The 56,395-nt window shown below is 71.0% G+C and carries 50 protein-coding genes (2 of these 50 cut by a window edge); 28 read left to right on the forward strand and 22 right to left on the reverse strand.

Annotated features, from left to right (window positions below; genetic code table 11):
• Positions 1-237 carry the start of a LysR family transcriptional regulator gene (locus tag AB3X07_RS19910; protein WP_369940564.1) on the reverse strand. 678 nt of this gene lie to the left of the window's left edge, so the window shows 237 of its 915 coding nt (coding positions 1-237); its start codon is at positions 235-237; its stop codon lies beyond the left edge, outside the window.
• A gap of 109 nt (positions 238-346) precedes the next feature.
• Here AB3X07_RS19910 and AB3X07_RS19915 point away from each other — a divergent pair, with 109 nt between their 5' ends.
• The 11 genes from AB3X07_RS19915 (at position 347) to AB3X07_RS19965 (ending at position 12,104) form a co-directional block, all read left to right on the forward strand.
• Positions 347-1,429, forward strand: a complete 1,083-nt coding sequence (locus tag AB3X07_RS19915; RefSeq protein WP_369940566.1) for an aldo/keto reductase — start codon at positions 347-349, stop codon at positions 1,427-1,429.
• A gap of 240 nt (positions 1,430-1,669) precedes the next feature.
• Positions 1,670-2,665 (forward strand): aldo/keto reductase, encoded by a 996-nt coding sequence (locus AB3X07_RS19920; RefSeq protein WP_369940567.1) that lies wholly within the window; start codon positions 1,670-1,672, stop codon positions 2,663-2,665.
• Between the two features lie 97 nt (positions 2,666-2,762).
• Positions 2,763-3,464: a glycosyltransferase gene (locus tag AB3X07_RS19925; protein WP_369940568.1), complete on the forward strand. Its 702-nt coding sequence runs from the start codon at positions 2,763-2,765 to the stop codon at positions 3,462-3,464.
• Between the two features lie 49 nt (positions 3,465-3,513).
• A complete protein-coding gene (locus AB3X07_RS19930) occupies positions 3,514-3,960 on the forward strand; it encodes a GNAT family N-acetyltransferase (RefSeq protein WP_369940571.1) in 447 nt (148 codons plus the stop codon).
• A gap of 108 nt (positions 3,961-4,068) precedes the next feature.
• On the forward strand, positions 4,069-5,085 hold the full coding sequence (locus tag AB3X07_RS19935; protein ID WP_369940572.1) for a 3-oxoacyl-[acyl-carrier-protein] synthase III C-terminal domain-containing protein: 1,017 nt from the start codon (positions 4,069-4,071) through the stop codon (positions 5,083-5,085).
• A 1-nt stretch (position 5,086) separates the two neighbouring features.
• On the forward strand, positions 5,087-6,064 hold the full coding sequence (locus AB3X07_RS19940; RefSeq protein ID WP_369940573.1) for an NAD-dependent epimerase/dehydratase family protein: 978 nt from the start codon (positions 5,087-5,089) through the stop codon (positions 6,062-6,064).
• A gap of 163 nt (positions 6,065-6,227) precedes the next feature.
• Entirely contained in the window at positions 6,228-7,076 is an 849-nt protein-coding gene (locus tag AB3X07_RS19945) for an MBL fold metallo-hydrolase (RefSeq protein ID WP_369940575.1), read from the forward strand.
• A complete protein-coding gene (locus tag AB3X07_RS19950; protein WP_369940576.1) occupies positions 7,069-8,250 on the forward strand; it encodes an ATP-grasp domain-containing protein in 1,182 nt (393 codons plus the stop codon). Before AB3X07_RS19945 ends, AB3X07_RS19950 begins: the two co-directional genes overlap by 8 nt.
• The gene (locus AB3X07_RS19955) at positions 8,247-9,356 is read left to right on the forward strand and encodes a hypothetical protein (protein WP_369940577.1); all 1,110 of its coding nucleotides are present in this window, start codon (positions 8,247-8,249) and stop codon (positions 9,354-9,356) included. Before AB3X07_RS19950 ends, AB3X07_RS19955 begins: the two co-directional genes overlap by 4 nt.
• 305 nt (positions 9,357-9,661) lie before the next feature.
• The gene (locus tag AB3X07_RS19960; protein ID WP_369940578.1) at positions 9,662-10,807 is read left to right on the forward strand and encodes a sensor domain-containing diguanylate cyclase; all 1,146 of its coding nucleotides are present in this window, start codon (positions 9,662-9,664) and stop codon (positions 10,805-10,807) included.
• Between the two features lie 283 nt (positions 10,808-11,090).
• Complete coding sequence (locus AB3X07_RS19965; protein WP_369940579.1) at positions 11,091-12,104, forward strand: Rieske 2Fe-2S domain-containing protein; 1,014 nt, start codon at positions 11,091-11,093, stop codon at positions 12,102-12,104.
• Here the strand turns inward: AB3X07_RS19965 and AB3X07_RS19970 are convergent.
• Both AB3X07_RS19970 and AB3X07_RS19975 read right to left on the reverse strand, forming a co-directional pair.
• Entirely contained in the window at positions 12,094-15,078 is a 2,985-nt protein-coding gene (locus AB3X07_RS19970) for an EAL domain-containing protein (protein WP_369940581.1), read from the reverse strand. The genes AB3X07_RS19965 and AB3X07_RS19970 overlap by 11 nt on opposite strands.
• Positions 15,079-15,164: 86 nt before the next feature.
• Complete coding sequence (locus AB3X07_RS19975) at positions 15,165-16,109, reverse strand: oxygenase MpaB family protein (protein WP_369940582.1); 945 nt, start codon at positions 16,107-16,109, stop codon at positions 15,165-15,167.
• 236 nt (positions 16,110-16,345) lie between these two features.
• On the opposite strand from AB3X07_RS19975, the gene AB3X07_RS19980 reads away from it, so the two are divergent.
• The 3 genes from AB3X07_RS19980 to AB3X07_RS19990 all read left to right on the forward strand — a co-directional run bounded on the left by AB3X07_RS19980 (position 16,346) and on the right by AB3X07_RS19990 (position 20,401).
• Positions 16,346-16,960, forward strand: coding sequence for a hypothetical protein (locus AB3X07_RS19980; RefSeq protein WP_369940583.1), 615 nt, complete (start codon positions 16,346-16,348; stop codon positions 16,958-16,960).
• Between the two features lie 706 nt (positions 16,961-17,666).
• On the forward strand, positions 17,667-19,763 hold the full coding sequence (locus AB3X07_RS19985; RefSeq protein ID WP_369940584.1) for a TonB-dependent siderophore receptor: 2,097 nt from the start codon (positions 17,667-17,669) through the stop codon (positions 19,761-19,763).
• 245 nt (positions 19,764-20,008) lie between these two features.
• A complete protein-coding gene (locus AB3X07_RS19990) occupies positions 20,009-20,401 on the forward strand; it encodes a hypothetical protein (protein WP_369940586.1) in 393 nt (130 codons plus the stop codon).
• A 206-nt stretch (positions 20,402-20,607) separates the two neighbouring features.
• On the opposite strand, the gene AB3X07_RS19995 is transcribed toward AB3X07_RS19990, so the two are convergent.
• Genes AB3X07_RS19995 through AB3X07_RS20005 form a run of 3 tightly spaced genes read right to left on the reverse strand, consistent with a single transcriptional unit; the run spans position 20,608 to position 23,093 of the window.
• Positions 20,608-21,009, reverse strand: coding sequence for a hypothetical protein (locus tag AB3X07_RS19995; protein WP_369940587.1), 402 nt, complete (start codon positions 21,007-21,009; stop codon positions 20,608-20,610).
• Positions 21,010-21,049: 40 nt separating this feature from the next.
• Positions 21,050-21,817 (reverse strand): LytR/AlgR family response regulator transcription factor, encoded by a 768-nt coding sequence (locus AB3X07_RS20000; protein ID WP_369940588.1) that lies wholly within the window; start codon positions 21,815-21,817, stop codon positions 21,050-21,052.
• A complete protein-coding gene (locus AB3X07_RS20005; RefSeq protein WP_369944821.1) occupies positions 21,810-23,093 on the reverse strand; it encodes a sensor histidine kinase in 1,284 nt (427 codons plus the stop codon). Before AB3X07_RS20005 ends, AB3X07_RS20000 begins: the two co-directional genes overlap by 8 nt.
• Before the next feature lie 281 nt (positions 23,094-23,374).
• On the opposite strand from AB3X07_RS20005, the gene AB3X07_RS20010 reads away from it, so the two are divergent.
• Entirely contained in the window at positions 23,375-24,592 is a 1,218-nt protein-coding gene (locus tag AB3X07_RS20010; protein WP_369940589.1) for an FAD-dependent oxidoreductase, read from the forward strand.
• Between the two features lie 233 nt (positions 24,593-24,825).
• Here the strand turns inward: AB3X07_RS20010 and AB3X07_RS20015 are convergent, their stop codons facing one another.
• The 3 genes from AB3X07_RS20015 to AB3X07_RS20025 are packed head-to-tail and all read right to left on the reverse strand — an operon-like array spanning position 24,826 to position 25,907.
• Positions 24,826-25,044: a hypothetical protein gene (locus tag AB3X07_RS20015; RefSeq protein ID WP_369940591.1), complete on the reverse strand. Its 219-nt coding sequence runs from the start codon at positions 25,042-25,044 to the stop codon at positions 24,826-24,828.
• Positions 25,025-25,474 carry a type II 3-dehydroquinate dehydratase gene (locus AB3X07_RS20020; RefSeq protein WP_369940592.1) on the reverse strand — a complete coding sequence of 150 codons (450 nt, stop codon included), beginning with the start codon at positions 25,472-25,474 and terminating at the stop codon, positions 25,025-25,027. Before AB3X07_RS20020 ends, AB3X07_RS20015 begins: the two co-directional genes overlap by 20 nt.
• A gap of 10 nt (positions 25,475-25,484) precedes the next feature.
• Positions 25,485-25,907 carry a hypothetical protein gene (locus tag AB3X07_RS20025; protein WP_369940593.1) on the reverse strand — a complete coding sequence of 141 codons (423 nt, stop codon included), beginning with the start codon at positions 25,905-25,907 and terminating at the stop codon, positions 25,485-25,487.
• Positions 25,908-26,165: 258 nt separating this feature from the next.
• Here AB3X07_RS20025 and AB3X07_RS20030 point away from each other — a divergent pair, with 258 nt between their 5' ends.
• Positions 26,166-27,758: an APC family permease gene (locus AB3X07_RS20030; protein WP_369940595.1), complete on the forward strand. Its 1,593-nt coding sequence runs from the start codon at positions 26,166-26,168 to the stop codon at positions 27,756-27,758.
• A gap of 10 nt (positions 27,759-27,768) precedes the next feature.
• Here AB3X07_RS20030 and AB3X07_RS20035 read toward each other — a convergent pair whose 3' ends face one another.
• From AB3X07_RS20035 to AB3X07_RS20045, 3 genes are all read right to left on the reverse strand, one after another.
• Positions 27,769-28,254, reverse strand: a complete 486-nt coding sequence (locus AB3X07_RS20035) for a hypothetical protein (RefSeq protein WP_369940596.1) — start codon at positions 28,252-28,254, stop codon at positions 27,769-27,771.
• A 72-nt stretch (positions 28,255-28,326) separates the two neighbouring features.
• Entirely contained in the window at positions 28,327-28,767 is a 441-nt protein-coding gene (locus tag AB3X07_RS20040) for a hypothetical protein (RefSeq protein ID WP_369940597.1), read from the reverse strand.
• A 56-nt stretch (positions 28,768-28,823) separates the two neighbouring features.
• Positions 28,824-30,482, reverse strand: coding sequence for a M28 family peptidase (locus AB3X07_RS20045; RefSeq protein WP_369940598.1), 1,659 nt, complete (start codon positions 30,480-30,482; stop codon positions 28,824-28,826).
• A gap of 264 nt (positions 30,483-30,746) precedes the next feature.
• Between AB3X07_RS20045 and AB3X07_RS20050 the strand changes: the two genes are divergently transcribed.
• From AB3X07_RS20050 to AB3X07_RS20065, 4 genes are all read left to right on the forward strand, one after another.
• Positions 30,747-32,198: a cellulase family glycosylhydrolase gene (locus tag AB3X07_RS20050; protein WP_369940600.1), complete on the forward strand. Its 1,452-nt coding sequence runs from the start codon at positions 30,747-30,749 to the stop codon at positions 32,196-32,198.
• 400 nt (positions 32,199-32,598) lie between these two features.
• Positions 32,599-35,493 carry a M16 family metallopeptidase gene (locus AB3X07_RS20055; protein WP_369940601.1) on the forward strand — a complete coding sequence of 965 codons (2,895 nt, stop codon included), beginning with the start codon at positions 32,599-32,601 and terminating at the stop codon, positions 35,491-35,493.
• A 302-nt stretch (positions 35,494-35,795) separates the two neighbouring features.
• Positions 35,796-36,260 (forward strand): SMI1/KNR4 family protein, encoded by a 465-nt coding sequence (locus AB3X07_RS20060; RefSeq protein WP_369940603.1) that lies wholly within the window; start codon positions 35,796-35,798, stop codon positions 36,258-36,260.
• A gap of 94 nt (positions 36,261-36,354) precedes the next feature.
• The gene (locus AB3X07_RS20065; protein ID WP_369940605.1) at positions 36,355-37,146 is read left to right on the forward strand and encodes a DUF72 domain-containing protein; all 792 of its coding nucleotides are present in this window, start codon (positions 36,355-36,357) and stop codon (positions 37,144-37,146) included.
• Positions 37,147-37,245: 99 nt separating this feature from the next.
• Here AB3X07_RS20065 and AB3X07_RS20070 read toward each other — a convergent pair whose 3' ends face one another.
• Positions 37,246-37,983 carry a hypothetical protein gene (locus AB3X07_RS20070; RefSeq protein ID WP_369940607.1) on the reverse strand — a complete coding sequence of 246 codons (738 nt, stop codon included), beginning with the start codon at positions 37,981-37,983 and terminating at the stop codon, positions 37,246-37,248.
• Between the two features lie 358 nt (positions 37,984-38,341).
• Here AB3X07_RS20070 and treA point away from each other — a divergent pair, with 358 nt between their 5' ends.
• Positions 38,342-40,060: an alpha,alpha-trehalase TreA gene (gene treA, locus AB3X07_RS20075; protein WP_369940608.1), complete on the forward strand. Its 1,719-nt coding sequence runs from the start codon at positions 38,342-38,344 to the stop codon at positions 40,058-40,060.
• 52 nt (positions 40,061-40,112) lie between these two features.
• The gene (locus tag AB3X07_RS20080; protein ID WP_369940610.1) at positions 40,113-40,808 is read left to right on the forward strand and encodes an AIM24 family protein; all 696 of its coding nucleotides are present in this window, start codon (positions 40,113-40,115) and stop codon (positions 40,806-40,808) included.
• Between the two features lie 165 nt (positions 40,809-40,973).
• On the opposite strand, the gene AB3X07_RS20085 is transcribed toward AB3X07_RS20080, so the two are convergent.
• Positions 40,974-41,747 carry a lytic transglycosylase domain-containing protein gene (locus AB3X07_RS20085; protein WP_369940612.1) on the reverse strand — a complete coding sequence of 258 codons (774 nt, stop codon included), beginning with the start codon at positions 41,745-41,747 and terminating at the stop codon, positions 40,974-40,976.
• Between the two features lie 159 nt (positions 41,748-41,906).
• Complete coding sequence (locus AB3X07_RS20090) at positions 41,907-42,788, reverse strand: hypothetical protein (RefSeq protein ID WP_369944822.1); 882 nt, start codon at positions 42,786-42,788, stop codon at positions 41,907-41,909.
• 358 nt (positions 42,789-43,146) lie between these two features.
• Here AB3X07_RS20090 and AB3X07_RS20095 point away from each other — a divergent pair, with 358 nt between their 5' ends.
• Both AB3X07_RS20095 and AB3X07_RS20100 read left to right on the forward strand, forming a co-directional pair.
• Positions 43,147-43,926 carry a transporter substrate-binding domain-containing protein gene (locus AB3X07_RS20095; protein WP_369940614.1) on the forward strand — a complete coding sequence of 260 codons (780 nt, stop codon included), beginning with the start codon at positions 43,147-43,149 and terminating at the stop codon, positions 43,924-43,926.
• A 142-nt stretch (positions 43,927-44,068) separates the two neighbouring features.
• A complete protein-coding gene (locus tag AB3X07_RS20100; protein ID WP_369940616.1) occupies positions 44,069-44,539 on the forward strand; it encodes a hypothetical protein in 471 nt (156 codons plus the stop codon).
• A gap of 342 nt (positions 44,540-44,881) precedes the next feature.
• Here AB3X07_RS20100 and AB3X07_RS20105 read toward each other — a convergent pair whose 3' ends face one another.
• The 3 genes from AB3X07_RS20105 to AB3X07_RS20115 form a co-directional block, all read right to left on the reverse strand.
• Entirely contained in the window at positions 44,882-46,978 is a 2,097-nt protein-coding gene (locus AB3X07_RS20105) for a gluconolaconase (protein WP_369940618.1), read from the reverse strand.
• Between the two features lie 311 nt (positions 46,979-47,289).
• Complete coding sequence (locus AB3X07_RS20110; protein WP_369944823.1) at positions 47,290-47,838, reverse strand: RNA 2'-phosphotransferase; 549 nt, start codon at positions 47,836-47,838, stop codon at positions 47,290-47,292.
• Between the two features lie 54 nt (positions 47,839-47,892).
• Positions 47,893-48,792 (reverse strand): AraC family transcriptional regulator, encoded by a 900-nt coding sequence (locus AB3X07_RS20115; RefSeq protein WP_369940620.1) that lies wholly within the window; start codon positions 48,790-48,792, stop codon positions 47,893-47,895.
• 299 nt (positions 48,793-49,091) lie between these two features.
• Between AB3X07_RS20115 and AB3X07_RS20120 the strand changes: the two genes are divergently transcribed.
• Positions 49,092-49,451 carry a hypothetical protein gene (locus AB3X07_RS20120; protein WP_369940622.1) on the forward strand — a complete coding sequence of 120 codons (360 nt, stop codon included), beginning with the start codon at positions 49,092-49,094 and terminating at the stop codon, positions 49,449-49,451.
• Between the two features lie 60 nt (positions 49,452-49,511).
• Here AB3X07_RS20120 and AB3X07_RS20125 read toward each other — a convergent pair whose 3' ends face one another.
• The 3 genes from AB3X07_RS20125 to AB3X07_RS20135 form a co-directional block, all read right to left on the reverse strand.
• Positions 49,512-50,423 (reverse strand): CorA family divalent cation transporter, encoded by a 912-nt coding sequence (locus tag AB3X07_RS20125; protein ID WP_369940623.1) that lies wholly within the window; start codon positions 50,421-50,423, stop codon positions 49,512-49,514.
• Positions 50,424-50,554: 131 nt separating this feature from the next.
• The gene (cycA, locus tag AB3X07_RS20130; RefSeq protein ID WP_369940625.1) at positions 50,555-51,934 is read right to left on the reverse strand and encodes a D-serine/D-alanine/glycine transporter; all 1,380 of its coding nucleotides are present in this window, start codon (positions 51,932-51,934) and stop codon (positions 50,555-50,557) included.
• Between the two features lie 138 nt (positions 51,935-52,072).
• On the reverse strand, positions 52,073-52,948 hold the full coding sequence (locus tag AB3X07_RS20135) for a DMT family transporter (RefSeq protein WP_369944824.1): 876 nt from the start codon (positions 52,946-52,948) through the stop codon (positions 52,073-52,075).
• Positions 52,949-53,252: 304 nt separating this feature from the next.
• On the opposite strand from AB3X07_RS20135, the gene AB3X07_RS20140 reads away from it, so the two are divergent.
• The 3 genes from AB3X07_RS20140 to AB3X07_RS20150 all read left to right on the forward strand — a co-directional run bounded on the left by AB3X07_RS20140 (position 53,253) and on the right by AB3X07_RS20150 (position 56,242).
• Positions 53,253-53,939: a hypothetical protein gene (locus AB3X07_RS20140; protein ID WP_369940627.1), complete on the forward strand. Its 687-nt coding sequence runs from the start codon at positions 53,253-53,255 to the stop codon at positions 53,937-53,939.
• Between the two features lie 21 nt (positions 53,940-53,960).
• On the forward strand, positions 53,961-55,160 hold the full coding sequence (locus AB3X07_RS20145; RefSeq protein WP_369940629.1) for a peptidoglycan-binding protein: 1,200 nt from the start codon (positions 53,961-53,963) through the stop codon (positions 55,158-55,160).
• Positions 55,161-55,375: 215 nt separating this feature from the next.
• On the forward strand, positions 55,376-56,242 hold the full coding sequence (locus AB3X07_RS20150) for a class I SAM-dependent methyltransferase (RefSeq protein WP_369940631.1): 867 nt from the start codon (positions 55,376-55,378) through the stop codon (positions 56,240-56,242).
• A 142-nt stretch (positions 56,243-56,384) separates the two neighbouring features.
• Here AB3X07_RS20150 and AB3X07_RS20155 read toward each other — a convergent pair whose 3' ends face one another.
• Positions 56,385-56,395: the end of a LysR family transcriptional regulator gene (locus AB3X07_RS20155; RefSeq protein ID WP_369940633.1), read on the reverse strand. It continues 883 nt past the right edge of the window; the window shows 11 of its 894 coding nt (coding positions 884-894); its start codon lies off the right edge, out of view; the stop codon is at positions 56,385-56,387.

The following is a 56,395-nucleotide window of genomic DNA, read 5'->3' on the forward strand; positions in this document are numbered from 1 at the left end:
CTCGATCTGCGCCAGCCCGGGTGTCACCCGTTCCAGGAAGCGTGCGCCGTGTTCGCTCAGCGCCACCCGGCGCGTGGTCCGGTGCAGCAGGCGCACGCCCAGTTGCGCTTCCAGCGCGCGCACCGTCTGCGACAGGGCCGAGGCCGAGACGCCGAGTTCGTCGGCGGCGCGGGTGAAGCTGGCGTGGTGGGCGACCCGGGCGAAGGCGACCACGGCAGGCAGGGGGTTGGCGACCATTGTGAAGCTCAACTTCAAGGAAGATGCGGACTATGCCAGTTTATCCGCCTGATCGGGCGGCGCATCCTGCCCGTCCCGCGGTTCCATCCGCTTGCCAGGAAGTCCCCTCATGTCGCTCGATCACTACCGCCTGCTCGGCCGCTCCGGCCTGCGTGTCAGCCCCATCTCGCTGGGCACGATGACCTTCGGCAACGACTGGGGCTGGGGCGCCGACGACGCCGAAGCCGGCCGCCTGTTCGCGCGCTACGTCGACCACGGCGGCAACTTCATCGACACCGCCAACACCTACACCAACGGCAGCTCCGAGACCCTGCTCGGCAAGTTCGCCGAGGGCCGCCGCGACCGCCTGGTGATCGCCAGCAAGTACACTCTCAACCCCTTCCCCGGCGATCCCAACGGCGGCGGCAACCACCGCAAGAACCTGCTGCAGTCGGTGGAGTCCAGCCTGAAGCGGCTGCGCACCGACTACCTGGACCTGCTGTACCTGCACATCTGGGACGACACCACGCCGGTGGAGGAAGTGATGCGCGGCTTCGACGACCTGGTCCGCGCCGGCAAGATCGTCTATGCCGGCATCTCCGACACGCCGGCCTGGCAGGTGGCGCGGATGCAGACCCTGGCCGACCTGCGCGGCTGGTCGCCGCTGGTGGCCTTGCAGATCGAATACAGCCTGGCGCAACGCACGGTCGAGGCCGAACTGGTGCCGATGGCCGAGGCGCTCGGGCTCGCGGTGCTGGCCTGGTCGCCGCTGACCATGGGCATCCTGACCGGCAAGTACAGCCGCCAGGACCTGGCCGCGGTGCAGCGCCGCGCCGCGGACGGCCAGGCCAGTGCCGAACGCGGCGATGCGGCGTATGCGCACGAAATGCTGACCGAGCGCGCGCTGGACATCGCCGAGGTGGTCAAGCAGGTCGCTACGGAGCTCGGCCGTTCGCCGGCACAGGTGGCGCTGGCCTGGCTGCTGCAGCGGCCGGGCGCCGGCGCGATTCCGATCGTCGGCGCGCGCACCCTGGCGCAGTTGGACGACAACCTGGGCGCGCTGGAGCTGCAACTGGACGCGCAGCAGTTGCAGCGGCTGGACGCGGTCAGCGCGGTGGCGCATCCGTTCCCGCACGCGTTCGTGCGCCTGCCGATGCCGCGGCAACTGGTCTCCGGCGGCACGCGCCTGCGCTCGCGCACGCCGGCGCCGTGAACCGCGCCGCCGAGGCGTGACCGAACGCTTCGCTGACCTTGCGCAAACACCGGCCATGGCAGGGTCGGGGCCTGCGCGGATCGCGGCGCGGCGACGCGTTTGCAGGATCGGACAAGGATCCTGCGCGATCGCGATAACGCCTCGCCGCGCCACGCTCGCATCCTCCGTTCCCCGCGACCACAACGTCCCCGCGCCTCGTTTCTTCCCCGTCGCTTCCCGCTTTCCAACAGGAGTTCCCCGATGCAAACCCGCACTCTCGGCCGCAACGGCCCCCGCGTGTCCGCCCTCGGCCTCGGCTGCATGGGCATGAGCGCGTTCTACGGCGGCCGCAACGACGACGCGGCCTCGATCGCGGTGATCCATGCCGCGCTCGACCACGGCGTCACCCTGATCGACACCGCCGACATGTACGGCCCGCACACCAACGAAGTGCTGGTCGGCAAGGCGCTGGCCGGGCGCCGCGACCAGGCGTTCCTGGCCACCAAGTTCGGCATCAAGCTCGATCCCAACGATCCCAACGTGCGTGGCGTCGACGGCCGCCCCGAGTACGTGCAGGCCGCCTGCGAGGGCAGCCTGCAACGCCTGGGCGTGGACCATATCGACCTGTACTACCAGCACCGGGTGGACCCGAACGTGCCGATCGAGGACACGGTCGGGGCGATGGCGCGGCTGGTCGAACAGGGCAAGGTGCGCTTCCTGGGCCTGTCCGAGGCCGCCGCGGCCACTATCCGCCGCGCGCATGCGGTGCACCCGATCACCGCGCTGCAGAGCGAATACTCGCTGTGGTCGCGCGATCCGGAGAGCGACCAGGTGCTGGACACGGTGCGCGAACTGGGCATCGGCTTCGTGCCCTACTCGCCGCTGGGCCGCGGCTTCCTGACCGGGGCGATCCGCTCGCCGGAGGACTTCGAGGCCGACGACTACCGCCGCCATTCGCCGCGCTTCCAGGGCGAGAACTTCGCCCGCAACCTGCAGCTGGTGGAACAGGTGCGCACGCTGGCCCAGGCCAAGGGCGTGACCCCGGGGCAGTTGGCGCTGGCCTGGGTGCTGGCGCAGGGCGAGGACCTGGTGCCGATCCCGGGCACCAAGCGCCTGGCCTACCTGGAAGAGAACCTGGGCGCGCTGCAGGTGACGCTGAGCGCCGAGGACCTGGCGCAGATCGACGCGATCTTCCCGGTGGATGCGGCCGCCGGCACCCGCTACCCGCCGGCGATGATGGCGACGCTGCAGCGCTGACCCGCTGCGTCGGTCCGGCCGCGCCGCGCCCGCGGCCGGCCGGCACGCGGCGCGGGCCGATTTGCCCGCGCCGCGCCGGCATCGCATGATGCCGGACGTGATCTCGTTCATCGTTCCCGCCCACGACGAAGCCGCCCTGATCGGCGATACCCTGGCGTCGTTGCACATCGCCGCGCAGGCGTTGCACCTGGAGTGCGAGACCATCGTCGTGGCCGACGCCTGCGGCGACGCCACCGCGCAGATCGCGCGCCGCCACGGCGCGCAGGTGCTGGAACTGCAACTGCGCCATATCGCCGCCACGCGCAATGCCGGCGCCGCCGCCAGCCGCGGCCGCTACCTGCTGTTCGTCGATGCCGACACCCGCGTCAACACGCCGCTGCTGGCGGCGGCGCTGCGCGCGCTGCACACCGGCGCGGTCGGCGGCGGCGCCCAGGTGCAGTTGCTCGGCGAGGTCGCCTGGCACGAACGCGCGGCGCAGACCCTGTTCGGCTGGCTGTTCCGCCGCACCGGCATCGCCCCGGGCTGCTTCCTGTTCTGCACCCGCGCCGCATTCGATGCGGTCGGCGGTTTCGACGAACGCTACTACGCCGGCGAGGACGTGGCGCTGAGCCGCGCGCTGGCCCGGCGCGGGCGTTTCGTGATCCTGCGCGAACCGGTGCACACCTCCGACCGCAAGCTGCGCAGCTTCAGCAAGCGCGAACACCTGCGCCTGCTGCTGCGGTTGCTGCGCCGCGGCCGCGGCATGCTGCGCTCGCGCGACGCGCTCGATTTCTGGTACGGGCAGCGCCGCGGCCGTTAGGCGCGCCGTCCACACCCCTACAGGCTCGGGCGCTTTCTACTATCAGCACATGAACGAGAACGGCAAGCTGGAGATCAGGAACGCGGTGATGGCGGACCGGCACGCCATTGCGGCGTTGATGGCGGCGCTGGACTATCCGGGCACCGAGGCCTTCATCGAGACGCGCCTGGCGCAGCTGCTGGCGCATCCGGACGCCGCCTTGCTGGTGGCGGCCTCAGGAGACGACGTCGTGGGTGTGCTGTCGCTGCATTTTCTGCCGCAGCTGGCGTTGGCCGGCGACATCGGTCGCATCAGCTACTTCTGCGTGGACGATCGCGCACGCGGCGCCGGCGTGGGGCAGCGCTTGCTGGCGCAAGGCGAGGCCTTGGCGCGGCAGCGCGGCTGCGACCGCCTGGAGGTGCACTGCCATCGCCGCCGCGAACGGGCGCACGCCTTCTATCGGCGGGAAGGCTTCGTCGAAGTGCCCAAATATTTCGCCAAGTCGTTGCGCGGCTGAGGACTGCATGCGATCTCCAGCGCCAGGCGACGGCGCGATCGTCCCGCGCGCAGTTGCCGGCGCCGATCCGCTGGCAGTACGCTGCGGCCCCCTTGCGCGAGCTTTTGCATGACCGTCGAACCCAGCAGGCCCATCGCGGTGCGCATCCTCGGCACCGGTGAATACCTTCCGGCCCGGCAGGTGACCTCGGACAGCTTCGACCGGCGCTGGGGCAAGCCCGCCGGCTGGACCCAGCGCCACGCCGGCGTCGCCGTGCGCCACTATGCCGGCGCCGACGAACCGGCCACGCTGATGGGCGAACGCGCCGCGCGCGCGGCGCTGGCGGCGGCGCACCTGCAGCCGTCGGACATGGACTGCGTGATCTCCGCCTGCAGCCTGATGGAACAGGCGATCCCGTGCAGCGCCGCGCTGCTGCATGCGCGGCTCGGCCTGCAGGGCAGCGGACTGACCGCATTCGACGTCAACGCCACCTGCCTGAGCTTCGTCGCCGCGCTGGACCTGGCCGCCTGCGCGATCGCCGCCGGCCGCTACCGGCGCGTGCTGATCGTGTCCAGTGAGATCGCCAGCGTCGGCCTCAACGGCGAGGACCTGGACACCGCGCCGCTGTTCGGCGACGGCGCCGCGGCGGTGGTGCTGGCCGCCGACGACGGCGACAGCGGATCGCGACTGCTGGCCGCGCACCTGGAAACCTATTCCGAAGGCATCGAGCATTGCCGCGTGCGCGCCGGCGGCACGCGCCTGCGCCTGGAGCACGGCATCGACGCGTTGCGCGCCGGCTCGCTGTTCGAAATGAACGGTCGCGCCACCTACCGGCTCGCCGCGGCGAAGTTGCCGGGGTTCCTGCAGCGGCTGCTGGACAAGGCCGGGGTCGAACTGGCGCAGGTGCAGCGGATCGTGCCGCACCAGGCCAGCGCCAAGGCGCTGCGGCATCTGCAGGTCGCGCTGCGACTGGCGCCGGACACCCTGGTCAACGTGATCGGCACGCGCGGCAACCAGATGGCCGCCTCGATTCCGGGCGCGCTGCACCAGGCCATCAGCGGCGGTCGCATCGTGCGCGGCGACCTGATCGCGCTGGTCGGCTCCGGCGCCGGGCTGGCGTTCGGCGGCGCGGTGCTGCGCTACTGACATGGCGCGCGTCCTGGTCACCGGCGCCTCCGGTTTCATCGGCGCGCATGTCGTCCGCGCCCTGGCCGCCGAGGGCGTGCTGGTCCGCGCCAGCGGCCGCAACGCCGCCGCCCTGGCCGCCTTCGCCGGCGACCCGCGCATCGACGTGGCCCGCGCCGAGCTGTGCCGCGACGACCTGGCGCCGCTGCTGCATGGCTGCGACGCGGTGATCCATTGCGCCGCGCTGTCGGCGCCGTGGGCCAGCGCCGAGCTGTTCCGCCAGGCCAACGTGGTCGCCACCGAGCGCCTGCTCGCCGCCGCGCAGCGCGCGCGACTGCGCCGCTTCGTGTACTTCAGCTCGCCCAGCATCTATTTCCGTTTCGCCGACCAGTACGACGTGGGCGAGGACTTCACCCCGCCGGCGCGCTGGATCGGCGGCTATCCGCGGACCAAGTGGGAAGCGGAGGAAAAGGTGCGCGCCGCCGCCGCGGCCGGGCTGCCGGCGCTGGTGCTGCGCCCGCGCGCGGTGTTCGGCCACGGCGACAACGCGATCGTGCCGCGGCTGCTGGCGGTGGCGCAGCGCGGCTGGTTCCCGCTGGTCCACGGCGGCCGCGCCATGATCGACGTGTGCTGCGTGGAGAACGCGGTGGCCGCGGCGCTGGCCGCGCTGCGCGCCGAACACCTCGGCGACGGCCGCGCCTACAACATCAGCAACGGCGCGCCGATCGCGGTGCGCGACCTGCTCACCCAACTGTTCGCGGTGTTGCGCCTGCGCGTGCGCCTGGTCCCGGTGCCGCGCGCGGTGGCGCTGGCGCTGGCCACGGTCGGCGAGCAGATCGCCTTGCGCCGGCGCGGGCAACCGGAGCCGCGCCTGAGCCGCTATGGCATCGGCGTGCTCGGCTACTCGCAGACGCTGGACATCGGCCGCGCCCGGCGCGAACTCGGCTACGCGCCGGTGCTGTCCACCGCGGCCGGGCTGGCGGCCCTGGCGCGCCAATGAGATCGTTGCCGCCTGCCGGCGATGGCGCTGCGCGCGCACGGCCGCGCGCCGCGTCGCGCGCAACGATGTCTGCATCCCTGCGCACCGCATTCGTCGCACTTGCGCGCATATGCAGGCGCCGCGCGCACGGCTCTGTGCATCGGCAGCGCCAGCGAGCGCACACATGAGCGTGCCGACACTGCGCTGGAAGCTGTACGAAGCCGGCCACTGCACGCATCCCGAGCGCGCCACGCGCCGCGGCGCGCCGCTGGCGCCATGCCCGTTCCCGGCACTGGCGGCGCTGCTGCAGCACCCGCTGCACGGCAACCTGTTGTTCGACACCGGCTATTCGCGGCATTTCCTCGACGCCACTGCGCGCTTTCCCGAACGCCTGTACCGGGTGCTGACGCCGGTGCATCTGGCGCCCGGCCAATCGCTGCGCGAGCAACTGGCCAACGACGGCATCGACGCGGCGGCGATCGGCTGGATCGTGCTGTCGCATTTCCACGGCGACCATGTCGGCGGCGTGGCCGACTTCCCGCAGGCGCGCCTCGCCTGCGCGCAACAGGCCTGGGACGATCTGCAGCGGCGCGGGCGCCTGGCCGCGCTGCGCGAAGGCTTCCTGCCGGCGTTGCTGCGCGGCGCGCGGGCGCGCATGCACTGGTTCGAAGCCTTGCCGCCGGCCGCGGCGCCGGCGGCGCTGGGCGCGTTCGGCACGCCACGCGACCTGTTCGGCGATGGCAGCGTGCTGCTGGTGCCGCTGCCCGGGCATGCGCCGGGCCACTACGGACTGTGGTTCGAGGACGCGCACGGGCCGGTGTTCCTGGTCGCCGACGCGGCCTGGTCCAGCGCCGCGATCGCCGACGGCACGCCGCCGCCGGCGCTGGTCACCCGCCTGCTCGGCGAGCATCGGGTCTATCGCGACACGCTGGCCCGACTGCACGCACTGCGCCAGGCCGAACCGGCGCTGCGCATGGTGCCCTCGCATTGCCGGCAATGGCGGCCGGCCGCACCCGCCGCCGCCGATGGCTAGCGCGCCGGCCGTCCTGATCACCGGTGCGCGGGCGCCGGTGGCGTTGGACCTGGCGCGACGCTTCGCCGCGCAGGGCTGGCGCGTGCACCTGGCCGACAGCGTCGCCTGCCGCATCTCCGGCTGGTCGCGCGCGGTCGCCGCCAGCCACCGCATCGCGCCGGCGCGCTACGCGCCGTCGGCCTACATCGCCGACCTCAACGCCCTGGTCGCGCGCCATCGCATCGCCTTGCTGCTGCCGACCTGCGAGGAAGTGTTCTACCTGGCGCGCTACCGGCAGGCCCTGCCGGCGCAACTGGACGTGCTGGTGGACGAGTTCGACACGCTGCGCGCGCTGCACAGCAAATGGCGCTTCCTGGAACTGGCGCGCGGGCTCGACGCCGATGTGGACGTGCCCGACAGCGTGCGGGTGCGCAGCATCGCCCAGGCCCGCGCCTGGGCCGGCGACGCGCCGCTGGTGCTGAAACCCGAGTACTCGCGCTTCGGCGTGCACGTGCGGGTGCATCCGCACGGCCTGCCCGCCGCGGCGCCGGCGCTACCCGAGCAGGGCGACTGGGTCGCACAGCGCTACTGCGCCGGCGAGGAACGCTGTTCGTACGCGGTGGCGCGCGACGGCGTGCTGCTGGCGCATGCGGTGTACCGACCGCACTACCGGCTGCAGCGCAGTTCCAGCTATTACTTCGAGGCCGCGCCGTCGCCGCAGATCGAACGCTTCACGGCGCAACTGGTCGGCAAGCTCGGCTTCAGCGGGCAGATCTCCTTCGACTGGATCGTCTCGGCGCAGGGCCGCTGCAGCGTGATCGAATGCAATCCGCGCGCGACCAGCGGCCTGCACCTGTTCGCCGCCGCCGATCCGCTGGTCGCGGCGCTGGACGGCAGCCGCCGCGATGCGTCGGCGCTGGTCAGCCCGGCGCCGACGCGCGCGGCGATGCTGGGCCCGCTGATGCTCGGCGTCGCCCTGCCGGCGGCGCTGCGCCATGGCCGGTTGCGCCGCTGGCGCGCGGACTACGCGCGTGCCGACGACGTGCTGGCCCCGCGCGGCGACCGGCGTCCGCTGGCCGGCGCGCTGCGCGACCTGGCCAGCCACGCTCGGCTGGCGCTGGCGCAACGCTGCTCGCTGCGCGAGGCGTCCACGCGCGACACCGAATGGGACGGCGAGGCATTGCCGCCGCCATGAGCGACACCGTCGATGCGCAGACCGACTATGCCGTGCAGGCGCAGCGCTTCGCCGCGCTGCACGCCGGCCGCGACGCGCAGGACATCGGCGCCAATCTCCACGCGCGCATCGAACTGCTGCAGGCCGGCACGCTGGCGGTGCCGGTCACGGTCGGCGAACCGCACGCCGGCAACGCCTGGGTGTGCTCGCCGCGCACCACCTATGCCGACTACGCCGCCGAGGAAGCCGCGCGGCTGTTGCCGCGCGCCATGGCCGCGCCGTTGCGCGGGCTGTGCGGCGGCATCGGCGCGTGGCTGGACTGGGCGCGGATCGACCGCGCGGTCACCCTCAACAACTGGCTGCTGTCCACCAACCTGTACCCGCCGCTGCCGCCGGAAGGACTGAGCGGCTTGCTGGACGCCGCGCGCGCGCGCTGGCCGCGGCACGCGCTGTGGTTCCGCTCGTTGAATCCGGTGGACACCCCGCAGTGGCTGCACGCGCTGCGGGCGCAGGGCTTCACCCTGATCGGCAGCCGCCAGGTCTATCTGTACGACGACTGGCCAGCGCTGCTGCGCCACCGCGACCTGGCCCGCGACCTCAAGCTGACCGCGCGCACCGACCTGCAGCGCTGCGGCAACGACGCCATCGGCGAGGCCGATTACCCGCGCATCGCCGCGTTGTACACGCAGCTGTACCTGCACAAGTACTCGCGCTGCAACCCGGCGTATCGCGCCGAATTCCTGCGCGCCTGGCACCGCGCCGGGCTGTTGCGCTTCGATGGCTTTCGCGATGGCAGCGGCGAACTGGTCTGCATCACCGGCCTGTTCGGCATCGGCCGCACGCTGACCGCGCCGATCGTCGGCTACGACCTGCAACAGCCGCAACGGCTGGCGCTGTACCGCACGCTCACCGCCTGCGGCTTCGAACACGCGCTGCGCCACGGCCGCCGGCTCAACCAGAGCGCCGGCGCGGCCAGCTTCAAGCGCCAGCGCGGCGGCACCCCGGTGATCGAGTACAGCGCGGTGGATGCGCGCCACCTGCCATTGCGCCAGCGCCAGCCCATCGCCGCGCTCGGCGCGTTGACCGAGCACATCGGCGTTCCGCTGATGCGTCGCTACCAGCTATAGGCCGCCGCCAGCCTATGCGCCATCGCGGGCAGGCCGCGACAGGGCGGCCGCGCCCGGCCGCGGCCCCCTGACGACGCATCCAGGCGGCCGGCACAGCGATGCGGTGTCCCGACATCGCCTGGACCGGACAGCGGCCCGTTCGATCCCAAAGCCTCGGCGCCAGGCCCTTTCGGACCTGCCGGACAGCGCCCACCAGCGGTCCGCGCGTGGCCGCTGCCTTATACTGACGGGCATCTTGAAGATCGCTTCTGCCGCGGATTGGGGACCCAGTGGAGTGGATCGCGCGTCTCGCGCATGCGGGCACTTTGCTGATCGTCAACGGATTGCTGGCCGCGGTCTCGGCGATGGTGTTCTTCGCCATCCACGCCACCGTGCGCAAGGCGCGGCAGGTGCGCGGCCTGCCGCTGCTCGGCCTGAGCTACGCCGTCTACGCGACCGGCTTCGCGGTGCTGCTGGTGCCGCCGGCGCCCGACGGCCGCGTCACCCTGGCCGGCAACCTGATCCTGGACATCGCCACGCTGCTGACCCTGGTCGCGGTCAACGCCTACCTGCGCCGGCCGCTGTTGCACTGGCCGCTGCTCGGCGCGGTGGCGCTCATCGGCGCGGCGGAGATCCACTACGTCCTGCACGCCGGCGGCGACCATCGGGTGATGGTGATCCTCGGCTGCGCCTTGCGCGGCCTGCTGACCATCGCCACCGGCCTGGCCCTGTGGCGCCATGCCGACGCGACCGCGCGCACCGCCGCGCGCTTCACCGCGGGCTTCCATTTCCTGTGGGCCTTCATGCTCCTGTCGCGCATCGCATGGTGGTCGCTCAATCCCGACGCGAACAGGCATTACGACCCCACCTCGACCTTCGGCCTGCTCTCGCGCATGATCCTGACCTCGGTCATTACCTCCGGCTTCCTGTGGATGCTGACCCGGCAGCTGCATGCGGAACTGATGCGCCACGCCTCGCAGGACGCCCTCACCGGCGTCGCCAACCGCCGCATCATGTGGGACGCCGGCGAAGCGGGCATGCGGAAAGCGCGCGCCAGGCAGGCGCCGATCGCGGTGCTGATGATCGACGTGGACCACTTCAAGACGATCAACGACCGCCTGGGCCATGCGGTGGGCGACCAGGTGCTGGTCGCCATCGCCGCCACCCTGGCACGCCACATCCGCGCGCCCGAGCTGCTGGCACGGGTCGGCGGCGAGGAGTTCATGGTGCTGGTCCCGCAGGGCGATGAGGCGGCGCTGCGCGACCTGGCCGAACGCCTGCGCCGGGCGGTCGAGCGCCAGGACATCGCCGCTGCGGCCGCCGCGACGGTCCAGTGCACGGTCAGCATCGGCTACTGCATCTCGGTGCAGGCCCAGGTCGAATGGCAACGCCTGGTGATCATCGCCGACCAGGCGCTGTACGCCGCCAAGCGCGGCGGGCGCAACCGGGTGACCGGCACGGTCGTCGCCTAACGCTGCGGGCGCGCGGGCGTGGCGCGTGCCACCACAGCGCGCGGCGCGCCGGTGCGATGCATGGCGCGCGCGATCGTTCGGCAACGTGCATGCATTCCCTTCCCCCAGCGGGAGAAGGTGCCCCGAAGGGGCGGATGAGGGTACGGCGGAGCCTTGAATGTTCGGCATCGAAGGGCGATCCGTGCTGGCCATACCCTCACCCCAACCGCTCTCCCGGTGGAAGAGGGGCGATGGCGGTCTCGGCCGCAGACAGTGGCCTGCCGTGCATGCGACGCTAGCGCCCATGACCGACTGGCACCCTTCCCTGTATCGACACTGGTTCGCCGTCGCCCGCGCCGACGCCCTGCGCCAACGGCCGCTGGCGGTGACGGTGATGGACCGGCATGCGGCGATCGCCCGCTGCGCCGACGGCAGCCTGCTGGCGCTGGAGGACCGCTGCCCGCACCGGCATGCGCCGCTGTCGGCCGGCTGCGCCACCGGCGACGGCCTGGCCTGCCCCTACCACGGCTGGCGCTTCGGCCAGGATGGCGCGTTGCGCGAGATCCCCGGCATGCCGCCCGGGCAGGCACCGCCGGCGGTGCGTGTGCGCGCCTTCGCCGCGCGCGAGCACGACGGTCTGATCTGGCTGCGCCCGGATGCGCAGGGCGACGCGCAACCGGCGCAACTGGTGCAGGACCTGCAGCCGCCGTCGCGGCGCTTCCTGTGGCGCACGCGGTGGCGGGCGCACGTGGTCGATGCGCTGGAGAACTTCCTCGATCCGCTGCACACCCACCTGCTGCATCCTGGGCTGGTGCGGCGCGGCGGCGCGCGCATGCCGATGCGCGCCTGCCTGCAGACCACCGCAGAAGGTTTCCACGTCGACTACAGCGGCGCCGCCGCGCAAAGCGGCTGGCTGTATCAGTTGTTCGAATCGCCGCGCACGCTGGAACGGGCGCATTTCGCCGCGCCCGGCAGCGCGCAGATCGAGTACCGCTATGCGCGCGGCGGCCGCGTGCGGATCAGCCTGCACTTCACCCCGGTCGACGCGCGGAGCACCGACGTGTTAGCCAGCCTGCACGTGGACGGCCGCTGGGCGCCGGCCTGGGCGGTGCGCCTGCTGGTGTGGCCGTTGCTGCGCAAGGTCGGCGACCAGGACCGGCGCATGCTCGCGCTGCAATCGGACAACCTGCGGCGCTTTCCCGGCGTGCGCGGCGCCTCGACCGCGCTGGACCTGGTGCGCGAACCGCTGCGCCGCTACTGGGACGGCGAGCCGCTGCCGGCGCCCGGCGCGCAACAGACCATCGACATCATGCTGTGAGCGCGCCGAGCGCGGCCAGCGCCTGCGGCAAGGGCAGCGGCCGCCCGATCAGGTAACCCTGCACGTAGTCGCAGCCGTGCGCGCGCAGCCAGCGCAGTTGCTCGGCGCATTCCACGCCCTCGGCGACCACGCCCAGGCCCAGGCTGCGGCCCAGGGTCAGCAAGGCCTCGCAGATCGAGGCCTTGCGCGCATCGCGATGCACGTCGACGATGAAGCTGCGATCGATCTTGAGCGTGTCCAGCGGCAGGTCGCGCAGATGCGCCATGCTGGAGAAGCCGGTGCCGAAGTCGTCCAGCGCCACGCACACCCCGAGCGCGCGCAACTGCCGCAACACCTCCAGCGCGTGCTGCGGCTGGCGCATCACGCTGCTCTCGGTCAGTTCCAGATACAGCCCGTCGGCGCCGAGGCCGACGTCGGCGCAGGCCTGCGCCAGGTCCGCGACCAGGTCGCCGTCGAAGAACTGCAGCGCCGACACGTTCACCGCCACCGGCAGCTGCGGCCAGCCATGCTCCGCCAGCGTGCGCCGCGCCTGCGCCGCGGCGCGCATCACCCAGCGCCCAAGCGGCAGGATCAACCCGGTGTCCTCGCACAACTGGATGAACTGGTCCGGCGCGATGTAGCCGCCGTCGGCCTGCGGCCAGCGGATCAGCGCCTCCAGCAGGCGCGGCGCGCCACTGTCGGCGTGCACCACCGGCTGGAAGTGCAGCTCGAATTCCTGGCGCTCGATCGCCTGGTGGATGCGTCCGGCCAGGCGCAGGCGTTCGCCGATGCGCGCGGACATGCTGCGTTCGAAGCGCGCGATGCCGCGGCCCTCGGCCTGCGCCGCATGCGCCGCCTGCGCGGCGCTGCCGATGACTTCCTCGGCGCTGGCGGCATCGTCCGGGTAGCGCGCCACCCCGACGTGCGCCTGCAACTGCTGGGTGAAATCGCCGCCCTGCACCGGGGTCGAGAGCGCCTCGAGCAGCGCCTGCTGTGCCTGCGGCATCTGCTGCGGATCCAGCACCGCCAGCACGAAGTCCTGCGACGGCTGGTAGGCCACCAGGCCGAAACGCTCGCCCAGCGCCCCCAGGCGCTCGGCCACCGCGCAACGCACGGCGTCGCCGACGGCGCGACCCAGGGTGTCGCCGATCAGCGCCAGGCCGCGCAACTGCACGTAGGCCACCGCGTAGGCGGCCGCCGGGCGCGCGTCCAGCACCTCGGCCAGCGCGCGCGCCTTGAGCAGCCCGGTGGTGCCGTCGTGGCTGGCGCGGAACGCCAGTTCGCGCTCGTATTCCAGGCGCTGGCTGACGTCCTCGGCCAGGATCAGCCGCGCCGGCACGCCGTCGAACTCCAGGTCGGCGCTGTGCACGCGCACGGACAGCTGGCTGCCGTCCTTGCGCCGATGGGTCCAGACGCGGGGCTCGTCGAAACCGTCGCGCGGCTTGCGGACGTCCGCCAGCACGCGCTCGGCGTCGCTGGCCGGGCGCAGGTCGAGGATGGTCATCGCCAGGAACTCGTCGCGACTGTAGCCGTACTGGCGGATCGCGGCCTGGTTCACTTCCAGGAAGCGCAGGCTGTCCACCGCGAACAACCAGAACGGCAGCGGATTGCGTTCGAACATCAGCCGGAACTGGCGTTCGGCGTCGATCAACCGCGCCGCCACCTCCAGCCGCTCGGTCACGTCCTGCACCGCGCCGGTCATGCACACACCGTCGCGCCCATGCACCAACGCGCCGCGCGCGGCCAGCCAGCGCAGGCGTCCGTCCGGCATGTGCATGCGGTACACCACGTTGTACTCGCCGCGGCCGTGCAGGGCGTCCTCGTAGCTGCGCGCGACCCGCTCGCGATCCTCGTCGTGCACCCGCGCCAGGAAGGCATCCACGGTCACGCTGATCCGCGGCAAGCCCAGCATCGCCCCGGTGGGCTCGGCCAGCAGCAGCTGGCGCCGGTCGGTATCGATCTGCCAGGTGCCGATGCCGCCCATCGCATGCGCCAGGCGCAGGTCCTCGTCGCCGCGGCGCAGTCGCTGCAGCAGCTGTCGGTGGCGGCGCTCGGCGCGGCGCAGGCTGCCCAGCAGATAGACGAATCCGGCCAGGTACAGCAGGTAGAGCACGCCGGCGGCGGCGGCGAACCACCACCAGCCGGCCAGCGCCTCGCGCACCGACAGCCCCGCCACCGCCAGCAGCGGGTAGTCGCGCCCGCCGCTGATCGCCACCATGCGCGGCTGATGGCCGAACACGATCGCGCGCATGCCCAGCGCCAGGCCCTGCGGCGGCGGCCGCGGCAGGTTCGGCGGCAAGCGCACGCTACCGCCGGCGGCCGGGCCGCTGGCGGCCAGCAGCAGGCCGTGGCGGTCGATCAGGCCGACCACGCCGTCGTGCCCGGTATCGAACCCGGCGACGATGTGCTGCAGCGCCGCCACCCGCCAGCGCGCCAGCACCCAGCCGCCGGAGGGCAGCGGCACCGCCAGGCGCAGCACCGGTTCGCCGTCGGCGCTGCGCTGCACCGGTCCGACGAACACGCCCGCGCTGCCGCGCTGCGCCTCCTGCGCCCAGCCGCGTACGCTGGGATCGCCCGCGCCGCCGCGCCAGCGCGCGCCCTGCGCATCCAGCAAGGCCACGCTGTGCAGTTCCGGGTGCCGCTCCAGCAGCCCCTGCAGCGAGGCCTCGACCAGCGCCGCCGCGCGCTCCGGTGGCTCGGCGCGCAGCGCCTGCGCGTTGGCCGCCTCGCCGCGCATGGCCTGGCCCAGCGTGTCCAGCTTCACCTGCAACAGGCGATCGGCGCCGGTGGCCAGCGCCAGGCTCTGCCGCTGCGCGGCGGCCAGGCGATTGTCGCGGTCGCGCACCAGCACATAGGCCAGCACGCAGGCCAGCGCCACCGCCAGCACCAGCCCCCACACCAGGATCGCGTGCAGCGGCGCGCGCAGCGCACGGCGCAGGCGTTGCCCGAAGCGCGGCTCGCGGGTCTTGTCGGCGGTGGCGAATCGGTGCGGCATCGGTCCTGGTTAGAGCGGCACGGCGGCCGCGATCTTGATCCACCCTGCCTGCAACGCAGCATCCGTCGCGGGGTCGGCGGTGCCGTTCAGCCAACCGGCGGCAGCGGCGCGGCGGCGTCGGGCCAGTGCGCCAGCCGTTGTGGCGCGATCCCGACCCGCCGGCACGCGCGCTGCGCGATGCCGTCGTTGAGCGCCACCCTGAACAGCGGGACCGCCGCGCGCAGCATCCGCGCCGAGGCCGCCGCGCCCGCGCGCTGCAGCCGGCCACGCTGCAGCATCGCCTCGGCCCACGACGGCAGCAGCGCCGCGCCGGCACCCAGGAACAGGTCGCGCGACAGGCCCGCCGCCGGTACCGGCAGGCGCAGCCCGGCCAGCACCGCCAGCACCTCGCGCGAGCGTGCATCCACCCGCAGCTGCGGCCGCACCTGCGCGAAGTAGTCCTGCACCTCGCGCTCGGACCCGGGCACCGCCTGCGCGCCCAGCGCCTCGGCCACGCGCCGGCCCTCGGCGTAGTAGCGGTCGGCGATGGCCGCGGGCACCGGCCGGCAATAGCGGCGGTAGCCCTGCAGGAACCCGTAGGCCTCGGTGACGTGCACCCAGGTGAGCAAGGCCGGATCGTCGGCGGCATAGGCGCGGCCGTCCGGGGTGTGGCCGCGCACGCGGGCGTGGATCGCGCGCACCCGCTGGATCAGGCGCTGCGCCTCGGCGTGTGGCGCGTAGCTGGTGGCGGCGACGAACTGGGTGGTGCGGCGCAGGCGCCCGACCAGGTCCTCGCGGAAGTTGGAATGGTCGTAGACCCCGGCCAGCGCCAGCGGATGCAGGGTCTGCAGCAGCAAGGCGCACAGGCCACCGGAGAGCATGCCGGGAAGCTCGGCGTGGATGCGCCAGGTGACGCTGTCCGGACCGAACAGGCCGGGATCGCCGGCGGGATGGTCGTAGTCGATGTCGCCCTGGCCGCGCGGGAACACGCCCAGTACCCAGCGGCGGATGCGGGCGGCGGCGGGGGCGGCGAGCGAAGGCATGGAGCGCATCGCGCCATGGTAGCGGGGCGACATGCATGTGCGCGCGAATCGCGGCGTCCCGGGTCGGTGCGGTCGCGGCGGCACTGGCGGCGACGGCATGGCCTCGTCGCGGCGCGCAAGCGCGGCGTCGCGGCCGCCGCATGTGCGGTCGCAGCATGCCAATCGCGGCCGCTGTGCTAGAAAGAAGCTGCTTCGAGATCGCCAGCGGCAGCGTCCTTCGTCACCGTGTCAGCAAGGAGCCAGTCATGATCGCTTTGTTCAAGGGGTTGGGGTTGTTGCTCGAGGACAACGCGCTGCACCAGCGCTCGTTCCCCGAACAGGTCGCGCACTGGCAGCACAAGAGCGAAGCGCAGATCCGCGAGGAAGTGGCCCTGCTGGCCCAGGCCAAGCAGCAATGGTTGGTCGCCTCCATCATCGGCTGGCAGGCGATCTCGCTGGTGATCCTGGGCGTCATCACCAACCAGTTGTGGCAGCACGACTACCACGTGACCTTCTCGCGCATCGTCATCGTGTTCAGTTCGTGGGTCGCGATCCTGTTCGTGATCTGGTTCATCGCCAACATGTTCGACCGCACCGCCGGTTTCGAGCGCTGGCTGACCGCGTTCAACAGCCGCGAGCGGCTGTCGGTGGATGCCGACACGGTGGAGTGCGTGGCCGACGCGCTGAACATGGCGCGCAAGTATCCGGAGATCCTCGCCTACAAGCGCCAGGTGGTGGCCAACCGCGAACTGCGCCACGAGGACATCCGCATCATGCGCGAGATGGGCCGCATCCGCCTGCATGCCGAACTGGTCGAGGCGCTGAACCAGTTCGAAGGCCTGCCGCCCGGCCAGACCGGCGTGGTCCGCGTCGCCGGCTGAGCCGACGGGCAAGGCACGCTGGCGTCGCGCCAGACATCGGTGCGGCGCCAGATCGAACAAGCCGTGGCGGCAGGTGCGGGGTACGGCGGGCACCGCGGCACGCCATGCCTGCCTGCTTTCTTCGCACCCGCCTCGTAGGCCGAGACGGGAGGCCAGCCACACGCCGCCATCCCACTTCATCTCTGCGTGCTCCTTGTGCGGTTGACGCGCCCGCACCAGCATCGGCATAGCGATGCCTGCACGCGGTTGTTTCGGCATGCTGCGCAAGGACGCTGGCCGGCGCGCGCCGTCAGCCGCCGCACGCCGCGCTGTCCTCTGCCACCCGCTCTGGCGTGATTGCACCGACCCACGCAGCGACCCCTGCCACGCGTTCCGCCGTGCCGCGCGTGACCCAGGACCGCCGGCGCCGCCAGTCTCGCCGGCGCGGAGCGTTCGCGAGTTCGGCCGCGGCGAGCGCCCGGGCGGCACCTGTGCCGCGCGTCCTCCGCCAAGGCGCTAGCGAAGAACACGCCTGCTGCGCCAGACACGCGTTCGGCCACGCACGCCACCCCGTGGCACGCGCACCGCGCGGCTGCCCGACGGGGCGCACACCTACCCACGGGTGACGCGCCATGCGCGCTGGGCCCCACCAGCGGCGCCCGGCTTCGCAAATGCCCTCTCGCAAAATATAATCATTCTCAATTAGCCATCCCTCCCCACGGCCTCGATGACCCTGCACCCCCTCTCCCTCGCCTGCCTGCTCTGCATGGCGGCCTCCACCACCGCGCGCGCGGCCGACGCCACCAGCGACGCCGCGCAGCCGGTGGCGTTGCCCACCGTGCAGGTCCGCGCCGATTCGGCCGATACCGGATTCCGCAGCACCGCGCCGGCGCAATCGGACAAATCGGACGCGCCGCTGGCGCAGACCCCGTTCTCCATCACCGTGGTCCCGCGCGCGTTGCTGGACAGCCAGCAGGCGCAGACCCTGGCCGACGCCCTGCACAACGTGTCCGGCGTGGTCGCCAATACCTTCGGCCGGCGTGGCTGGGACGACCTGATCATCCGCGGCCAGACCGCCTCCGATTCGCTGTTCGTCGACGGCCTGCGCACCGCGGCCAGCAACCGCGTCGCCGAGCAGCTGTTCGGCATGCAGCAGGTGGAGGTGCTGAAGGGTCCGGCCTCGCTGCTGTACGGGCAGGTGCTGCCCGGCGGGCTGGTCAGCCTGGTCAGCAAGCGTCCCGGGCCGACGCCGCGGCGCAGCGCCGAGCTGGGCGTCGGCAGCGACGGGCTGCGCCAGGGCAGCGTCGATCTCAACCAGCCGCTGTCGGCCGACGGCAAGGTCGCGCTGCGCCTCAACGGCCTGGCGATGAATTCGGACGACCCCACCGACCACGTGTCCTTCCGCAGCCGCTGGATCGCGCCGTCGCTGTCGCTGGACCTGGGCGAGCGCACCGACTTCGTGCTCCTCACCAGCTACCAGGAACGCGAGTACGTCCGCCAGCAGGGCCTGCCCTGGGAAGGCAGCGTCGAGCCCAACCGCAACGGCCGCATCGACCGCGCGCTGTTCATCGGCGAACCCGCGCAACCGCCCTATCGCAGCCACCAGAGCCGCATCGGCTACGTGCTCGACCACCGCTTCGACAACGGCTGGACCCTGCACCACGCCGCGCGCTGGCAGCAGTTCGGCATGGACGGCTTCTTCATCGCCAACAACGGCCTGGCCGCCGACCTGCGGACCTTGCGCCGCACCGCCACCGACCAGCATTTGGACGGGCGCACCTGGGTGCAGGACACCTACCTGCAGGGCGGCTTCGCCAGCGGTTCCTGGCAGCACACGCTCACCGTCGGCGTGGATGCGTTCAAGACCTGGGAATGGGCCCTGCAGTCGACCTGCCGGGTCGGCACGCTGAACGTGTACGCGCCGGTCTACGGCGGTGCGGTGACGTGCCCGGCCACGCCCACCCGCGACAACCTCAGCGTGGTCGCCTCCGGCGGCCTGTACCTGCGCGACCGCATCCAGTTCGCGCCCGACTGGCAACTGCTGCTGGGCCTGCGCCACGACCGCAGCCGCAACCGCAGCGAGGACTTCCTGACCGGTGCGCAGCAGCGCAACGACGCCAGCGTCACCACCGGCTCGGCCGCGGTGATGTTCGATGCCGGCGGCGGTCTGCGTCCCTATGCCAGCGTCGCCACCTCGTTCTATCCCAACGTCGGCACCGACGCGCAGGGCGCGCAGTTCGACCCGGAGCGCGGCCGCCAGGTCGAGGTCGGGGTCAAGATGGAACTGGACGCCGGCACCAGCCTGAGCATGGCGCTGTACGACCTGCGCCGGCGCAACGTGCTGCAGGCCGATCCGTCGAACGACGGCTACAGCATCGCGGTCGGCGAACAGCGCAGCCGCGGCCTGGAACTCAACGCCGCCGCCGACCTGGGCAGCGGCGTCAGCCTGTTCGCCGGCTACGCCTACACCGACGCGGTGGTCACCGACGACGGCGCGCAACGCGTCACCACGGTGGGCGATCGGCTGTACAACGTGCCCCGGCACAGCGGCTCGCTGTGGCTGCAGTACGCGCCGCGCGGGACGGACGACGGCTGGACCTTCAGCGGCGGCGGGCGTGCCGAGGGCGAGAAGACCGCGTACGGGCACCGCATCCCCGGCTATGTCGTGTTCGATGCCGGCGTGGCCTACCGCCAGGGCCATTGGCGCTATGCGTTGAACCTGAAGAACGCGTTCGACCACGACTACTACAGCGGCGGCCTGCAGCGCGCGGTGGCGCTGGGCGATCCACGCAGCGTGCTGTTCTCGGTGGGCGTGGATTACTAGGTTCGGTCGCGGCTGAAGCCGCTCCTACAGGGGCCACGCCGCGGGCGTGCCGCGTTGCGTTCTCCGCAACCCATCGCGGCCGCGCGCGCTCCTTGTAGGAGCGGCTTCAGCCGCGACGAAGAAGCCATCGCACCATCCGTCCTCGGACACCGTCGAGGCTGAAGCCCATCCAATGGGAGAAACTGCCATCGTCCATTTCGACGTGCGCATGTTAAAACGAGGCGCACCTATTCGACGTTGAGCATATGCACATCCGGACGCCAAATCGCTATCCGCTCATTGCGTTACTGGTTGTCGTCGCCCTGGTGGCTTGTGCATGGCTATGGCTTTCGCCCAGCGGACGCAAGCTGTGCTGCTCGAGCAGCTACAAAACCTTCGTCAGCCCCGATCGACGCTTCCGGGTGGAAGTGTTTCGCACAAGCGTGCCATTGCCCACGATGCCAGGCTCCGCGGCGGATGCGCCGGGTTTCGTACGGCTTCAAACCTGGGACGGCAAGGTGCTGCAAGAACAGGATATCGACGCCGTGCAACTGGTCGACCACATTCGCTGGTCGCCCACGCGCGTGGACGTCCCGTTGATCGCCGAATGGCCTCTGCCCCGCGATGTGGGTGTGCCGACGAAGCCTCCCGGAAACTAGAGCGTCGCACACGACTCGGCGATCGTCACAGACCACCGCCGTACGGGCCGCGATGGTCCGGGGCGCGCCTACGCCCGCCTCGGTTCAACGGACCTTGCTCCACCCCGGTTGCAGTCGGCCACAACGAAACACCCTGGCGAACCTATTCCGCGGATACGGATGCCATGCCAGGCGCTTCACTCAAGCCACGACGAAACTCCCTGCACTCACCCCTGCATGCATGGCTGCGGCACCGCCGGTGTCTCGGGCGCGACGCATTGGCCGAAGTCGCGCGGCAAGCCGCCGATCTCGCGCCGCTGCCCGATCCGCACGTCGAACTCCTGCAGCAGGCGCGGCGTGCACGACGATGGCGTCGCGGCGCCACCGGCGGCCGGCGCCGCGCAGGCGGCGTAGACCTGGTAATGGCAGCGCCCGCTGCGGCTGTCCATGCAGCGGAAGGTGGCCAGCCCGCCACGGTAGGTGGTGCGACTGAAGATCACCGCCTCACCGTGTTCGCTGGCGTGCACCACCGTCTCGCGGCTGCCGCCGGTGGACAGATCGAAGTTGGCGTGTCCCTGGCAGCCGGCGAGGCCGAGCAGGCACGACCACAGGGCGGAAAGCAGACGCATGGCGATTTCCTTGTTCCAGTGCGAAACGACGGACGCGGCGTCACATGCCGCGGAACAGACTCATGTACGGTTGGCTGACGGTCAGCACTTCGTCGCGATGGCGCAGCTTCAGCCGGCCCTTGCCGGTGTCGTCGCGGACCACCGAGGCCACCGCCTTCAGGTTGACGATGGTGGAGCGATGGATCTGCCGGAACGCCGCCGGATCCAGCACTTCCAGCAGTTCGCGCAGCGGCGTGCGCAGCAGCGCGTCGCCATCGCGGGTCAGCACCGTGGTGTACTTGTTGTCGGCCTGGAAATAGACGACGTCGTCGAGCAGGATCAGCCGCGTCTCGCGGCCGCTGCTGGCGGTGATCCAGGCCAGCGGCGGCGTGGACGCGGGCGGCGACGGACGCTGCCCCAGGCGCAGCAGCAACGCGTCCAGCACCGCCGCGTCCGGCCCCTGCGCGGCGCGCGCCTGCAGCCGCTGCACGGTGGCCCGCAGGCGTTCGCGCGAGATCGGCTTGAGCAGGTAGTCCACCGCGCCGTGTTCGAACGCGTCGATCGCATACTGGTCGTAGGCGGTGACGAACACCACCTGGGTGCGCGGGCTCAGTTCGCCCAGCGCGCGCGCCACTTCGATGCCGCTCAGGCCGGGCATGCGGATGTCGAGGAAGGCCACGTCCGGCTGGTGCTCGGCCAGGCATTCCAGCGCACTGGCGCCGTCCTCGCATTCGGCGACGATGCGCAGTTGCGGCCACACCTCGCCGAGCAGCGCGACCAGGGCGGTGCGCAACAGTTCCTCGTCTTCGGCGACGATCGCATCAACCATGGAGCGCTCCCGCCGGCAACGGCGGCGGCAGCGGCGAGGGCGGCGGACCCGGCAGGGTGATCGTCGCGGCCACGCCGCTGGGGAAGTTGGACACGATCGCGAAGGCGGCGGCGCCGGCATAGGTCAGGCGCAGGCGTTCGCGCAGGTTCTTCAGGCCGATGCCGGTGCCGCTGGACTGGCTGTTGAAGCCCAGTCCGTCGTCGGCCACGGTGATGGTGCAGTGGTCGTCGAACGCGCGCGCCAGGATCCAGATCGTGCCGCCGCCGGGCTTGGGCTCCAGGCCATGCTTGATCGCGTTCTCGACCAGGGTCTGCAGCATCATCGACGGCAACGCCAGCGCCTTCATCTGCTCGGGCACCTGCAGTTGCAGTTGCAGGCGCGCGCCCATGCGGATCCTGAGGATCTCCAGGTAGGCCTGGGTGCGCTCCAGTTCCTCGCCGAGCGTGCTCAGCGCGTCCTCGGCGCTGGGCAGCGAGCGGCGCAGGTACTGGATCAGATAGCCGAGCATCAGGTCCGCGCGCGGCGGGTCGGTGCGCGCCAGCACCTGCGCGCTGGCCAGCGTGTTGTACAGGAAGTGCGGCTCGACCTGGGCGTGCAGCAGGTTCAACCGCGCCACGGTCAGCTCCTGGTCGGTGGCGGCCTGCGCGGCGGCGGCCTGCTCGTCGCGGCGCCGCTCGGCGACCCGCCGCGCCACCGCGCGGCCCAGCGCCTCGGCGTTCTCGTAGTTGCTGCCTTCGTCGACCGCGAACAGGTCGATCCAGGCGCTGGCGTCGGGCTCCAGCAGCAGCGTCAGGCTGCTGGTGCCGGCGCCCGGCGTCACCGTCGCCAGCACCTGGTTGCGCTTGACCGCGAAGCGCGCGGCCAGGTTCCAGCGCGACGGCGGGCGGCCATTGTAGGGATCGAGGCGACGCACCTTGGCCCGCACCTGCAGGCTGTCGGCGGTGCTCTCGACCTGCTCCACCCGCGGCAGTTCGCGCACCGCCGCATCGACCAGCGCGAACGCCTCGCGGGTGTCCAGCGGAATCTCGATCTGGCGCCGCTGACGGCTGGACAGCGTGGCGCTGTCCAGCCGTCCGGCGATCAGCCAGACGCGGCGCAGGTGGGTGATGCCGGCGACCAGCGCCGACACCATCAGCAGCATCGCCAGCAGGCCGAAGAACCAGCCCGGCGGATCCTCCATGCTGTAGAACAGGCCGCTCCAGACGAAGCCGGCGACGACCACGGCGGCGGCCCAGGCCAGCAGCAGGCGGACGATCAGGGAGACGCTGGAGACCATGGCGGCGGGGTTCGGGGACATGGCGGCGAGCATAGCCGCGGCGGCGCGCCCCGCCAGTCCCCTTGCGACGAAGCCGGGCCGGCGCGGATGGAACGGCGCATCGGCGGCGCGAAACCGCGGCGTGGGCGCGCGCGACCCGGCCCTTCGCGGCACAGCGGCATACGGCGCTCCCAATCGATGTCCACGGCACTACTAGCGCCACGACCGGCACCCATGCGCGCGGTAGCGAACGCGGCGCGCGCGGGCGCTAGACTCTGCCGCTCACCTCCAAGGAACCGGACATGCACCGACGACACTTCCTGCGCGGCGGCGCGCTGGCCGCGGCCACGCTCGGCGCCGCGCCCCTGCTGGCGCGGCCGCGCCGCGACGTGGCGTTGCCGGCGTCCGCGCCGGGGCTGCCGGTGCTGCCGGCACCGCCCGCGCCGATCGCGACGTTCGCGGCGCCGGCACCGCTGGTCCCGATCCGCGCCAGCGCCGACCGCATCGTCGCCCTGCACGCCTGCACGCGCCCGTTCCGCGCGCAGGGGCCGCGCATCGAGGCCGAGCGGATCGGGCGCAAGACGGTGATCCACAACTACGGCCATGGCGGCAGCGGCTGGTCGCTGTCGTGGGGCGCGGCGGCGATCGCCACGCAGCTCGCCCGTGCCACCGGGCAGCCCGCATTGGCGGTGATCGGCTGCGGCGCGATCGGGCTGACCACTGCGCTGGTCGCGCAGCGCGCCGGGCTGCGCGTGCGCATCTACGCCAAGGAGCGGCCGCCGGAGGTGCGCTCCTCCTTCGCCACCGGGGTGTGGTCGCCGGATTCGCGGATCTGCACCAGCGCCCATGCGACGCCGGACTTCACGCGGCGCTGGGAGCAGATGGCGCGCACCTCGTTCGGCATGTACCAGAACCTGCTGGGCCTGCCCGGCGACCCGGTCGAATGGCGCGACGGCTATGTGCTGTCGGACGTGCCGTTCGACCAGCCCAGCGGCGGCCACGGCGGCGGCGGCGAGCCGGACTATCCGCCGCTGGAGTCGCGCTACCTGGCCGATCTGGGACCCAACGGGCAGGCGCTGGCGCCGGGCCAGCATCCGTTCCCGGTGCCGTACGTGCGCCGCTACACGCAACTGGTGTTCAACATCAGCGCCTATGCGCGGCTGCTGCTGGACGATTTCCTCGCCGCCGGCGGCGAGATCGAGACGCGCGAGTTCGCCAGCCCGCGCCAGTTCGCCGACCTGCGCGAGAAGACCCTGGTCAACGCCACCGGCTACGGCGCGCGCGCCCTGCTCGGCGACGACAGCGTGGTGCCGGTGCGCGGCCAGACCGCGCGACTGGTGCCGCAGCCGGAGGTGACCTACGGGCTGGTGTACCGCGGCCACAATCTCAACGTGGTGCCGCGCCGCGATGGCATCCTGGTGCAGGCGCAGGCCGATGGCGACTTCGGCAATGCGGACGCCACGCCCGACCGCGCCGCGTCGGAAGCAGCGGTGGCACGACTGGCTGCGCTGTTCGCGTAGGCGGCATCGCGGCGCGCGGTGTGCGCGCCATGCCGTGACGACCGCGGCGACGGCTCGCAGAAGCTTCGGCTCGACGACCGATGGATACGCTCGCGCGCCGCGGCGCGGCGCGCTGGCTTGCTTGCCGCACCTGGGCGCCCTCGCGTCTTCCCATGACGAGACCCCTCCGCTTCGCGTGTGGCCAACATGCGGTGGGCTTGCTGCCGTCAACCAGTTCGTGTGCGTGGTGCGCGCTACAGCCGGCTGACGCTGCGGATGCGGATGTCCTCGCTGTCCACGCCGTGCCGCTGCGCGGCCTGCGCGCGCAGCCGCTGCAACAGGCATTCCGGATCCAGCGGCGCCGCGTCGCGCCAACTGTGCGCCAGCGTGCCCCAGGCGATCCGCTGGCCGTAGCTGTAGGCCTCGTAATCGGCCAGGTAGTGGCGCGCGCGCTCAGGTGCCGACGTGGACATCGCCTTCGTAGCCATTGCAGCCCAGGTGTTCCAGCGCGATCGACAAGGCCAGCGCGTAGCTCTGCGCGCAATAGCCGCCGACCTGGCCCACGCGTTGCCGCGACGCCGCGCACAGGCAGGGTTCGCGCTGGTCGCAGGCATCGTCGTGCACTTCCACGTACGGCCGGCCCAGGTGCGCGACCGCGGCGGCGGTGGCGGCGCTGTCCGAGCAGGCGCCCGGATCCAGCAGCAGCATCTCCACCCGCGCCGCGTCGGCCTGCGCCAGCGCCTGCAGCAGTTCGGCCTCGCTGGCGCAGCCGCGCACCGCCAGGGTCTTGCCGGCGCGGCCGGCCTGCGCGAGCAATTGCTGCATGATCTGCGGCGCGATGCGCGCCGGGCGGCCGCGATGGCCGGCCACGCAGTCCGGCCCGCGCAACAACACGATCGACATGGCGGCGCCCTCAGTTGGCCAGCGCGGCGCGCGCGCCGAGCCGGCGCGTGGCCACGCCCAGCGCGATCGCGTAGCTGTCGGCGAGCGCGCCGTTGGCGATCACCGTCAGCAGCGGCGCGTGGCGCGGGTGCAGCAGCGGTTCCAGCGCCTGCGCGCTGGCATCGTGCACCTCGATATACGGATGGCCGAGCGCATCCAGCGCCTCGCGCAGGTGCGCGCCGTGCGCGGCCAGATCGGCGGCCGGCAGCTCGCCCGAATCCAGCAGTACCAGTTCGGTCTCGTCGTGCGCGCCCTGTTGCAACCGCGCCACGATCTGCGCGGCATCGGCGCAGGCCACCGGCACCACCTGCGCGGCATGGGCGGCGGCCAGGCGCTGCGCCGCGGCGACGGCCGGCGCATCGCGATGCGGGCCTTGGATCAGCAGAATCGACATGGAACACATCCAACGGGAAGGACGGGGCGCAGTCTGCGCGCGGCCCGCGTAAGCGCGCCATGGCGCTAGGTGCCGCTGCCCGTAAAGTCTTCGTAAGGCCGGGATTGGGGATTGGGGATTCGGGATTCGCAAAGCAGCGCCCTCAACCCTGCAACACCAGCAGTCCCGCTCTTACGATTCCCCATTCCCGAATCCCCATTCCCAGCTTTCATGCGATCATCCGCGGTTTCCCGCCGCGACCGCCGCCTGGAACCTGCCATGACCGAACCCGCCCTGCGCCGCGATGTCGGCCCATTCGCCCTGATGCTGACCGGCCTGGGCTCGATCATCGGCTCGGGCTGGCTGTTCGGCGCCTGGCGCGCCGCCGGGCTGGCCGGCCCCGGCGCGATCTGGGCCTGGGTGCTGGGCGCGGCGATCGTCACCACCATCGCCCTGGCCTATGCCGAACTGGGCGCGATGTTCCCCGAGTCCGGCGGCATGGTCCGCTACAGCCACTATTCGCACGGCTCGCTGGTCGGCTTCATCGCCGGCTGGGCCAATTGGATCGCGATCGTGTCGGTGATTCCGGTCGAGGCCGAGGCCTCGGTGCAGTACATGGCGTCGTGGCCGTGGCAGTGGGCGCAGAACCTGTACATGCAGCAGCCCGGCGGCGCCGGCGAACTGTCGGTACCCGGCCTGTACATCGCCGCGGCGCTGGTGCTGGTGTATTTCCTGCTGAACTTCTGGAGCGTGAAGCTGTTCGCGCGCTCCAACAGCCTGATCACCGTGTTCAAGCTGGTGGTGCCGGCGCTGACCGGCATCGCGCTGATCGCCAGCGGCTTCCACGGCGAGAACTTCAGCGTCGGCCTGCACGGCGGCAGCCACACCATCGACTTCGCCGCGGTACTGACCGCGGTGGCCACCGCCGGCATCGTGTTCAGCTTCAATGGCTTCCAGAGCCCGGTGAACCTGGCCGGCGAGGCGCGCAATCCCGGGCGCAGCATCCCGTTCGCGGTGCTCGGGTCGATCGCGCTGGCCACGGTGATCTACCTGATCCTGCAGGTGGCCTACATCGGCGCGGTGCCGCCGGAGCTGCTGGCCAAGGCCGGCTGGCACGGCATCGATTTCCGCTCGCCGTTCGCGCAGTTGGCGATCATCGTCAACCTGCACTGGCTGGCGATGCTGCTGTACGTGGACGCCTTCGTCAGCCCCAGCGGCACCGGCATCACCTACACCGCCACCACCGCGCGGATGATCTACGGCATGGAACGCAACGGCACCTTGCCGGCGGTGCTGGGCAAGCTGCATCCGCACTGGGGCGTGCCGCGCCCGGCGATGTTCTTCAACCTGGCGGTGTCCTACCTGTTCCTGTTCTTCTTCCGCGGCTGGGGCACGCTGGCCGCGGTGATCTCGGTGGCCACCATCATCTCCTACCTGACCGGCCCGATCAGCGCGATGGCGCTGCGCAAGCACGCGCCGGACATGCACCGCCCGCTGCGCATCTTCGGCCTGCCGGTGCTGGCCGCGGCGGCGTTCGTGCTCGCCACCGAACTGCTGTACTGGGCGCGCTGGCCGCTGACCGGCGAGATCATCGTGCTGATGCTGGTCGCCCTGCCGGTCTACGCCTACTACCAGCATCGACAGGGCTGGAAGGACCTGCGCAACAACCTGCGCGGCGCCAGTTGGCTGATCGCCTACCTGCCGACCATCGCGCTGCTGTCGTGGGCCGGCAGCACCACCTTCGGCGGGCACGGCTACCTGTCCTACGGACCGGACCTGGTCGTGGTCGGCGTGGTCGCGCTGGGCTTCTACGTCTGGGGCGTGCGCGCCGGCTGGCGCACCCCGTCGCTGCAGCAGGCCAGCGCCGGCTGAGGCCGGCGGCTCAGCTGCCGCGCAGCGCCTGCAGCAGGCGCGAGACCAACACGCCGGCGATCAGGCCGGGCAGGCTGAACAGCAGCAGCGTCGGTGCGTCGTCGGTGAAGGAATCGGTGCTGCGCGAGCCCATCAGCGGGAAAGCGATGGCGAAACACAGCAGCGACAGCACGAACCCGATCGCGCCCATGCGCAGATGTGCGCGCCAGCCGCGCAGCCGCGGCCAGGACCACGCGGCGACCAGTCCGGTCAGCAGCGCCGGCACCGCGCCGAACAGGTAGGAAAACAGCGAGATCCCCAGCGCCCCCACCAGCGCGCCGACCGGCGACTCGCCGCCATCCAGCGCGCCGAACAGCAGCATCGGCAGCGCCACCACGAAGGTCCCCAGCGGCGGACCGCCGATCAGGAAGGCCATGACCACGCCGGTCCGCACCAGGCCCGGATGCAGTGGGTCGATGGCGGTGTCGTCATCGGCTGGCGCAGCGACGGCGGCCATCGGTAGGTCGGACGCCGGCGGCGCGGAAGCAGCGGGCGGGACGGTCGGATCGGTAGGATCGGTGGACACGGCTCAATTCTGTTTGGAAACGGATGCGTTCGCGTCGCGCCGCTGGCGCAGGCCCACGGCCCACTGCAGCAAGCGCGACACCAGGGTGGCGCCGACGAAGCCCGGCAGGCTGCACAGCAGCAGCAGGCTCACGACGGTGGGAATGGACTCGGACAGGTCCCCCATCACGGCGACGGTGACGGCGAAGCAGAGCAGGGACAGCAGCAACCCGGCCATGCCGATGCGCAGATGCGCGTGCCAGTCCCGCTGCGGCCAGCCGTGCGCGGCGAAGGCGCCGGTCAGCAGCGCCGGCAGCGCACCCGGCACGTAGGACGCGAGCGTCATCATCGACGCCACGCGCAGCGCATCCAATGGCGCCAGGCTGTGCGACCACAGCAGCAGGATCGGCAGCGCCACCGGGAAGGTGCCCAGTGGCGGACCGAAGGCGAGGAACGCCAGCGCCACGCCGACGCGCCTCCAGCGCGCGCGTGGCCGATCGGCCTCCATGCCTCAGTGCCGGCTCATCGCCGCTGCGCCGCGCTGGCGTCGCGGATGGCGCGGAACTCCGAGTCCGTGCTCCAGTTCGGCCACTGCGTCGAATCGGCCAGTTCCGATCCCAGCGTGTACAGCACCTGCAGGTCGCGCGCGGCACCGGCGAAGGTCCAGCTCGGCAGCCATTCGTCGCCGGGCTGGTGGTAGCGCTTGGCGGTGTAGTCGTCGGACGCGGCCTTGCCGGCCTTGATGCCGCCGTCCACCCAGTCCTGCCCGGCGGCGAAGGACAGCGCCGGCACGCCGCGCTTGGCGAAGGAGAAATGGTCGGAGCGGAAGAAGTAGCCGGCTTCCGGCTTGGGATCCGGCGTGTAGCGCAGGTCCCAGCGCTTGGCGACGGTCTTCAGGTCCTCGAGCAGGTCGAGCTTGGCGGTACCGTAGATGCCGAAATCGCGCGACGGACCGAACGGGCTCATGCCGTCCATGTTGATCACCGCAACCGTGCGCGCCAACGGATACAGCGGCTTGGACGCGTAGTACTCCGAGCCGAGCAGGCCCTTCTCCTCGGCGGTGACCGCCAGGAACACCACCGAGCGCTGCGGCGCCGGGCCCTTGGCGAACACCCGCGCCAGCTCCAGCAGCGCGGCGGTGCCGCTGGCGTTGTCCAGCGCGCCGTTGAAGATGCGGTCGCCGTTGGCGTCCGGCGCGCCCACGCCGATGTGGTCCCAGTGCGCGGTGTAGATCACGCTGTCGTCCGGGTGCGTGCTGCCGGGCAGCCGCGCGATCACGTTGTGCGAGGTGATGACCTCCGACTTCACCGCATAGTCGGCGTGCAGGCGTTCGCCCTTCAGTTCCACCGGCGTGAAGTCGCGCGACTGCGCCTGCTTCTTCAATTTCTCGAAATCCAGCCCGGCGCGCTTGAACAGGTCCACCGCCAGATCGCGCTGGATCCAGCCTTCCAGCGCCGGATGCGCGGACTTGGGATCGTCGCGGACCACGTCGAACATGCTGTTGGTGTTGGAACTGGCGACCGTCGCCCAGCCGTAGGACGCCGGCGCGGTCTCGTGCACGATCAGCACGCCGGCCGCGCCCTGCCGCGCGCCCTCTTCGTACTTGTAGGTCCAGCGCCCGTAGTAGGTCATGCCCTTGCCGTCGAAGGCGCCCTTGCCGGTCTCGAAGTCCGGGTCGTTGATCAGCACCACCGCGATCTTGCCCTTCAGGTCAACGCCCTTGAAGTCGTCCCAGCCGCGTTCCGGCGCCTTGACTCCGTAGCCGACGAACACGAGCGGCGCGCCGTCGATGGCGACCTGGCTGCTGCCGTCGAGCGCGGCGCGCAACGCGATCTGCTGGCCCTGGGTCAGCGCCTGGCGCTGGCCGTCGCGCTCGATCGTGATCTGCGGGCTGCCGACGATATCGGCGCGGCGCAGCGGCACCGCCTGCGTCCACAGGCGCTTGCCGTCCTGGAGGTCGCCGCCCGGCTGCAGGCCGGCGGCCTGGAACTGCGCGCTGAGGTAGGCCACGGTCTTGTCCTCGCCCGGCGTGGCCGGGGCGCGGCCCTCGTAGGCGTCGGAGGACAGCGTCTTGACGTCGGCGGAAATGCGCTGCGTGTCGAAACGCGGTGCGGACGGCGGCGCCGCCATCAGTGCGCCGGAGATCGCCAGGGCCAGCATGCCCATGATCGGTCGCTTCACGCGTACCCCTCGGAGAAATGGAGACGCCCGAGTGTAACCATGCCGGCGGCGGGCGGCTATGCGCGACGGAAGGCGTGCCCGGCGCCCGCGCGGCGTTTCCACCACGGCATCGGCGCGGCGCGAGACGGCCCAGGTGGACAGGCGATGCTTCTGTGTCGGCAATCACGACGCCCCCCGCGGCAACCGGCCGATGATGGCCGCCCCCCGTCCTGCCGCGTCCCGCCTCGGGCGGTTACGCTTGGCGCCCCTTTCGGAGAACGCCCCATGTCCACGTCCAGGAATGCCCGCATCATCCGCTGCCTGTTGGCCGCGGCGCTAGTGGCGGCCAGCGGTTCGGCCTGGAGCTATGCGATCAAGGACGGCAAGGTGGTCGACGACAACGGCAACGCGGTGCAGTTGCGTGGCGTCAACTGGTTCGGCTTCGAGACCAACGTGCATACCGTGCACGGGCTGTGGGCGCGCAACTGGAAGGACATGATCACGCAGATGCAGGGCCAGGGCTTCAACGCCGTGCGCCTGCCGTTCTGCCCGCAGACCCTGTCCGGCATCGCGCCGAGCAGCATCGACTACAGCCGCAATCCGGACCTGCAGGGCCTGAGCGCGCTGCAGGTGATGGACAAGGTGATCGACGAACTGAGCAGCCGCGGCATGTACGTGCTGCTCGACCACCACACGCCGGACTGCAACGCGATTTCCGAGCTGTGGTACACCTCCTCCTACAGCGAGCAGCAGTGGCTGGACGACCTGAGCTTCGTCGCCAAGCGCTACGCCGGCGTGCCGGGCGTGATCGGCCTGGACCTGAAGAACGAGCCGCACGGCGCCGCCACCTGGGGCAGCGGCAACACCGCCACCGACTGGAACAAGGCCGCCGAACGCGCGGCCGCGGTGGTGCTGAAGGCGGCGCCGAACTGGCTGATCGTGGTCGAAGGCATCGGCGAGAACCCGACCTGCTCCAGCGGCGGCGGCCATTTCTGGGGCGGCAACCTGGAACCACTGGCCTGCACCGCGCTGAACATCCCCGCCAACCGCCTGCTGCTGGCACCGCACGTGTACGGCCCGGACGTGCACATGCAGTCCTACTTCAGCGCGTCCAACTTCCCGGCCAACATGCCGGCGATCTGGGAGCAGCACTTCGGCCAGTTCGTGCAGGCCGGCCACGCGGTGCTGCTCGGCGAGTTCGGCGGCAAGTACGGCCAGGGCAACGCGCTGGACGTGCAATGGCAGAACGCCCTGGTCGACTACCTGATCGGCAAGGGCGTGCGCAGCGGGTTCTACTGGTCGTGGAATCCGAACAGCGGCGACACCGGCGGCATCCTCAATGACGACTGGAGTTCGCTGCGCACCGACAAGGTCGCCTTGCTGAAGAAACTGTGGGGCGATTCCAGCAGCAGCACGCCGACGCCGACGCCGACGCCGACGCCTACCCCCACTCCTACACCGACACCCACTCCGACGCCGGGCGGCGCCAGTTTCAGCACCAAGACCGTCGTCGACAGCGACTGGAACGCCGGTTACTGCCATCGCGTGCAGGTGACCAACACCGGCAGCGCCAGCGGCGACTGGGCGGTCGCCCTGTCGATCAGCGGCAGGATCAGCAGCCTGTGGAACGCCACCTGGACGCAGTCGGGCAGCACGCTCAATGCCGCCGGCCTGGACTGGAACAAGCGCCTGGCGCCCGGCGCCAGCGCCGAATTCGGCTTCTGCGCCGCGCGCTGAGTACAGGCCAGCGCCTCGCCGCGACGCCTCGCCCCGGGACCGACACTCGCGCGGGCGCTCCGGCAGCGCATCCGGCCACCCCGCCGCGCACCGACCCGGCGCGGGCGGCCGCGCCGGCGATGCCGGCAAGCGGCAGCGCGGCGCGCCGTTCGCGTTGCAAGCCCGATGGGCGATCGTTCGACGTGACAGCCGCGAACGATGGCGGCAGGCAGCGCCCGACCCCGCCACGCACACGACGGCAGCGACCGTGGCGCGGCCGCGATCGCTCCCGGCCACCGCGCCGGCTTCGCGGCCACCGGCGAAGCGGCCATCGGTGGCCCGCGCCGCTGTGCCATCAGTCACCTACCGGCCCCAACACGCGCCCACTATGCTGGGCCATTCTCCCGATCAGGCCTGGCCCATGCTTCGTCCCCTGTCCTTGTTGATCTCCAGCATTCTCGCCGTCGGCGCCGCCGCCACGAGCGCGCCCGTGGCCGCCGCGCCGGCCGCCCTGTCGGCCAAGGCCACCGTGCCGGAGATCGCCTACACCCGCTTCACCCTGCCCAACGGCCTGACCGTGATCGTGCACGAGGACCACAAGGCGCCGGTGGTGGCGGTTAGCATCTGGTACCACATCGGCTCCGGCGACGAGCCGGCCGGCAAGACCGGCTTCGCCCACCTGTTCGAGCACCTGATGTTCTCCGGCTCGGAGAACCACAAGGGCACCTACTTCCAGCCGTTCGAGAAGGTCGGCGCCACCGACATGAACGGCACCACCTGGTTCGACCGCACCAACTACTTCGAGACCGTGCCGACCACCGCGCTGGACACCGCGCTGTGGATGGAATCGGACCGCATGGGCCACCTGCTCGGCGCGATCGGGCAGAAGGAACTGGATACCCAGCGCGGGGTGGTCCAGAACGAGAAGCGCCAGGGCGAGAACCGTCCGTACGGGCGCGTGGACGAGAACATCCTGGCCAACATCTTCCCGGCCAACCATCCGTACCAGCACGACACCATCGGCTCGATGGCCGACCTCGACGCGGCCTCGCTGGACGACGTCAAGCAGTGGTTCCACGACAACTACGGCGCCGCCAACACCACCCTGGTGCTGGCCGGCGACATCACCGTGGCGCAGGCCAAGGCCAAGGCCGAGCAGTACTTCGGCGACATTCCCGCCGGCAAGCCGGTGCCGCGCCAGCAGCCGTGGATCACCCCGCTGGCCAAGCAGACCCGCGGCGTGCAGCACGACCACGTCTCACAGCCGCGCATCTACCGCACCTGGGTGGCGCCGCAACTGGGCACCGACGACGCGGTGCAACTGGACCTGGCCACCACCGTGCTCGGCGGCGGCAAGACCAGCCGCCTGTACCAGCGCCTGGTGTACCGCGACAACCTGGTGGACGACGTTTCGGCCAGCATCCAGCCGTTCGCGCTGGCCAGCCAGTTGCAGATCAGCGCCGACGTGAAGGACGGCGTGGATCCGGCCAAGGTCGAGGCCGCCATCGCCGACGAACTGCAGAAATTCCTGGCCGAGGGCCCGACCGCCGACGAACTGCAGCGCGCGCAGGTCAGCTACCGCGCCGGCTTCGTGCGCGGCCTGGAGAAGGTCGGCGGCTTCACCGGCAAGGCCGCGATCCTGGCCGAGGGCCAGGTCTACCGCAAGGATCCGGGCGCCTACAAGCAGGATCTGCAGCGCGCCCAGGCCGCCACCGCGTCCAGCGTGCGCAAGGCCGCCGCCACCTGGTTCGGCAAGGGCGACTACCTGCTGACCGTGCTGCCGGCCGCCGAGGGCTTCGATCCGGTCGCCGAGGACAAGGCGGTCAAGCCGCTGCCCGCCGCCGAGGGCAAGCCCGCGCCCACGCTGCCGGCCGCGGCCGACTACCGCGTCGGCAAGAGCCGCATCGATCGCGCCGCCGGCGTGCCGGAGACCACCCAGTTCCCGAGCCTGAGCTTCCCGCAACTGCAGCGCGGCAAGCTCAAGAACGGCATCGAGGTGGTGCTGGCAGAGCGCCACACCATCCCGGTCACGCAGATCGAACTGCTGTTCGACGCCGGCTACGCCGTGGACCACGGCGGCAAGCTCGGCACCGCCAACTTCACCGCGGCGCTGATGAACGAAAGCACGCAGAGCCTGGATTCGGTGGAGGTGGCGCAGCGTCGCCAGCGCCTGGGCGCGATCACCAGCGTGTCCTGCGAACTGGACATCTGCGGCGCCTCGCTGGACGCGCTCAACGACCAGTTGACGCCGTCGCTGGCGCTGTTCGCCGACATCGTGCGCAACCCGGCGTTCAAGACCGAGGACATCGAACGCGTGCGCAGCCAGTGGCTGGCCGGCATCGCCCAGGAGAAGACCCAGCCCCAGGGCCTGGCGCTGCGCACCCTGCCGCCGCTGCTGTACGGCCCGCAACATCCGTACGGCGTGCCGCTCACCGGCACCGGCACCGAGGCGGCGATCAAGAGCCTGACCGCGAAGGACCTGAGCGCGTTCCAGAACAACTGGCTGCGTCCGGACAACCTGCGCATCCTGGTCGCCGGCGACACCACGCTGGCGCAGATCATCCCGCAGCTGGACGCGGCGTTCGGCGACTGGCAACCGCCGGCGACCGCGCTGCAGACCAAGACGCTGCCGCAGGCCGCCGCGCAGCCCGCGCCGCGGGTGTTCCTGATCAACCGCGCCGACGCGCCGCAGTCGCTGATCCTGGCCGGCTTGCTGGCGCCGTCGACCAAGGCGCCGAACAACCTGGCCATCGGCGTGGCCAACGGCGCCTTCGGCGGTACCTTCACCTCGCGCTTGAACATGAACCTGCGCGAAGACAAGCGCTGGGCCTACGGTGCGCAGAGCTTCATGCTCGATGCGCAAGGCCAGCGCCCGTTCCTGTTCTTCGCCCCGGTGCAGACCGACAAGACCGCCGAGTCGGCCGCCGAGATCCTCAAGGAAGCCAAGGCCGTGGTCGGCGACAAGCCGCTGACCGCCGAGGAGATCGCCAACATCAAGAACCAGCGCATCCGCGCCCTGCCCGGCAGCTTCGAGACCACCGGCGCGGTGCTGGGCGCGGTCGAGAGCATCGTCCAGTACGGCCGCCCGGACGACTACGTGCAGACCCTGAAGACGCGCCTGGAAGGCATCGACCAGGCCGCGGCGGAAGCGGCGATCAAGGAGATCGTCGTACCGCAGGCGATGACCTGGGTGATCGTCGGCGACCTCAAGCAGATCGAGGCGCCGGTGCGCGCCCTGAAGCTGGGCGAGGTGCAGGTGCTGAACAGCGACGGCCAGCCGGTCAAGGCGAAGGCCAAGGCCGCCGGCAAGCAGTAAGGCAACACGCGCATGGCCGGGACGTCCCGGCCATGCGTTGCAAGGCGGCGGCGGACGGGTCACCCGCGACCGGGAACGTCCTGGCATGGCGACGCGCCCGCAGTGGTCCAGATGCTGCCAGTCTCGCGTTAGAGGCACGCGCACAAGCGCGCTGCACACATCGGTCGCTCGACATTCAAGCAGTGCAAGGCCGGGATGACATCTGCGAGCCGGTCTCTGCGGTTTCCGGGAAAGCCGGCTGACCAAACATCTTCCGAAAAGTAGACCCGTCTCCTGGGCACTGCTGCCGATCGGAGATCGCGATGCTTGAAAACATGCTCTCGGATGGCGAAGCGGCCATCACCCCCGCGGACCTGGATCACCTGGAATCGGTGATTGGCAGGAAGCTGCCGACTCCCTTCAGGGAGCATTACCTCAAGTACAACGGCGGCATGCCTGAGCGAGCGTATTGGGTCGGCGAAGATGAGTACGAGCCGATCGAGGTCGCCACTTTCAAACCGATTGCGCATTGCGACTACACGCTGCTGTCCACCTACCGATTGATGCTGCAGAAACAGGTTCTGCCGGCACGCCTGCTGCCGTTCGCGAACGACTGCGGCGGCAACCTCTTCTGCCTGGATCTGGACACGGGGGCCGTCAGCTATTTCACCACCGACACCTTCGACAGCGAGCTCAGCCCGGAACAGAACCAGGCCAACGCCGAAAGGTCGCTGTGCCTCCAGTTCGTCCAAGGGCTGGTCGACGAGGAGGATGCGGACGACGCATGAACCTGCCGGAAGGCGGAGATGGTCGGCAATATCCTTCACGGCGCTTGGCCGCAGCGCTTGGTATCCCAAAGACCCGTCCCGCCTGCCACCGCCGATGCCAACCGCCTCGCCACGCCGCACCGACGCCGCGCCACGCATCCGCGTCGGCTGCGCCGGCTGGTCGATCGCCAGCACGCAGCGCGGCCTGGTCGGCGACGGCGCCAGCCAGTTGCACCGCTACGCCACGCGCTTGGACGCGGTGGAGATCAATTCCACGTTCTACCGCGCCCACCGTCCCGCCACCTACCAGCGCTGGGCCGACAGCGTGCCGGCGGGCTTCCGCTTTTCGGCCAAGCTGCCGCGCACGATCACCCATGACGCGCGGCTCTATCGCGTCGCGCCGCTGCTGCAGGCATTCCTCGGCGAGGTCGGCCATCTCGGCGACAAGCTCGGCTGCCTGCTGGTGCAGTTGCCGCCGAGCCTGGCCTTCGACGCGCGCACCGCCGCCACCTTCTTCGCGATGCTGCGCCGCCGCTGGCATGGCGGCATCGCCTGCGAACCGCGCCACGCCAGTTGGTTCTGCGCGCGCGCCGAGGCGTTGTGGCAGCGCCACGGGATCGCCCGCGTCGCCGCCGACCCGGCACTGAGCGCCGCCGCGGCGCAGCCGGCGGGTTCCGCCGCGCCGGCCTACTGGCGCTGGCACGGCGCACCGCGCATCTACTACAGCGACTACCCGGACGCGGCGCTGCGAGCGCTGGCCGCACGCGTCGTCGCCGCCACGCCGCCGGTGGGCGAAGCCTGGGTGATCTTCGACAACACCGCGCTCGGCCACGCGCTGGACAATGCCGCCGCGCTGCAGGCGACGCTACGCGGGTTCGGACAGGGATCGAACCCGCCTCCGGTCTAGTTGTCGTCTTCCGCCGTGGGACCCCGCGGAGCGCGGCAGGCGCCTGCGTGGTGGGCCCTCGCCATCATCGGCAGGGCGGCGCGCCGGGCGCGGCAGGCGTCAGTCCAACGCATCGTCGGCGAGAACCACCTCACAGCCCAGGTCCTCGATCACGCGTTTCGTCTCGCGGAAGAACGGCATGTCCTGGTCGTCGAACCCCGCATGCCCGGAAAACACGAAGCGGATCCGGTCGGCGCGCTCGGAAAGCAATTGGCCCAGGCAGTCGTACATGCCCGCGGGATCCTGCCCGACATAGCCCCCGGTCCCCATGACCGCCTCGCCCAACGCGCAGAAGAAATCTTCCTGCGTGTGCAACCGCCGCAGATCCACCGACACCACCGCAGGCAGGGATGGCGGCCGGGCATAGAGCGCCGAACGCTCCCCTACCGAGCAGGCGATGAGCCATGACGACTTCGCTTCCCGCGAATCGAGGTCCTTCCACTCCACCGTGAAACAGCCGTCTGACCAGGCCTTCAGTATTCTCAGGCTAAGGATGTCCGGCACCTGGTAGACGCGAACCAGGGCATGGCGCGTAGTGCCTGCAAGGTCCGACCGCACCGAACGGATCGTCTCCACTTCGAAGACGCCGAGGCTGATGTCGTCCCACGAATAGCAGAGATCCAGCAGGCCGCCGCGCCGGATTTCCAGGCCGCTGCCGGGGACGATGCCGGAGAAGGCCAGAAGGCGGACCACGCCTTCAGGATGGTACGACGCGGCATCGGCGCGATGGTCGAACCCATCGATCCACTGGCAATGGAACAGCACGTCTTCCGCCTGCCGGACCACGATTTTCAGCACGCGCGTTCCATCGTCATGGGTCCGGCCAGCAGTATATGCCGCCATCGGCGGCATCGATCCCCGTGTCGCGCGGGCACGCGGCCAGCGCACGGGTGATGCGCCCGGCCCGCCGCTGCCCGGCCACCACGCGGCATCGCATATTGGCCCCGCTCTTGCATCGCTGCAGGACGGATCGGCCCGCGCGGGTTCAAGCCGGCCCACGCGCGGCCGATATCGCCGGATCGGCTGCCGGTTTCGTGGCCGCTCCGGATCGCCACCTGCCGTCGCCCGCGTCGGCCGGCGGCGGTGCCGCCGCCAGTCTCCCCGCCTCCGCCTTCGGTCGTTTACCATGCCGCACGCCTCCTGCTTCGGACCCGAGATGAGCCATGCCGCTCCTCCCTGCTGCACCCCGCTGCTGAGCCTGTCGCTGGGCCTGCTGCTGGGCGGCTGCGACACCGCCGCGGCGCAGGCCGCGCCCGCCGCGCTGCAGGCCGCGCCCGCCGCGCTGCAGGCCGCGCCCGCGCCCACCCCGCTGACGCCGGACCTGGCCTACCCCGAACTGTTCCAGGCGGTGCAGCAACAGGAACTGTTCGACGACCAGAAGCATTTCGTGGATGCGCTGCCGTTGCGCGACCCCGCGCTGATCAACGCCGACTACCTGGCCCAGCGCCAGCAGCCCGGCTTCGACCTGCGCCGCTTCGTCGCCGCCAATTTCGAGGAATCCGGCCCGGTGCAGACCGAGGCGATCCGCCAGGACACCGGCCTGCGCGAGCACATCGACGCGCTGTGGCCGCTGCTGGTGCGTCGCCAGGTGGACGTGCCGGCGTACAGCAGCCTGCTGTCGCTGCCGCAGCCCTACGTGGTGCCGGGCGGGCGCTTCCGCGAGGTCTACTACTGGGATTCGTACTTCACCATGCTCGGCCTGGTCGAGAGCGGGGAGACCGAGCGCAGCCGGCAGATGCTGGACAACTTCGCCTACCTGATCGACACCTACGGGCACATCCCCAACGGCAACCGCACCTATTACCTGAGCCGCTCGCAGCCGCCGTTCTTCTCACACATGGTGCAGTTGCAGGCCACGGTGGAGGGCGATGCCGCCTACGCGCGCTACCTGCCGCAGCTGCAGAAGGAATACGCATACTGGATGGAAGGCGCGCAGACGCTGGCCCCGGGCGGCGCGCATGCGCACGTGGTGCGGCTGGCCGACGGCAGCCTGCTCAACCGCTACTGGGACGCGCGCGACACGCCGCGTCCGGAAGCCTGGCTGCACGACGTGCGCACCGCCGCCGAGGCCAAGGACCGCCCCGCCGCGGAGGTCTACCGCGACCTGCGCGCCGGCGCCGAAAGCGGCTGGGACTATTCCAGCCGCTGGCTCGGCGACCGCAAGACGCTGGCCACGATCCGCACCACCGCCATCGTCCCGGTCGACCTCAACAGCCTGCTCTACCACCTCGAAACCACCCTCGCCCTGGCCTGCGCCAAGCATCCGGGCGCGGCCGGCTGCGACACCGACTACGCGGCCCTGGCCAGCGCGCGCAAGACCGCGATGGACAAGCACCTGTGGAGCGATGCCGGCTACTACGCCGACTACGACTGGCAGCAGCGCCGCCTGCGCGACCAGGTCACCGCCGCGGCGCTGTATCCGCTGTTCGTCGGCATCGCCTCGCCGGCGCGCGCCAAGCGCAGCGCCACCACCGTGCAGGCGCAACTGCTGCGTCCGGGCGGGCTGGCCAGCACCCGCCTGCACACCGGCCAGCAGTGGGACGAACCCAACGGCTGGGCGCCGCTGCAGTGGATCGCGGTGAGCGGCCTGCGCCGCTACGACCAGCACGCGCTGGCGCAACGCATCGGCAGCCGCTTCCTGGCGCGCGTGCAGGCGCTGTTCGCGCAGCAGCACAAGCTGGTGGAGAAGTACGCGGTGGACGGGCAGGCCAAGGGCGGTGGCGGCGGCGAGTACGCGTTGCAGGACGGCTTCGGCTGGACCAACGGCGTCACCCTGCTGTTGCTGGACCTGTATTCCACGCCGGTGCCGTCGCCCGCGCCCGCCGCGCCGGCCACGAGCGCCAGGCAGCGGCAGCCGGAGCCGGCCACGCCGTGATCCCGGCGGCCGGCGGGTATGCTGCGGTCCTTGCCCACACCAAGGACCGACGATGAGCGTACGCACCCTGGCCGAGTTCCTGTCCACCTCGCGCGAGAAGGACGCGTCGGCCGACGCGTTCGAACTGGAAAGCCCGCATCTGCTGGAAGTGCGCCTGGACGGACTGGTCTGGGCCAAGGCCGGGGCGATGGTCGCGCGCAAGGGCGCGGTGAAGTTCACCCGCCAGGGGATGCTGGAACAGGGCCTGGGCAACCTGCTGAAGAAGGCGGTCAGCGGCGAAGGCATGCAGCTGATGAAGGTCGAGGGCCAGGGCCGCGTGTACCTGGCCGACGCCGGCAAGAAGATCACCTTGCTGCGCCTGGCCGGCGAGTCGATCTTCGTCAACGGCAACGACGTGCTGGCCATCGAGGCCGGCATCGACAGCCGGATCACCATGATGCGCAAGGTCGCCGGCATGCTCTCCGGCGGCCTGTTCAACGTGCGCCTGAGCGGCCACGGCATCGTCGCCATCACCTCGCACTACGAACCGCTGACGCTGCCGGTGAATGCGCAGACCGGCCCGGTGTTCACCGATCCCAATGCCACCGTCGCCTGGTCCGGTGGACTGACCCCGGAGATCGTCACCGACGTCAGCCTGGGCACGCTGCTCGGGCGCGGCTCGGGCGAGAGCATCCAGTTGCGCTTCGCCGGCGACGGCTGGGTGGTGGTGCAGCCGTACGAGGAAGTGGCGCTGCAAGCCCACAGTTGAATCCGGTGCATCGCGACGGCGGCGAGCGCGTCGGCCTTCGGGCTGGCGCAGCGAGCGAGCGCGCGCGATCCACGCATGGATGCGTCGCGACATCGTGCGCCGGCGCTGCCCGCCATCGCCGGCCTGCCGAACACCCCACGGCGCGACAGCGCCCAGTCACCGCGGCTACTGCGCGGGCGTCTCGGCCTTGATGCCCATCGCCTCGCGGTAGCGCTGGTACAACGCCAGCACCTTGTCGATGTACTCGCGCGTCTCCGCGTACGGCGGCACCCCGCGGTAGCGCGCGACCGCGCCGATGCCGGCGTTGTAGGCGGCCGCGGCGAGGGTGCGGTCGCCCTGGTAGCGGTGCAGCAGCGCCTTCATGTAGCGCGCGCCGCCGGCGATCGACTGCTCGGCGGCGAACGGATCGGCCACGCCGTATTCCTTCGCCACCTCCGGCATCAGCTGCATCACCCCTTGCGCGCCCTTCGGCGACACCGCCGTCGCATCGAAGCCGCTTTCGGCATGCGCGATCGCGCGCAGCCAGGCATCGTCCACGCCGGTGGCGCGCGCGGCGGCGCGGAACTGCGCGGCGTGCGGCTTCAATTGCGGCTTGCCGACCTTGCCCAGCCCCGGATGCGCCGGCTCGCCCGGCGGCGTGACCGCGGTGAAGCGCAGGTAGGGACGCGAGCCGGGCAGGTTGCGGGTGGAGTACACCAGGCGCCCGTCCTGCTCGCGCTCGTACAGGGTGCCGCTGAACACGCCCATGTTGCCCCACGGATTGGGGGTGGCGATCGCGGCATCGTCGAGCTCCTTGGGCGTACAGCGCGAGCCCGGCTCCGGTGCGGTGGCCAGGCTGACCGTGCCGTCGCGCACGCAGCGGTACACCGTGCGCGCCTGCGCACCGGCGGCGACGCAGCAGCACACCAGCAGGAGCGGCAGCGTTCGAAAAGCGGACATTGGACGGGCGGTGGAACACGCGTGGCGAGGGCGCGCATCATCGCGCACCCGGCGTCGACGCAGGTGAGGACCCGGCACGCCCCCTGTCGGAGCGGCTTTAGCCGCGACAGATCCCATCCACCGCCACGACCGCTGCGCCAGGCACCCATCCGCTGTTTCCTACGGCGCGCACGCCGCCAGCTTCCGATCCGCGTACCACAGCGCGCGCCGCGCCAGGTCGTAGGCACTGTCGGCGGCGCGCGGCAGCGTCTGCTGCGCCTGGATCGGATCGGCGCCGTGGGCCATGGCGTTCTCCGCCCGTTGCAGCGCGTCCAGATTGTCGAGCACCGGCTGCAGCAGAACCCGGCGCTGCGCCGCCGGGCAGGCGGCGCGGCGCTGCTCCAGTTCGCCGATCGCCTTGCGGATGCGGCGGCTGGCCTCGCCCTCCAGCCCCGGCGCCTTCTCGAAGGCGATCGGCGCGGCCTTGTAGGCGTCGCCGGTCGCCTCGCTGCCGAGATCGCCGGGGCGTTCGTGCAGGCCAGGATTGAAGCGCACGTCCGGCGGCGGCCGCGCCACCGCCGGCTGGTGCTTGCTCTTGGGCAGCAGCTTCTTCATCGCGTTGCCGATGCCCTGCACCGCCACGTCGCCGAGGCTGCCATCGCTGGCCCAGTCCTTGTCGAAGCGGGTGCGCCGGTAGTCGATCGGATTGGGGCGCTCGAACACGCGCTTGGCCTTGGCCAGGTCGCGCGGGTTGGTGGTGCCCGGCGGAGTGCCCTGCGCTTCGGCGAACGGGTCCACCGCCACGCCGTCCGGCAAGCGCGCGCGGCCATCGTCGGCGTACAGCGTGGCGGCCGGCGCGGGAGTGGCCGCGGCGGCACGGGCCGTGGGCGGCGGCAGCGCCCGTGCCGCGGGTGCCGGGCGGACAGCGGCGGGCGCACGCCGCGACGGCGGCGGCGCGGTGGGCGGCGGCGGCGATGGCGCGGCGGCCGGGCGCGGCACGAACACCAGCCGCAACGCGTCCTGTGTCCGCGGCGTGGGCAGCGGCGGCGCGATCATCAGCAAGCGGCCCAGCAGCAGCAGGATCAGCACGCTGGTGGCCGCCGCGCCGAGGTGCAGCAGCCGGTCTTGCGCAGGCGCGGATGTCACGGTGAGCGGGATTCCATAGCGAGGCATGCGTCCACCGGAGGAGTGTCTCCGGACCGTGCCATGGTGCCCCGAGTTCCTGTGTCCGGGCATGTCCGCCGCTGTCGGCACGGCCATGTCCTGCCATCGGCGGTCGCCTTGCCGGGCGCAAACCCCTGTCGCGCCTCGCGCTGCGGCGCGCGCGGGGGAAACCGGCTAAGGTGGCGCGCGCCGCCGCCGCGACAGCCGGCGTACAGCCAGCGCGCGCCGGCACCCGAACTTTCCAATGGAGACCGCAATGATCCGATGGCTGGGCGCCTGCCTGCTGAGCGCCGCCGCGGCGCTGCCCGCGACCGCCGCGCCCTCGCACCTGGACGCCATCGTGCAGCGCGGCGCGCTGCGCGTGTGCACCACCGGCGACTACCCGCCGCACAGCCTGCTGCGCGCTGACGGCCGCTACGAAGGCATCGACATCACCCTGGCGCAGTCGCTGGCGGCCAGCCTGCAGGTCCCGGTGCAATGGGTGCCCACGCGCTGGCCGACCCTGCTGCCGGACCTGCTCGCCGAGCGCTGCGACATCGCCGTCGGCGGCATCTCGGTGTCGCTGGCGCGGCAACGCCAGGCCTGGTTCAGTGCGGTGCTGGAGGTGGACGGCAAGATCCCGCTGGTGCGCTGCGCCGACCAGGCACGCTATCGCGACGTCGCCCAGATCGACCGTGCCGAGGTGCGGGTGATCGAGCCGCGCGGCGGCACCAACGAGGCGTTCGCCCGTCGTGAACTGCCGCGGGCGTGGCTGATCCTGTCCGACGACAACACCGCGATCTTCCGCGAACTGGCCGAAGGCCGGGCCGACGTGATGATCACGGACGCCTCCGAAGCGCGCTTCCAGCAGCGCCGCGTGCCCGGCCTGTGCGCGCTGCGCCCGCAGCAGCCGCTGCAATACAGCGAGAAGGCGTTCCTGCTGCCGCGCGACGACGTGGCCTGGAAGGCCTACGTGGACCAGTGGCTGCACCTGAGCAAGGCCAGCGGCGAGTACCGCAGGGCGCAGGTGCCATGGCTTGGAGAGGATGCGGACTAGCCTCGAGCCTTATCGTTGGCGGCAGCATTACGCACTACTTGCCCACCACGCCCGCGAAGGCGAAAGGCCAACGACCAGGCGCTATGCTGGCAAAGCCGGAGGCGACCGCCGCGGCGGAAATGCGACATGACAAGGGGACCTCATGAAGAACGGATGGAGCGCGCTCGCGTTGGTGGGCGTCATGCTGATAGCCGGATGTTCGACCAATAGCGTGGTGCGGCAGACCTACAAGGCGACAGCGCCTGAGACCTACTGGTACCAGATCAAGGGGAACGAAGACACCGACGCGGACAGCCTGGGCATGTTCCAGCGCCAACTCGACGAAAAGCTCGGCGAGGCGCACTTGCGTGGCAGCGAAGGCGATGCCAGAGCACGCAAGATGACAATCATCATCGAGCACTACTACATGCGCAGCAACGGCGCGCGTTTCTGGGCTGGCATCATGGCTGGGCGCGACAAGATCAAGAGCAGGGTTGAAGTCGCCGGTGAAGATGGCAAGACGGCGGCGCGTTTCGACGTCGAATCGACCAATACCAGCGCCTGGGGCACCTCCGAGGGCTTGGTTGGTCGCCATGCTGAAGAAATCGTCGAGCGGCTCAAGCAGTTGCAGTAAGCACGGCGATCGGCATTCTGTGGAGGTACAACTGACGTCTTCCGTAAGCGATGGTTGGCCAGAACATGCCATCAGAATGGCACAAGCCAGCGCAGCGTTGTGGGAGCGACTTCAGGACACCTCTAATAACCTCGATTTCGAGAAATGCGCCAAGCGCATCCGTCACTTGCGAGTGATTAGGCGTAACTTCTGCGGGTTATTAGAGGGGCCCTTCAGTCGCGACGGGCGTTACCGGTAACGCCCGTCGCGACTGAAGTCGCTCCTACAAGAATAGAGACCTTGCGCGTCGAGCGCATCCCTGCAGGCCGACTCCGCCGCAGTCTTGCATGCGGACCCGCTCGCCTACTCCAACGTCACCCGCAGATCGCGATTGGCCATGGCCTGGTTGCCGCTGTAGTCGCGCGCGGTGATGCGGATCAGGTAGTCGCCGGCGGGCAGCGCGTCCGGCTGCCACAGGCCTTCGGCGATGCGGCCGTCGCGCACCGTGTTGGTCACCACGTAGCGGAAGCGGGTGCTGGCGCTGCCGTGCACGGTGATGCCGCTGTCGGCCGCGTAGGCCACCTTCACCGCGTCCGGGTCCGCGGGCATGCGGTCGAACACGATGCTCGGCCGCGCCGGCGCGGCGCCAGGCAGGGGCCGGCCTTGCGCGTCGAGGACCTCGTAGCCCAGCGCATACAGCCCAAGGCGCCGCCGCGGCAGGTTGCGGTCCACCTGGTCCCAGGCCTCGACCACGATCTGCACGCCACCGCTGCCGCGCGCCAGCCGCACGTGTCCGTTCTTGGCCGGCAACGGCGCGCCGCCGGCATCGCGTACCTCGATGCGCTGGATCTGCGGCGGGTAATGATCGGCGTAATCGCGAAAGCCCAGCGCCACCGCGTTGCGCTCGAAGCCGCGGGCGCCGACGCTCAGATGCACGTGCGCCATCGCGTTGATCGTGCCCAGCGCGTCGCCGGCGGCGAAGCGGGTGCCGCGCAGCACACGCACCCGCTCCGGCGCGCCGCTGGCATCGGCAAGCAGGTGGAAGCGCTGCGGATCCAGCGGCGCGCCCTGCGCGGTGCGGCCGACGCGCATGTGGATGTAGCCGAGCTGGTCCAGCGCCAGCCCCTCGCCGAGTTTGCCCAGCGCCCAGGTCGCATTGGCGCTGGCGACCTTGGCGTCGGCGATGGCGTAGACCGTCTGGCCGACGTCGCCGCGAATGTCCAGGCCGGCATGCAGGTGGTCGCGGCTCTCGCCCTGGTAGTTGCCGCGCACCTCGCCGAGCGTGCCGACCACCTCGTGCCAGCCGTCCTGCGGGCGCAACGGCCAGCGGCCGCCGGTGGCCGGCAGCGGTTGCGCGGCAGCGGGCCCGATCACCGGCGGCGCGGTGGCGGCAGCGGCCTGCGGCGTGGTCGGCACCAGCCGGTGGATGCGGGCGCTGCCGGCATCGGTGAGGTAGACCGCTCCATCGGCGGCGACGGCGACGCCGGCCGCGCGTGCCAGGCGGGTATCGCTGCGCTCGCCGGACAGTACCAGCACGTGCCCGGTCGCGGTGACCTGCAGCACGCGGCCATCGTCGCTGCCGACATAGCCATGCCCGTCGAAGGTGAGCGCCAGGCTCAGCGGTCGCGCCAGCGGCGACGCATCGCTGCCGCCGGCCAGGGTGACGACGCGTCCATCCGGCAGCAATTGGCGGATCGCATCGTTGCGCAGGTCGGCGATCCACAGCACGCCGGCGCGATCGACCTTCAGATCGGTCGGCGTGTCGAAGCGCGCGTCCGCGCCCGCGCCGTCGGCGTAACCCGGTCGCTCGCCGCCGGCGAGCGTGCGAACCTGGCCGTCGCGGTCGATCACGCGGATGCGATCGTTGTAGGTGTCGGCGACGTACACCCGCCCCTGCGCATCCACCGCCACGCCCATCGGGCCGTTGAAGCGCGCCAGCGCGGCCGGACCGTCGCGGAAACCGGCGACGCCGTCGCCGGCCAGCGTCGTCACCACGCCCTGCGCGGTGAGCATGCGGATCGCGTGATTGCCGGTATCGGCGATGTACAGCGTGCCCGCCGCGTCGACGGCGATGCCCGACGGCGTGGCGAACCGCGCGGCGCCGGCGACGCCATCGGCGAAGCCTTCGGCACCGCCTGCGAGCGTGGAGACCGTGCCGTCGCGACCGATACGGCGGATGCGGTTGTTGTCGCCGGCGTCGGCGACGTACAGCACGCCATGCGCATCCACGGCCAGGCCATAGGGGTCGGCGAAGCGCGCGCGTGGCGCGGCGCCATCGGCCAAGCCGCGCACGCCGTCGCCGGCCACCCATTGCAACTGCGCCAACCAGCCCAGCGGTGTCGCCGCGCGCGCATCGGAGGCCGGCGCCAGTGCGGCGCGTTCGCTTCGCCACAGGAGCAGGCCCGCCAGCACGGCAAGCGCCAGCAGCAACAAAAGCAGCCACACTCCGGTCCGTCTCATGCCCTACCCACGCGCCGAATGGTCAGGCACCTTAGACAAAGCGCGCGGCGCAGGGAAGCGCGGAGCTTCCGCGGCGACGCTGCAAGCCCCTCTCCCGTCGGGAGAGGGGTTGGGGTGAGGGTCCGGCGCGAAAGCGACTCGCATAGTTTGGGTGCGCGAGGCTTCGCCCGTACCCTCATCCGCCCCTGCGGGGCACCTTCCCCCGAAAAGGGGGCCATGGTCCCGAGGGGAGAAGGAACAGCATGAGCCCCTCTCCCACCGGGAGAGGGGTTGGGGTGAGGGTCCGGCGCGAAAGCGACGCGCGGAGTCCGCTACGCGCCGTCCGGAAACGCGATGAACGCCACCGGCACCCGCGCCGTCAGCCAGACGCCGTTGTCGGCGCGATAGAACAGATGCCCGACCTCGGCCAGGGCCTGCGCGCGCACCGTCAGCACGACCGCCTGCCCGTAGCGCTGGCCGACCTGCAACGCCGTGTCGGGCGACGCGCTCAGGTGCACGTGCTGGCGCTGACCCGGCAACAGTCCATCGCGACGGATCGCGTCCAGGAAGCGAGTCGCCGTGCCGTGGTACAGCTGCGGCGGCGGCACGGCCGGTGCCAGGCCCAGATCCACGGGCAACGAATGTCCCTGATTGGCGCGGATGCGCAGGCCATCGGCACTGAGCGCGAAGCGCTGCTTGTCGCTCCGCGCCACCACGCGCTGCAGTTGCGCGCGGCTCAACGGCCGGACGGGCCGCGCCAGTTCCAGCAGCGTGTCGATCGCCGCCCAGCCCTGTGCGTCGAGGTGCAGCCCGATCGCCTGCGGCTGGTGCCGCAGCACCCAACTGAGGAACCTGCTCGCCTCCTCGTCGGAACACTCCATCATGGTGACCTGCGCGTGTCCTCGGGCAGGCGACGATAGAGCACGCCTGCGCGGTCAGCCAGCCAGGCCGAGCTGCTCGGCCAGGTCGTTGCGCGGCGAACGGCCGTACAGGCGGCTGTATTCCCGGCTGAACTGCGAGGGACTCTGGTAGCCGACGCGGTAGCCCGCCGAGCCCACGTCCATGCGCTCCACCACCATCAGCCGGCGCGCTTCGCGCAGGCGCAGCTGCTTCTGGTACTGCAGCGGGGTCATCGCGGTCACCGCGTTGAAGTGGTGGTGCAGCGACGAGGCGCTCATGTTGACCCGCCGCGCCAGGTCCTCGATGCGCAGGGGTTCGGCGTAGTGCTGGCGCAGCCAGGCGATCGCCTTGGCGATGCGGTTGCTGGGGCTGTCCTCCTGGGCGATGCGCAGCAGGTTGGGCCCGCACGGACCGGTGAGCAGGCGGTACAGAATCTCCTGCTCGATCAGCGGCGCCATCGCCGGGATCTCGTCGGGGCGCTCCAGCAGCCGCAGCAGGCGCAGCGTGGCGTCCAGCAGCTCCGGGCCGGCGGTGTTGACCGAGACGCTGCGCACGCAATCGGCACTGGCCTGCGCCGGCAGCGGAATGCGTTCGAGCAGGTCGCGCAGCCGGTCCGGCCGGATCGCCATGCCCAGGCCGAGCAGCGGCCGCTCCGGACTGGCCTGGGTGATCCGCGACACCACCGGCAGGTCCAGCGCCACCAGCAGATAGTTGCCGACGCCGTAGCGGTACTCCTCCGCGCCCAGGCTCAGGCACTTCTCGCCCTGCACCACCAGCGCGAAGCACGGCCATTGCGCGGTGTGGTTCTTGGGCGACGGCGCGGTGCGGTGCGAGCAGTGCAGCCCCTCGATGGCGGTGTCGCCGTCGCCGTCGGGAACGGTCGATCGGGCAATCAGGGTGGCCATTTCGTGATAGCGGTCGGCAAGCGCGGTCATCGGCGTGGGACGCAGCGGCGGGCAATCGAGGGAAGCACAGCTTGCCTGATGCTGCGCCGGGACGGGCGCGGCCGCGCGACGGTTTGCAGGATCGGACAAGAATTCCGTGGAATCGCGATAACGCGCCGCGGCGCCGCGCTCGCATCCTGTCACGGCTGGATCCCCCGCCGCGTCTTCGGAGTGTCCCATGCCCATGCCGTCCCCCTCCCCCGTCCCCAACGCGCCGCGCGCCATCGCGCTGCCATGCCGTTGCCCTTCCTCCGCCCGCGCCCTCGCGCGCACAACGCAGGATTGACTCGATGCCTCTGCATACCGAAGCCCTGGAAATCACCACCTACCGCCTGCAGGACTGCACCTGGGGCACCTTCCTGCGCGCCAACGCCGAAGTCGACGCCTGGCTGCGCCGCCAGCCCGGCTTCCGCTCGCGCCGCATCGCGCGGCGCCGCGACGGCACCGTGGTCGACATGTTGCTGTGGGACAGCGTCGCGCACGGCACCGCCTCGGCACGGCGGGTGCTGCGCGACCTGCGCGGCGCCGCGATCCACGCGCTGATCGATCCGGACACGGTGTCGTGGGACATCGCGCCGGTGCAGCACGTCAGCGGGCAGGACACCGGCGACGACCGCGTCGAGGCCGAAGCCGACAGCCTGGCCGCCTGATCGCGCGGCGAACGCAAGCCCGGCGGCGGCCGCGCGAGCGGCGGCCGCACGGTGCGCTCCTCACACCCAGCCGCGGCGCCGGAACCACGCCAGCGGCAGCACCACGCTCAGCGCGATCACCCCCAGCGCCCAGAAGTACGCGTCGTGCCACTTGAGTTCGGGCATGTAGGCGAAGTTCATGCCCCAGATGCCGACCAGCACCGTCGGCGGGATGCCCACCACCGACGCCACCGCCATCACCTTCATCACGTTGTTCTGGTCCATGTTGATCATGCCCAGCACGCTGTCGAGCAGGAACTCGACGCGGTCGTCCAGGTGCTGCTCGAACTCGCTCAAGGTGACCAGGTCCTTGTGCAGCAGCGCGATGCGCTTGGCCGCATCGGCGCCGAACCAGTCCGGGGCCGCGCCGTCCAGATACGTGGCCAGGCGCAGCAGGCCCTGGCCAGCGTTGTGCAGGCCGCCCAGCCGCCGGCCCATGCCGCCGACCGCGTGCAGCATGCGCTCCAGGTCGCGCGCGCGATGCGGTTCGTCGAAGGCCACGCGGGTGGTCTCGGTAATCTGCGCCTCCAGCGCCTCCAGCCGGTCCGCCAGGCGCCCGACCAGTTGGTCGAGCAGGCGCAGCAGCAAGTCGTCGCTGCTGCGGCACGGCGTCTTGTCCAGTTGCGCGGCCACCGCGTCCAGCGAGCCCATGCGCTGCTCGCGCTGGGTCACCAGCACCCGCGGCGACAGCGCGAAGCCCAGTGGCGCGGTCGGGCCGTCGTCGTCCTGGAAGCGCGGCACGTTGAGGAACAGCACGTCGCCTTCGACCCGCACCCGGCTGCTGAACTCGATCTCGCCGATCGCCGCCCGCGTCGGCAGGGCGAACCCCACGCTGCGGTCGGCCTCGGCCAAGTCCTCGCGGGTGGGTTGGCACAGGTCCACCCAACAGAACGGCGTGGCCGATGTCGCGGCGAGTCGGTGGACGGTGATCATCGGAACCTGCGTGGCGGCGGGAGGGCGCGAGCATCCTCCGCCGCGGCTGAAGCACGCGTCAACGCGATCGCCACACGCCGCGGCAGCGCGCGCCGCACCGTGCCGACGCACGGCCGCCGCGCGCGTCGACCTCAGACGTGCGCGCCGCCGCGGCGCTTGAGCGCATAGCCCACGCCCAGGATCAGGAACCATACCGGGCTGGCCAGCAAGGCCTGGCGGGTGTCGTCCTGCAGCGTCAGCAGGGCCAGCACGAAGACGAAGAACGCCAGACACACGTAGCACATGACCACGCCGCCGGGCATCTTGAACGCCGAATCCGCATGCAGTTGCGGGCGCTTTCGCCGGTAGGCGATGTAGGCGCACAGGATCAGCGACCAGACGAACATGAACAGCACCGCGGCCAGCGTGGTGACCAGGGTGAAGGCGGTGACCAGGTTCGGGATCAGGTACATCAGCACGGTGCCGCCGAGCAGGCAGGCGCAGGAGAACAGCAGCCCGCGCGCCGGCACCGCCGCGCGCGAGAGCCGGGCGAAGCCGCGCGGCGCGTGCCGCTCCTCGGCCAGGCCGTAGAGCATGCGGCTGGTGGAGAAGATGCCGCTGTTGGCCGAGGACGTGGCCGAGGTCAGCACCACGAAATTGATCAGGCTGGCCGCGGCCGGCACGCCGGCCAGCACGAACAGCTCCACGAACGGGCTCTTGCCCGGCACCACCTCGCGCCACGGCGTCACCGCCATGATCGCGACCAGCGCCAGCACGTAGAACACCAGGATGCGCACCGGGATCGAGTTGATCGCCTTGGGCAGGTTGCGGCGCGGGTCGGCGGTCTCGGCGGCGGTGGTGCCGACCAGTTCGATGCCGACGAAGGCGAACACCGCGATCTGGAAGCCGGCGAAGAAGCCGCCCAGCCCCATCGGGAACATGCCGCCGTCGTTCCACAGGTTGGCCAGCGAGGCCACGTGCCCGGACGGCGACCGGAAGCCCCAGGCGACCAGGCCGGCGCCGGTGAGGATCAGCGCGCAGATCGCCACGATCTTGATCAGCGCGAACCAGAATTCCATCTCGCCGAACAGCTTCACCGTCACCAGGTTCAGCCCCAGCAGCACCAGCACGCACAGCATCGCCGGGATCCACGGCGCCAGCGTGGGGAACCAGAACTGCGCATACGCGGCGATGGCGATCACGTCGGCGATGGCGGTGATGATCCAGCAGAACCAGTAGGTCCAGCCGCAGAAGAATCCGGCCCACGGTCCCAGCAGGTCGGTGGAGAAGTCGATGAACGACTTGTACTCCAGGTTCGACAGCAGCAGTTCGCCCATCGCGCGCATCACGAAGAACAGCATCACGCCGATGATCAGGTACACGAACAGGATCGACGGCCCGGCCAGGCTGATGGTCTTGCCCGAACCCATGAACAGGCCGGTGCCGATCGCCCCGCCGATCGCGATCAGTTGCAGGTGGCGGTTGGACAGGCTGCGCTGCAGGTGATCGGGCGGAACGGACGGATCGGACATGGGCGCGGCCGGCGGCATGGAGGGTGGACGACAACATAGAAGATGCCGCGCAGGCGCGCCAGCGCGACATGGCGGCGACGGATGCGAACCGGCACGGCGAAGGCAGCGCGGCGCCGATCCTGGCGTCGCGCGCGGCGGTCACACCAGCTTGGTGCGGCGCCACCAGTGCGTGACCTGTTCCTCGCGCACCAGGGTGAACAGCCCGGCGCCGAGGATCAGCGCGATGCCCACCGCCATCGGCCAATCCAGATGGTCGTGGAACAGCCAGTAGCCGAAGCCGATCGCCCACAGCATCTGGCTGTATTGGGTCGGCGCCACCGCGCTGACCGGCGCCGAGCGCGAGGCGTACATCATGAAGATCGCGGCCAGTCCGGCGAGCAGGCCGTAACCGGCCAGCAGCAGCCACTGCTGCCAGGTCGGCCACACGAAGTGCGGCAGCATCAGCAACGCGCCCATCAGCAACGGACCGAGCACGCCGGCACCGTACAGCGTGAGACGCTTTTCGCCGGGCCCGGCCATGCGCAGGCTGATCACCGACACCGCCCCGACCAGCCCGCAGACGATGGCGGCGACATGGCCCTCGCCCAGGTGCCGGAACCCCGGTCGGAGCACGATCAGCACGCCGATGAAGCCGACGATCACCGCCAGCCAGCGCCGCCAGCGCACTTCCTCCTTGAGCAGCAGCACCGACAGGAGGGTGACGAAGATCGGCATCAGGAAGATCAGCGCGAACGCCTCGGCCATCGGCAGCAGGGTGAACGCGGTGACCGCGGACAGATTGCCGACCGCGCCGGTGAACGCGCGCAGCAACCAGATGCTGGGGCGCTGCGCCACCACCACCTCGCGCCAACGATCGCCGCGCTTCTTCAGGAACGGCAGCGCGGCGAGCATCAGCAGCGCGCCGAAGAACACCACCTCGTAGGCGGGCAGCGTGCCCTCCAGGCTCTTCACGAACGCATCGCTGATCGAATACGCGGCGTAGCAGGCGAAACCGAGCAGCACACCCTTGAGCATCATGGGCCTCTTGTGATCGACGCCCTCCCGCGCCGAACGCACGGGAGGAAGCACCCATTATGCGGGCGGACCGCCCGCCTGCCGACCCGGCGCCGCCGCCGTGGCACCACGTCTTCTTAAGGAATGGGTTGCTATAACGCTCGGCGTGACCGATGGCACGCCCACGGTCATCTGCAAGGAGCAGGAGTTGCCTCCGTGTCGGGACGACGCGCATCTGACGCCGTCTTGCCGGCCTGCCTGTTGCTTTCAGCCCGTTCGCAACGCGCAGCTTGCGCGTGCAGCCAGAGACTGTCCGATGCCCTCATTGTCCCATTGCCTGCCCTTTTTCCTCCTGGCGAGCCTGGTCGGTTGCCAGCCAGCCGCGCAGCCCAACCCGGTCGCCAACGCCGCCGAAGGCACCGCGCGCCCGGCGTCGCCCGGCAACAAGGCTGCCGCCGCGCCCGCCGCGGCGCCCGCGCTCTCCGGGGAAGCGTCGCTGCAACCGCTGCTCAAGCCCGGCGACCAGATCCTGGCTTTCAAACAGCATGATCTGACCGGCGACGGACAGGACGACGCGGTCGCGATCGTCCGTCATGCCGACGCCGACGCCTCGGGCAACACCTGCGAACTGCTGATCCTGCAACAGGCCAACGCGGCATGGCGCGTGACCGATCGCAGCCCCCAGGCGGTCGACTGCCTCTACAACGACGTGGCGCGCAACGCGAAGCGCCTGGACGACAACCTGAGCCTGAAAACGCAGGAAATCGTCTACGTGAACCAGCAGACGCGCAGCAATGTCACCTACACGCTGAAGTACGATTCGGCCAAGAACGCCTGGTATCTCGCGGAAGCGAGCAGCACCGCGCCGGCGGAGAACCCGCAGAGCGGTGCGATGGACGTCTTCCGCGGGACCGCCAGCTATCCGGCGGACTTCGCCTGGACCGCGATCTCGCAGATCGATCCGGAAAAACTGCAGGAAGCCATGGACAAGCACCGCGCCATCGTCCAGTAACCCAATCCAAGGAATGAACCCATGCCCCGTTTCAACGAAAGCTCGGCACTGCTGCTCAAGACCGCGATCGATTCCGGCATCACCTCGCCAACGGAACTGGCCAACCTGATGGGAAACGCCGCCGTCGAGACCGGCCACTTCCGACGCATGCACGAAAACCTGGGCTACACCTCGGCCGACAGCGTGATCGCCGCGGTCTCCTCGGCCGATGACCGTTTCACCCGCAAGCAGGTGGAGGACGCCGTCGCCAGCCGCGACCCGCAGCGCATCGCCACCGTGATGTACGAAAACCGCGCCGATCTCGGCAACACCGAACCCGGCGACGGCTGGCGGTTTCATGGCCGCGGCTATCTGCAGTACACCGGACGCGACAACTACGAACGCTACGGCCAGCGCTTCAATGTCGATCTCGCCAACAACCCGGACCTGGCGGCCGAGCCGCAGACGGCGGCCAATCTCGCCGTGGCCTACTGGCGGGATCGCGTGCCGGAGAACCTGCGCGACGACGCACGTGCGGCCGGCCGCATCATCAATGGTGGCAACAACGGCGCCAACGAACGCGTGCAGGCCGCGAACCAATGGGCCCAGACCATCACCCCCGAGCTGGTCGCCGACATCCAGAGCGGCAAGGTCTCGCTGCAGCAGTTGGCCAGCATGGGCGGAGATGAGCGCAGCCAGCAGACCCGCGCACTGCAGGAACAGTTGGCCGAGCTCGGCTACCGTGGCGCCGACGGCAAGCCGCTGCATCCCGACGGAGACTTCGGACGCAATACGCGCCACGCGCTGCAGGACTTCCAGCGCGCGCACGGGCTGGACGACGACGGCGTGGTCGGACGCGACACGCGTGCGGCACTGGCCCAGGCCAAGCAGTCCCCGCTGGTGTCCGAAGCCACGCATCCGGACAACCCGTTCTTCGCGGCGCTGCGCGAAAGCATGCCCGGCGCCAGCGCCGCGCAGGTCGCGCACACCTTGCAAGCGGCGAAAGCCGAGGGCATCAACGGGCCGCAGCAACTCCAGGCGGTGACGGTGCAGGACAACCTCGCCTTCGTCGCCGGCACCACGCCGGGGTTTCGCGCCCGTGTCGACCTGGACCAAGCGCCGCCGGTGCAGGAAAGCACCCGCCAGCTCGATGCGCAGAATCAACAGCGCGATCAGGCCTTGCAGCAACAGCCGAATCCGCAACAGGAACCTGCGCAGGCGCGCGGCGGCATGGCGCAGTGAACGCCGGGGACCGCGCCGCTCACGCAACGGGCGGCGTCGGGTCCCGATGGGATGCGCAACGAGACCAAACGCGTTCTGCTGGAAAGGCGCCGTGGTGGTGCCGCGGCCCGGACATTGCCCCCAGCGCGTCGGCGTGACGAGTGCAGCGCGCGTCAATCGTCGCTGTCCACCGTTGGCGCCGCGTCGGTTACGATGCGCTCCCGCATCCGAGCCTCATGCCGCGCCCTGGCGCCGGCAGATACGACGTGACCCGCTATATCGGCCCCCTGCTGACCCGTCCGCTCGCCACCGCGCTGCTTGCCGTGCGCGATGCCGGCGCCACCACCTGGTCCGGCTCGCTCGACCTGGCGCGTAGCCAGGGCCAGGCACTGCTTGGCGTCGACCGCTGGCAATGGCAGGGACGCGACTACCCGTATCCGGGCAAGCTCAAGGACCGCACGATCTACCATTGGGACGGCGAGGACTTCGCGCCGGTTTCGCGCTTCGGCGGCGCGCTGATCAAGCTGGTGCCGACCGAGTGGGGCGCGCCGACCTTCGAGATCGACGGCATCAAGATGCTGCCCAGCGCGCAGCTGTCGCCGTTCGAGGACGCGCGGCGCAAGGTGGCGCTGGTGGAACCGCGCGGCAAGCAGGTGCTCGACACCTGCGGCGGCCTCGGCTACTTCGCCGCCTGCGCGCTGGACGCCGGCGTGGCGCGGATCCACTCGTTCGAGAAGAACGCCGACGTGCTGTGGCTGCGCACGCTCAACCCGTGGTCGCCGGACCCGGCCGCCAGCGAGGGCCGCCTGCATCTGACCCATGGCGATGTCGGCAGCGCCATCGGCGGCATCGCCGATGCGACGATGGACGCGATCCTGCACGACCCGCCGCGCTTCGGTATCGCCGGCGAACTGTACGCGCAGGCCTTCTACGATCAATTGGCGCGGGTCCTGCGCCGCGGCGGCCGGCTGTTCCACTATACCGGCAGCCCGAACAAACTGACCAGCGGCCGCGACGTGCCGCGCGAGGTCGCCAGGCGCCTGGAAAAGGCCGGCTTCCGCGCGCAACTGGCGCTGGACGGGGTCCTGGCGACCCGCCGCTAGCCGACCCCGCCGGCGTCGCGGATGCCACCGCCCGCGCCAAAGCATGCAGTACGGGCCACCACCTGCCCCTGTAGGAGCGGCTTCAGCCGCGACACACAGCCCACCGCGCGCAAGCCGCCGCAGGCAACGCCCACCGCACTCCTCACACCGACG

Source organism: Xanthomonas sp. DAR 35659, assembly GCF_041242975.1.
In the GTDB taxonomy this organism is placed as follows: domain Bacteria; phylum Pseudomonadota; class Gammaproteobacteria; order Xanthomonadales; family Xanthomonadaceae; genus Xanthomonas_A; species Xanthomonas_A medicagonis.

Excerpts from the sequence above, each read along its gene's own strand:
- AB3X07_RS19915 (WP_369940566.1), top strand. The coding sequence starts at position 347 with ATGTCGCTCGATCACTACCGCCTGCTCGGCCGCTCCGGCCTGCGTGTC.
- AB3X07_RS19920 (WP_369940567.1), top strand. The coding sequence starts at position 1,670 with ATGCAAACCCGCACTCTCGGCCGCAACGGCCCCCGCGTGTCCGCCCTC.
- AB3X07_RS19930 (WP_369940571.1), top strand. The coding sequence starts at position 3,514 with ATGAACGAGAACGGCAAGCTGGAGATCAGGAACGCGGTGATGGCGGAC.
- AB3X07_RS19935 (WP_369940572.1), top strand. The coding sequence starts at position 4,069 with ATGACCGTCGAACCCAGCAGGCCCATCGCGGTGCGCATCCTCGGCACC.
- AB3X07_RS19940 (WP_369940573.1), top strand. The coding sequence starts at position 5,087 with ATGGCGCGCGTCCTGGTCACCGGCGCCTCCGGTTTCATCGGCGCGCAT.
- AB3X07_RS19945 (WP_369940575.1), top strand. The coding sequence starts at position 6,228 with ATGAGCGTGCCGACACTGCGCTGGAAGCTGTACGAAGCCGGCCACTGC.
- AB3X07_RS19950 (WP_369940576.1), top strand. The coding sequence starts at position 7,069 with ATGGCTAGCGCGCCGGCCGTCCTGATCACCGGTGCGCGGGCGCCGGTG.
- AB3X07_RS19955 (WP_369940577.1), top strand. The coding sequence starts at position 8,247 with ATGAGCGACACCGTCGATGCGCAGACCGACTATGCCGTGCAGGCGCAG.
- AB3X07_RS19965 (WP_369940579.1), top strand. The coding sequence starts at position 11,091 with ATGACCGACTGGCACCCTTCCCTGTATCGACACTGGTTCGCCGTCGCC.
- AB3X07_RS19970 (WP_369940581.1), bottom strand. The coding sequence starts at position 15,078 with ATGCCGCACCGATTCGCCACCGCCGACAAGACCCGCGAGCCGCGCTTC.
- AB3X07_RS19975 (WP_369940582.1), bottom strand. The coding sequence starts at position 16,109 with ATGCGCTCCATGCCTTCGCTCGCCGCCCCCGCCGCCGCCCGCATCCGC.
- AB3X07_RS19980 (WP_369940583.1), top strand. The coding sequence starts at position 16,346 with ATGATCGCTTTGTTCAAGGGGTTGGGGTTGTTGCTCGAGGACAACGCG.
- AB3X07_RS19985 (WP_369940584.1), top strand. The coding sequence starts at position 17,667 with ATGACCCTGCACCCCCTCTCCCTCGCCTGCCTGCTCTGCATGGCGGCC.
- AB3X07_RS19990 (WP_369940586.1), top strand. The coding sequence starts at position 20,009 with ATGCACATCCGGACGCCAAATCGCTATCCGCTCATTGCGTTACTGGTT.
- AB3X07_RS19995 (WP_369940587.1), bottom strand. The coding sequence starts at position 21,009 with ATGCGTCTGCTTTCCGCCCTGTGGTCGTGCCTGCTCGGCCTCGCCGGC.
- AB3X07_RS20000 (WP_369940588.1), bottom strand. The coding sequence starts at position 21,817 with ATGGTTGATGCGATCGTCGCCGAAGACGAGGAACTGTTGCGCACCGCC.
- AB3X07_RS20005 (WP_369944821.1), bottom strand. The coding sequence starts at position 23,093 with ATGGTCTCCAGCGTCTCCCTGATCGTCCGCCTGCTGCTGGCCTGGGCC.
- AB3X07_RS20010 (WP_369940589.1), top strand. The coding sequence starts at position 23,375 with ATGCACCGACGACACTTCCTGCGCGGCGGCGCGCTGGCCGCGGCCACG.
- AB3X07_RS20015 (WP_369940591.1), bottom strand. The coding sequence starts at position 25,044 with ATGTCCACGTCGGCACCTGAGCGCGCGCGCCACTACCTGGCCGATTAC.
- AB3X07_RS20020 (WP_369940592.1), bottom strand. The coding sequence starts at position 25,474 with ATGTCGATCGTGTTGTTGCGCGGGCCGGACTGCGTGGCCGGCCATCGC.
- AB3X07_RS20025 (WP_369940593.1), bottom strand. The coding sequence starts at position 25,907 with ATGTCGATTCTGCTGATCCAAGGCCCGCATCGCGATGCGCCGGCCGTC.
- AB3X07_RS20030 (WP_369940595.1), top strand. The coding sequence starts at position 26,166 with ATGACCGAACCCGCCCTGCGCCGCGATGTCGGCCCATTCGCCCTGATG.
- AB3X07_RS20035 (WP_369940596.1), bottom strand. The coding sequence starts at position 28,254 with ATGGCCGCCGTCGCTGCGCCAGCCGATGACGACACCGCCATCGACCCA.
- AB3X07_RS20050 (WP_369940600.1), top strand. The coding sequence starts at position 30,747 with ATGTCCACGTCCAGGAATGCCCGCATCATCCGCTGCCTGTTGGCCGCG.
- AB3X07_RS20055 (WP_369940601.1), top strand. The coding sequence starts at position 32,599 with ATGCTTCGTCCCCTGTCCTTGTTGATCTCCAGCATTCTCGCCGTCGGC.
- AB3X07_RS20060 (WP_369940603.1), top strand. The coding sequence starts at position 35,796 with ATGCTTGAAAACATGCTCTCGGATGGCGAAGCGGCCATCACCCCCGCG.
- AB3X07_RS20065 (WP_369940605.1), top strand. The coding sequence starts at position 36,355 with ATGCCAACCGCCTCGCCACGCCGCACCGACGCCGCGCCACGCATCCGC.
- treA (WP_369940608.1), top strand. The coding sequence starts at position 38,342 with ATGAGCCATGCCGCTCCTCCCTGCTGCACCCCGCTGCTGAGCCTGTCG.
- AB3X07_RS20080 (WP_369940610.1), top strand. The coding sequence starts at position 40,113 with ATGAGCGTACGCACCCTGGCCGAGTTCCTGTCCACCTCGCGCGAGAAG.
- AB3X07_RS20085 (WP_369940612.1), bottom strand. The coding sequence starts at position 41,747 with ATGTCCGCTTTTCGAACGCTGCCGCTCCTGCTGGTGTGCTGCTGCGTC.
- AB3X07_RS20095 (WP_369940614.1), top strand. The coding sequence starts at position 43,147 with ATGATCCGATGGCTGGGCGCCTGCCTGCTGAGCGCCGCCGCGGCGCTG.
- AB3X07_RS20100 (WP_369940616.1), top strand. The coding sequence starts at position 44,069 with ATGAAGAACGGATGGAGCGCGCTCGCGTTGGTGGGCGTCATGCTGATA.
- AB3X07_RS20105 (WP_369940618.1), bottom strand. The coding sequence starts at position 46,978 with ATGAGACGGACCGGAGTGTGGCTGCTTTTGTTGCTGCTGGCGCTTGCC.
- AB3X07_RS20110 (WP_369944823.1), bottom strand. The coding sequence starts at position 47,838 with ATGGAGTGTTCCGACGAGGAGGCGAGCAGGTTCCTCAGTTGGGTGCTG.
- AB3X07_RS20115 (WP_369940620.1), bottom strand. The coding sequence starts at position 48,792 with ATGACCGCGCTTGCCGACCGCTATCACGAAATGGCCACCCTGATTGCC.
- AB3X07_RS20120 (WP_369940622.1), top strand. The coding sequence starts at position 49,092 with ATGCCTCTGCATACCGAAGCCCTGGAAATCACCACCTACCGCCTGCAG.
- AB3X07_RS20125 (WP_369940623.1), bottom strand. The coding sequence starts at position 50,423 with ATGATCACCGTCCACCGACTCGCCGCGACATCGGCCACGCCGTTCTGT.
- cycA (WP_369940625.1), bottom strand. The coding sequence starts at position 51,934 with ATGTCCGATCCGTCCGTTCCGCCCGATCACCTGCAGCGCAGCCTGTCC.
- AB3X07_RS20135 (WP_369944824.1), bottom strand. The coding sequence starts at position 52,948 with ATGCTCAAGGGTGTGCTGCTCGGTTTCGCCTGCTACGCCGCGTATTCG.
- AB3X07_RS20145 (WP_369940629.1), top strand. The coding sequence starts at position 53,961 with ATGCCCCGTTTCAACGAAAGCTCGGCACTGCTGCTCAAGACCGCGATC.
- AB3X07_RS20150 (WP_369940631.1), top strand. The coding sequence starts at position 55,376 with ATGCCGCGCCCTGGCGCCGGCAGATACGACGTGACCCGCTATATCGGC.